This window comes from Idiomarina sp. UBA3176, from assembly GCF_002364295.1.
Classification (GTDB): Bacteria; Pseudomonadota; Gammaproteobacteria; order Enterobacterales; family Alteromonadaceae; genus Idiomarina; species Idiomarina loihiensis.
Genome location: NZ_DEXU01000003.1, coordinates 1 through 57,671, shown reverse-complemented (window position 1 = coordinate 57,671; position 57,671 = coordinate 1). Strand labels below are relative to the sequence as shown.

Below are 57,671 nucleotides of genomic sequence, written 5' to 3'. Positions count from 1 at the left end.
GACAACGTTGAATGATGTGCTCGATTTAACCCAGGCCGAAGAAGGGCAGCTAAAAGTCAAAAGAGGTGTTCACTCGCCGGCAAAAGTGTTGGGCCATGTTATTCAGCTGTTTGAACAGCCTGTAAAAGATAAAGGTCTGGAATTTATTATCGATATTGATGCTGATATTCCGGAGCGAACATTAATGGATCGGGCTCGTATTGCCCAGGTGATCAGTAATTTAGTCAGTAACGCTTTAAAGTTTACCGAGCGAGGCTCTATAGCGATTAAAGCAAACTGGGAAGTTGATAGCGAAAAACAAAGCGAAGGCGACCTTATCGTAAAAGTACAGGATACCGGAGTTGGTATTTATGATACTCAGCGTATTTGGCAACTTTTTGAGCAAGAGCAGGATGGGTTAAACCGTCCGGAAGGCGGCAGCGGACTGGGGCTTGCCATAGTACGTAACCTGGTGCAGTTATTAAGCGGTACTATTCAGGTGGATAGCGAACCTGAACAGGGTTCCTGCTTCACGCTTTGCATACCAATGAGCGTTCAGTCTGAAAGCGTACACCAACCGGAGCCGAATGATGTGCCTAAGCTATCGAAAAAACAGGTTCTGGTCGTTGATGATAATAAAATCAACCAATTGATAATAAAAGAAATGCTGCTGTCTCTTAACCAATATGTTGATTTGGTAAGTGATGCCCATAATGCATTAAAAATGATGCAGGCCAGAGACTACGACGTACTCTTTATGGATCTTCATATGCCGCATATGGATGGTATGGAGGCAACTAGGGCGCTGCGGGATATGCACATTCACCAACCTTATGTGATTGCGCTTACCGCGGACGCTTACCCTGAGACACGCACTCAGGCGTTGCGTTCCGGTATGGACGATTACGTGACAAAACCCTTTGTCAAAGCCGATATAGCCAGAGTGCTTGAACGCTTTGATATGCTGTTATCCAGAAAGCCCACTGATTAGCACCGCCAGAGTGTCTGTTGTACCATAGGCTCAGTTTTAAGCTTAATGTAAGGGATATGGAATGGATTTTAGCAGTAGCTCTCAGTATGTCGTGTCGCAAGAACTGGCGACAGCCGTTAACGCCGCCGTAACACTGGAGAAACCTTTATTACTAAAAGGTGAGCCGGGCACGGGTAAAACTCGTCTTGCCGAGGAACTGGCAAATGCTTTAGATACCGAGTTGCTGCAATGGTCAATTAAATCCACTACGAAAGCGCAGCAGGGTTTGTATGAGTACGATGCAGTCTCTCGTTTACGTGATAGTCAGCTGGGCAGTGAAAAAGTACACGATATTAGTAATTACATTCGGCCCGGTAAATTGTGGCAGGCGTTTACCGCGGAAAAACGTCCTGTTCTGCTCATTGATGAAATTGATAAAGCGGATGTTGAGTTTCCGAATGACTTATTGCACGAGCTGGATCAAATGGCGTTTCACGTTTATGAAACCGGTGAGCAGATTAAAGCCGAGCAGCGTCCCATTGTGCTGATTACCTCGAACAATGAAAAAGCCTTGCCCGATGCGTTTTTACGCCGCTGCTTTTTCCACTACATTCAGTTTCCTGACAGCGACACATTAAAAGCCATTGTCGATGTACACTTCCCTGATTTACATCGTGATTTACTGGATACCGCGCTAGCGTTGTTTTTTGAGTTGAGAGATGTGCCCGGGCTGAAGAAAAAGCCATCGACATCGGAGTTACTGGACTGGTTACGCTTGTTATTGGTCGAAGATATTGATGCCAATGAATTGCGTAAAAGCCGTGAACAGGGCGGCTTGCTGCCTTTATCTGGTGCTTTACTCAAGCACGAACAAGATGTGGAGCGCTTAGCTGAATACGCTCGCATTCAACGGCGCTAGTTTTCGCATTATGTTTATAGATTTTTTTCAAACCCTGCGACGGCATGGGCTAAAAACCAGTATTACCGAATGGCTGGATTTACTTAGTGCAATGAAAGCCAACTTAGCGTTTGCCGATGTCGAGCAATTTTATTATTTATCGCGGCTTATTCTGGTAAAAGATGAGTCCCAGTATGACAAATTCGACCGTGCCTTCAGCGAATATGTGGATAAAGTTGCTAAAGTTGATGTGACTGAGAAAATTCCGCATGACTGGTTAGAGAATGCTTTGAAGCGCAACTTGAGCGATGAAGAAAAAAGCAAAGTTCAGCAGTTGGGCAGTCTGGATGAGCTCATGAAAACTTTTCAGGAGCGCTTAAAAGAACAGCAAAAGCGTCATCAGGGCGGCTCGAAGTGGATAGGCACAGGTGGAACTTCGCCTTTTGGAGCGTATGGTTATCACCCCGGTGGTATCCGCATTGGGCAGGACGGTAACCGTAATCGCAGTGCGGCGAAAGTATGGGACAAGCGCGAATTCCGTGATCTGGATGACAATGCCCGGCTTGAGCAGCGCGGTTTTCAGGTGGCGCTCAGAAAGCTACGTCAGTTCGCCCGCACCGGTGCCGCGACTGAACTTGATTTAAACAGCACCATTGAAGCCACTTCAAAAAAAGGTGGTCTACTTGATTTGAAGTGGCAGTCCGAGCGTCATAATGCGGTTAAAATTATTCTACTGTTAGACGTTGGCGGTTCAATGGACGACTATGTTTACCAGTGCGAGCAATTGTTCACCGCGTTAAAAAACGAGTTCAAGCATCTGGAGTTGTTTTACTTTCATAACTGCGTATATGAAGGCGTGTGGCGGGAGAATTCACGCCGGCGCGAGGAGCAAATTCCGACTAAACAGTTAATCCAGACTTACGGCGAGGACTATAAGCTGTTGTTTGTCGGCGATGCTACTATGGGGCCGTACGAGATAGCGTATCCGGGGGGCAGTGTAGAACACTGGAATGAAGAGCCCGGCGAAGCCTGGATGAACCGTTTAACCCGTCACTTTGACAAAGTGGCCTGGCTTAACCCGCAGCCAGAAAAACATTGGCGTTATTATATGTCGGTTAGAATGATACATGACTTAGTGGATGGAAGAATGTACCCATTGACTCTCGAAGGGCTTGAAAGGGCGATGAGTGGATTGCGATGACACCTTTACTGCCCGCGTGCCCGGACAATCAGTTTCAATTGCTGGAAAATGCTCACCGGGCGTTGATTGAACGGGTGAGGTTAATACGTCAGGCCAGGCATCATATTGCGTTACAATACTATTTGTGGCGCCCCGACAGCAGTGGCCTTACCCTGCTTAAGGAATTACTGGATGCCGTCGAGCGTGGCGTGCGGGTCGACCTTCTGCTGGATGATTTGCACAGCAAACCTTTAGAACCTTTATTGCGAGATTTATCCTCCCGCGCTAATTTCAATATTAGGCTTTTTAATCCGTTTAAGCACAGACGCTGGCGCTGGCTAAACTGGTTAACCGACTTTAAGCGCATGAATCGGCGAATGCATAATAAATCGATGCTGGTCGATGCGGAAGTGGGGATTGTCGGTGGGCGAAATGTTGGTAACGAGTATTTTGGTACACATGCCGGACAACTGTTTTCCGATCTTGATGTAATAGCGAAAGGCAAAATCGTTAAGACGTTACTTGATGACTGGCGGCAATACTGGAACTGCACTTTATCGGTTGCGGTTAACGCAATAAGCTCGTCGGATAAACCGAGATTGTTTAACGATATTTGGAAAGGTTATCAAAAACAACCGGAACTTCGAGATTTACACCAGTTTGTTCTTTCTGACGAACACTTGACAGACACTCCCCAGAGCGACGCTGAAACCTGGTATCAGGCAACCGCAACGGTTGTCAGTGATGATCCTTTAAAGGCTCTGCCTGATAGTAAGCCGAGCCGGTTGGTGACGCAGCAGTTAACGCAAACTCTTGGCTTGGCAAAGCAATCTATTGTTTTGGTTTCTCCTTATTTTGTGCCGACGCCTACAGGTGTTAAAGAGCTGGAGAATTTGTCGGAGCAGGGAGTGAAAGTTCGCGTGCTGACTAATTCACTGGCAGTGACAGATGTTCCGGCCGTACATGCGGGCTACCAGCGACACCGACGAAGGCTGTTGTTGTCAGGTGTAAAACTGTTTGAGCTGAAACGAACCGAGGAAAAGCCTTTACGTAAAGATGTGCGTCCTTATTTCAGACGCTCGGCGTCTAGCCTGCATGCTAAAACCGTGACAGTGGACAGTGAGAAAGTCTTTGTTGGATCATTTAATTTTGACCCGCGTTCTGCGCAAATTAACACAGAGTCGGGGCTTTTAATTGAGTCAGCGGAGATGGCGGAGAGAATTAACGCGATGTTTGAGCACGAACTACCGCTGCGATCGTATGAGGCTCGACTCAACCGTTTTTATAAACTGTATTGGCTGGATAAAAGTAAAATACCGGCGTTACGGCTCTATAAAGAGCCGGGAGCCGGTATTTGGCGACGGTTGGCGGTTTGGTTAACCGCCAGGTTGCCGGTTGATCATTTACTCTAGCTTATAGTTGTTGGGCAACCCAACGTTTCACTTTACGCTCAAGTACGGTAAGCGGAACAGCTCCGTCCTCTAGTATCACTCGGTGGAAGGCTTTTATATCAAAGTTCTCACCGAGCTTTCTCTCTGCGTCGCGACGCAATTCACTAATTTTTAGCTGCCCAATTTTGTAAGCCAGCGCTTGTCCCGGCAGTGCCATAAAACGTTCTGCCTCAGACACCGCTCTTGCTTCGGCTACCGGTGCGTTGTCGTACATGTAATCCAATACCTGCTGACGGCTCCAGCCTTTTGCATGAATACCGGTATCCACTACTAGCCGAATAGAGCGCCAGAGTTCGGCCGCAAGCTGACCAAAACGTTGGTATGGGTCATTATAAAGTCCCATGTCGTAGCCCAAAGATTCGGAATAAAGCCCCCAGCCTTCGGTATAGGCAGTTTCCCGGCCAAACTTACGAAACTTGGGTAAGTCTTCCAGTTCTTGTTGTATCGAAATCTGGAAGTGGTGTCCTGGAGCGGCTTCGTGCAGAAAAAGCGCGGTTTTAGCCCAACTGGGACGAGACGATAAGTCGTAAGTGTTCAGGTAGAAAATGGCCGGACGTGAATTATCTGTAGGGGCTGCCTGATAAGACCCTGAGCTCGCCGATTGTTCGCGAAACTCTTCAACTTTACGAATTTCGTATTCGGCTTGAGGGAAGATATCAAACAATTTATCCACGGTATTATCAACGGCACCGCGTAAAGAACGGTAATCCTCCAGCATTTCATTTCTGCTTTCGTAAATGAATTGCTCGTCGTTGGTCATGAAATCGAAGAACGACTGTAAATCGCCTTCAAATTCCGTTTCTTCCATAATGTCACGCATTTCATCATGAATACGGGAAACTTCGTCTTTACCTATTTTATGGATGCGATCAGCACTGAGCTCTGTCGATGTATTGGCTTTTATTTGATAGTCATACCAGCCCTTGCCGCCGGGGAGTTGCCCCAGACCAAAGCTCTCGGTGCGAGTTTCCGGCAAGTACTCGTTACTCAGGTAATCGCTCAGCTTCTGGTAAGCGGGGATGACCGTATTGGTAATAATGTCGCGGTACTGTTTACGAATAGCCTCGGCATCGGTGTCTGCAATGTCGTCTGGTAACTCAGCAACAGGTCGCCAGAAAATACTCTCGGTGACATCCTCTGTAATTTGAGCCTCAATTTGAGGAATGGCTTTTTCAATTAACACCCGGGGTTGAACAATATCCTGTTCAACGCCTTTTTTCATGTTCTCAATGGCCTGATCAAACAGTCTTGGGATTTTCTCCATGCGACTGGCCCAGGCACGATAATCTTCGGCTGTATCAAAAGGTTGTGCTGAAGTACCTGATGCCAGCATCGCAAGTTGTCCGGCTATATTATAAAACTGGTTAATAGGTATCAGGTGGTCAGGGTATTGAGCTCCCTCAATGGCTAACTCGCGGTTACGTTTAAAGATTTCGTAGCTGATTCTTTCAGCGCGTGGTAATTGCTCTGCGTTTATCTTCTTAACTTGCTCTAGATAGCGAGTTTCTAACTGGAGAGAGCTGGTCCGGTGACTTTCAGAATAAAAATTAGGTAACTGGTCATTGTAGCGGTCATCACCAATGTAAGTAGCTAATAAAGGGTTTAGCTGCAGTTGTTCATCAAAGTAGTTGTTATAAATCTCTTTTAACTGCTCTGTTTGAGACGTTTGTTTGATTGTACTCTTTTGTGATTCAGCGTTTTGTCCTGCTTGCTGGGGTTGGCCACAACCGGCCATAAGCAGCGACAATGAAATAGCGAGAGTGGTTTTCTTTATCATGTTAAATACCTGCTGATTACAAGCGATTCAGTGGAACCTTCAGATAAACAGTGCCGTTATCTTCTGCCGGTGGAAGCTGTCCGGCGCGAATGTTTACCTGAATTGACGGGATAATGAGTCGGGGCATATTTAGCGTCGCGTCGCGTTCTTCACGCCATTTCACAAACTGTTCTTCAGTGGCTTTGCCGCCGACATGAATGTTATTTTGCTTTTGATCCGCTATCGACGTTTTACATTGATGCTGACGTTCTTCCGGCGGGTAGTCGTGGCAAATATACACTTCGGTGGTGTCTTCCAGTTCAAATAATTTCTGAATAGAACGATAGAGGGTATTAGCACTGCCACCCGGAAAATCACATCGGGCAGTGCCAACATCGGGGTTAAAAAGTGTGTCGCCGACAAACACTTTGTTTTCATTAATTACGTAGGCGATATCTGCGGGTGTGTGTCCCGGTGTATGTATCACCCGAATTGTCATTGACCCAAGGTGAAAGGTTTCACCGTCTTGCAGAAGTTTGTCAAAATGCTCGCCGTTAGGGAGAAACTCTTTATCCAGGTTATAAACCTGCTTAAACGTTTTCTGTACTTCTGTAATGTGTTCACCAATAGCAATAGGTGCCTGAAGATGTTCTTTTAAATAAGGCGCCGAGCTTAAGTGATCAGCATGAGCGTGAGTTTCTAATAACCAAGCAACATTAAGCTTATTGTTTTTTACAAACTCGATAATACGGTTAGCACCTTCGGTATAGGTTTTCCCGGAGGCATAGTCAAAGTCGAGTACTGGATCAATAACAATGGCGTCTTTACTTTCTGAATCGTAAACTACATAGCTGAAAGTTTCGCTGTCGTTATCTAAAAACGCCTTAACCTGAATTTTCTCTACTTCTTCACTCATGGTTTTGACTCCACACGGTTGCGGCCTTCACTCTTGGCCTGGTACAGAGCTTTATCTGCAGCAACTAGTAAACTTGAATGGTCAGCATAGTCGTAGCTGCTGGCTACGCCAATACTAACGGTAATCTTCATATCTTCAACCAAGTCATCAAAGAGGGTTGTAGCAATGCGTTCGCGCATTCTCTCACTGGCTTCTCTGGCAATTTCCAGTTCAGAGTTGGTAATGAGAACCGCAAATTCTTCGCCACCCCAGCGGGCAACGTAGTCTATGTCGCGTATTTCATCATTTAAAATTTCGGCCAGACGAATAAGCACTTTATCACCGATAGTATGCAAATAGCGGTCATTAACCTCTTTAAAATAATCGACATCAATAATAACCAGGCTTAAATAGGTTCCGTCGCGGCGACAACGATTAAGTTCATGCTGCAACCGCTCATCAAAGGCTCGGCGGTTCCCCAGGTTAGTTAAGGGATCTTGTCGAGCCATGGTTTCCAGGTCGGCGGTTTTCTCTTTGACCATTTGTTCGAGTTGCAAACGGGTTCTGTTGTATTGATTAAGGCGCGCTCGAACGACAACCAGAACCAGCAGGGCAGTGATTAAAGAGGCAATAATCCAGAACCAGGGTTGCATCCAAAAATGAGCGGACTGCCGAAATGAAAAATAGTCGGGCTGACTCCACTGGCCTCCGGGGTATCTTGCCCTTACCTGAAAAACATAGTCTTTGGCCGGCAAAGTCGTGTATTCAACTGAATTGAATGAGTTTTTATCCACCCAGTCTTCGTCAAAACCTTCTAAGCGTACCTGATAATCAATGTGTTCAGCCATAAGGTAACCGGGAGCAACAAACTCAAATACAATACGATCAGTATCTGCGCTCAACTCTTCGCCAAAAATGACCGGTTCATTGTCTGCTTTTACCGATTCAATATTGACTTCCGGAGGGAGGTTACCAATTTCGGTGATGGTATTTGGATCGACGACCGAAATACCTTTGCTTGTCGCCAGCCAGATGCGTCCATCGGAACTTTCGAGAATTGAAGGGCCGCCCGTATTAATTTGAGCACTTTCAAGACCATCAACTTCGGTATAGCGCTGAAAGTCGAGTGTGTCTGCTTGCCCGTTTAAAACCTCTGTAAATGAGTCGTGTTCCACCATGATAGGCCCCCGGCTTGAACCAAGCCAAAGGTTCCCATCGCCGTCAAAAGCAACGGACATAAAATTATCGAAAGGAAGCCCTGTGTCACGATTAAAAATTTGCCAACTATTCTTATTGATATTGTGAACAATAAGTCCACGGTCGGTTGCAAGCCAGAGGTAGTCGCCCCGTTCCGTAATATGAAAAGCGAGTTGCGCATTATTAAGGTGAGTTAAGTCAATGGGGGTTATTTGATAATTAAAACCCTCTTCTTTGGCGACAATTTCTATTTGAGCGACACCGGCGCCGGAGCTGACCCAAAGTTTTTCGTTCTTATCCAAATACAGTGCCATGACAAAGTCATTAGACAGTACATCTTCTAAAGGGATATGCTGCGATACCCAAGTGCTTTGCGTATTTTGATACAAATGGGTGACGCCATTTGGTGTGGCTAGAAAAATTCCGAGTTGCTCATCGACTGCAATTTGCCGCACTTCATTTGATTGGAGCAAGCCATCACTAGTGAAATGTCTGGTAATGTTTTCCCCATCCCAGATATAAAGACCGTCGGTGTAACTGCCAATGTAGAGTTTTTGCTCATCGTCATAAGCCAGAGACAATACGGACAAATTGCTTAATAGGGTGTCTGCAGCCAGCGGAGAGATATCGAATTCATCAATAACAGATACTCCAACACTGGAGCCTACAATAATTGCGCCATCCTTATTTTCAGCTATTGCTCTGACGTAGTCTCCTGTAAGGCCATTTTTAGTCGTATAAGAGGCAAATAAGGAGTCTCTGAATTGCACTAGACCGCCGTGTGTTGCTACCCAAAAGCTGCCTTCTTTGTCTTGAATAATGTCGAGTACGTGGTTATTAGGTAAGCCCTGTTTAGTGCTAAGTCTTTCGATACCCGATTGATTTATTCTTAGCAGTCCATCCTGATAGGTTCCTAACCAAATTTGGTCGTCGGCAGTCTGGAAAATAGTGCTTATTCTGCTGTCAATTTCAGGTTTAAAAGGTTCAAACTCGGTATCATTAACCTGTTTATAAAGGCCTTTCTCTGTACCGACGAGTAAACGGTTATCGTTTAACTCGAATAAAGTGATGATAACGTCCTCTGGAATCGTTGTTATATCGATAAACTTCGATTTACCCGCCTTTTTAACCTGCAAACCTTTATTCGTTGCGGCCCATAGGTTTCCATCGGAATCAACAAAAGAGTCAAAAATGAACATGGAATCTAAACCATGTTCGGTGGTGAACTGAGCAATACGTTCATTATTTTTATAAACAAGTATGCCAAGCGTTGAGGTGGAGACCCAGAGATTACAGTTTCTATCAATGGCTAAATCGTTGACAAAAGGAGGAGCTGACTGAAGCGTTTGCCAGTGGCCATCATAAAAACGGGCAATACCGCCGCGGTTACCGGCAACATAAACGCTGCCATCGCAAGGGCTATAGGCTAAGGTGTACATACCTATATCGGGTAATCCGGTCTCGCGTAAATTATCATAGATGTCAAAACGACGGCCGTTAAAGCGGGTCGGCCCCTGCCAGGTAGCAAACCATAAATAGCCTTTATCATCTTGAATAATTTCGTTGATAGAGTTGTGAGGCAAACCATCGCGGGTTTCCCAGTGTCGAATCAAATAGTCGCTCAGTGGACGTATTTCATTTTCTGCACTATTTTCATCAACAAAAGCTGCCGCCACTGATACCTTCAGAGACAGAAACAGGGTAACCAGCAGTAAGGAAAATTGATACTTCATAGGTCTTCAATTATTGAACAGCATTTTTGAATGGTATGTTGTCCCTGACTGGGTTGCAATAACTCAAAAGGACTACAATCTAAAAAATGAATTGATGAGTACTTTAGTGTGATAAATCAAATGAAAGGAGCAACAAATGACCAAAGCCTATGCCGCACAATCGGAAACTTCTGAGTTAGCGCCTCACCCAATAGAACGTCGTGAGTTGCGTAGCGACGATGTTGCTATTGATATCACTTACTGTGGCGTATGCCATACCGATATTCATTATGCAGAGAACGACTGGGGTGGAACCATTTACCCGGTTGTGCCGGGGCACGAGATTATCGGCAAAGTCACGGCTGTCGGTGACAACGTGAAGGGGTTTAAAGTAGGAGACTCGGTTGGAGTTGGCTGCATGGTCGATTCCTGTCGCGAGTGCTCTTCATGTGAGCAGGGGCTGGAGCAGTACTGTCTGAATGGAATGGTTCCAACCTACAACGGTGAAGATCTACATGATAAAAGCGTAACTTACGGCGGCTACTCAGAAAAAATAGTGGTCAGTGACCGTTTTGTTGTGCGAGTGCCGGAAAAACTCGACCCAGCAAAAGCGGCACCGTTATTGTGTGCGGGCATTACCACTTACTCTCCACTGCGTCACTTTGGTGTAAAAGAAGGGCATAAAGTGGGCGTTATTGGCATGGGTGGCCTGGGTCACATGGGCGTCAAGTTCGCCAAAGCCATGGGTGCCGAAGTCACTATCTTCACCCGTTCGGAAAGCAAAGTTGCTGAAGCAAAACGGCAGGGCGCAGACAATGTCATCATCTCAACCGACGATGAGCAAATGGAAGCGGCCGCTGAGACTTTTGATTTCTTGTTGGATACCGTACCGGTGCAACATGATTTAAACCCTTATATTAACTGTCTTAAAGTTGATGGCACTCATATTCTGGTCGGTTTACTGGAACCTGTAGACCCAGCGTTGCAAGCCGGAGCTCTGGTCATGAAACGCCGGGTGTTGGCAGGATCTTTAATTGGCGGTATTCCTGAAACTCAGGAGATGCTGGATTTTTGTGCGGAGCACAACATTCACTGTGACGTGGAAATGCTTGATATCCAGAATATTAATGAAGCCTTTGTGCGGATGAAAAAAGGTGATGTTAAATACCGTTTCGTTATTGATATGGACACGTTAAAACAGTCTTAAATCGCAAATGAATTGACCACGCTTTATTGGGCGTGGTCTAATTCAGGCCGAGAAGAGGTGCGTACATCAGGGACTTTTGAGCTTAGGCCGCCAAAGCCAGAGTTAAGTCGAAAGAGAGGGGATGTCACGCCGAGGTAATATTGTCATTTTGGCGCAATGTTGCCGGTTGCAGGGTTTGAACACCCGCAACTGTCACCTTTAAGGTGGAGAGCTTCTGGTGTTTGCATCCCCTTTAGTGGCTAAATCCAGCTACTGTTATTTTTTTTCTGCAAAGCCTAAGTTCTCCGAACACTTTTGTTGTCTTGTTCGGGAGAAAACTGTGACTTTTACCGTTGCAAAGTTCGGAGGTACAAGCGTCGCTGATTACGCTTCAATGCTCCGTTGTGCTGAAATTATTCAAAGTAATTCATCTATCCGTCTGGTAGTTGTTAGTGCCTGTGCGGGTGTGACTAATCGATTAGTCGCGATAGCAGACCTGCAGGGAAGGCAGATAGAAAAGCTATTAAATGAGATATACGAGATTCATTTCGCTATTCAGGAAAGGCTCAAAAATGCCAGCCAGGTGCAAAAATCATTAGAGCAACTGCACCATAAACTCGCGCTTCATTGCCAAAAAACTACAGAAGACCAAGCTTCATGGCGAGATGAGTTGCTGAGCTTCGGTGAACGATGCTCCAGTCTGCTATTTTCCTCATTACTTGTTGAGCAGGGGCTGTGTTCCAGTACTCTTGATGCTCGGCAGCTACTTAAAACCAACAGTGATTTTGGTCGTGCTCAGCCAGATGAAGTGACTACAAAATCTCATTGTCTGGAGCAGAAACAAAAGCTTGAGTCCGGATGTGTGCGGGTAACTCAGGGATTTATTGGTTCTGATGAAAATAACCAGACAACGACTCTGGGCCGCGGCGGAAGTGACTACAGTGCGGCGCTTTTAGCGGCAGGCTTTAATGCAACGGATTTACAAATTTGGACCGATGTTGCCGGCATTTATACTACCGATCCCCGAATCTGCCCCAGTGCACGTGCTATAGCGGAAATGAGCTTTTCTGAAGCAGCGGAGCTGGCCACCTTTGGGGCAAAAATATTGCACCCATCAAGCCTGGCTCCGGCAATAAAAAACGACATTCGCGTATTTATCGGTAACAGTCAGGATGCGCTTTCTGGTGGGACCTATATTTCTGCCAGTCCGACAAGCCGGCCCGATGTTCGCGCTATTGCGCTGCGCCGTGACCAGACTTTAGTGACTGTTCATAGCCTGAATATGTTGCATGCAAGCGGCTTCCTCGCCAGGCTTTTTGAAATACTGGCTCGGTATAACGTGAGTGTTGATTTGGTTACCACCTCAGAAGTTAGCATTGCGTTAACTCTGGATGAAGGCGGCAGTGCAGCGAATGGGCAGGCTTTATTACCGGCAGCAGCCCTGGAAGAACTGGAGCAATTTTGTCGGGTTGAAGTGGAAACAGGTCTATCTCTTGTTGCTATTATTGGTAACGGCATTGGGCGAGATGCACACATTAGTCAGCTGACTTTTAATACCGTTAATGATTATGCAGTGAGGCTAATATGTCAGGGAGCCAGCGAACATAACTTATGCTTTCTTGTCGCAGACAATGAAGGCGAGAATGTGATTCGCACTTTGCACGACAGAATATTGCGTTAATAATGTGTAAATAATTGTCTATTTATTGTAAATATAAACTACAGTTAAAGAGATTCTGGCAACCAAATTCAGGTGATTATTATGAAACAACTGACATCGAAAACTCTGGCAATTACATCGGCTCTTTCCGTCGCTTCAGCAATGAGTATAGGGGCTGCTCAGGCAAATCCCTTTGAAGCCACCGAACTGTCGTCTGGCTACGAAATGTCTCAACCACAGGAAATGAAGTGCGGCGAAGGCAAATGTGGCGAAGAGAAGAAAGAAAAATCTGAAGAGATGAAAGATAAAAGAGATATGAAAGACAAAGCTAAGGAAGGCAAGTGTGGAGAAGGCAAATGCGGCGAAGGAAAGCGTGGTGACGAAATGAAACATGAAAAGTCTGAGAAAAAAGGTGAAAAGTCAGAAGAAGGTAAATGTGGCGCCTAATCGCTTAATGTTACTTTCGTTCTAAGGACGAAACTGACTATAATGCTCGCTTTCTATTTGAGCAGAATGAAGGCGAGCATTTTTAATGGATTTCTTACAATCGATCATCCTGGGCATTATCCAGGGAATAACCGAGTTTCTTCCAATATCCAGCTCTGCTCACTTAATTTTAATGCCTATACTTACCGGCTGGGACGATCAGGGTGTAGGCTTTGATCTTGCTGTTCATGTCGGTACTTTACTCGCCGTAATTCTGTATTTTCGCAAAGATGTCAGTGAACTCTTTATTGACGGACTTCGTTCTATTGCGGCACGCCAGCATGTTGGACAAAGCCGATTAGGTTGGGCTGTTGTTGTCGGAACTATACCTGCCTGCATTGCCGGAATACTGTTACTGGATTACATAGACACAGCGCTAAGGGCTGTAGGAGTTATCATAACCACTACGGTTGTGTTTGCTGTACTTTTGGCTGCTGCAGATAGATTCGCCCGGGGCAGCAGAACTTTGCAGGATATTGGTTTCAAAGACGCTATTATTGTTGGTCTTGCTCAGGCTGTAGCGCTTATTCCGGGAACCTCTCGCTCTGGAGCAACCATAACCGCCGGGTTGTTTTTAGGTCTAAATCGGGAATCAGCTTCAAAGTTTTCATTTTTTATGGCCATTCCAATTACGGCGGCAGCGGCTTTGGTAAAGTTATTAACCATAGCTTCAGAGTCTATAGCCGTAGATTGGTTAGGTTTTTTAGTTGGCGGTATTGTATCTTTTTTAACCGCGATTACGGCTATTCACTTTTTCCTTAAGTGGCTTAATGCGTTTGGTATGTGGCCTTATGTTATCTACCGGCTGGTGCTGGCGGTTGTGTTGTATTTTCTATTTTTCTGAGTCGATAATTTATGTACGAAAACCTCAAAAAGCAGTTATTTCAGCTTAAAAGTAACAAAGCTTTTGAAGCGTTGGTGGTTGCCGTTATCATTATTTCGGCATTAGAGATTGGCGCGAAAACCTATGAGTTACCTGCTTTTGCTAATAGCCTGACGTACGGTTTAGATCTCTTTATCACGCTGTTCTTCTTAATTGAGATTAGCATTCGCTTCATCGCTGAAGACAATAAGAAAGCTTTTTTCAAAGACGGTTGGAATGTGTTTGATACTCTGGTTGTAATCATGAGTCTCATACCTATAAATGATTCTGAACTGGCTCTGCTGGCGCGGTTGGTTCGGATATTTCGGGTACTGAGGATGATATCAATTATTCCGGAGCTGCGAACCTTAATAAACTCCTTGCTCAAAGCGCTTCCGCAGATGGGATATGTCGTCCTGCTGATGTTTATTATCTTTTATATCTATGCGGCTGTTGGCAGTTACTTATTCGCCGATATTAATCCGTTTCTATGGGACAACATTGCCACTTCAATGCTCACGCTGTTCAGGGTGATGACTTTTGAGGACTGGACTGACATTCAGTACGAAACCATGGAAGTGTATGGCTGGAGCTGGATTTACTATATGACATTTATTTTCCTGACGGCTTTTGCGTTCTTGAATATGGTTATTGGTATTGTGATTAACGTCATGGATAAAGAGAGCCGGAAAATTGAACTTACTGAGGACGGCTTGGGTGAGGGCTTCGTGGACAAAGAACCTACTATAAGCGATCTGCAACAGGAAATTGGCGAATTAAAACAACTGATAGTGGCTCAGCAAGATGTCGAAAGAAAGTAAAAGCCTATACAGCGCAAAACTTCTTATTAACGATATTCCTGTTACGGTTAAAAGTAAGCGCATAAAAAATATGTATTTAAGGGTGCGTGCGCCCTCAGGCGATGTTGAAGTCTCAGCTCCTAAGCAGTGCTCGCTAAATGAAATTGAACGCTGGCTGTTTGAACGTCACGATTGGCTGATAAAGCAACGTGAAAGAGTTGCTATGCAGCCAAGTCCACCAGAACTTCAGTTTGTATCAGGAGAGGAACACAAGCTTTGGGGTAAAAGTCACACACTGGATGTTGCAGTTAAAAAACGCGGAGCCTCAGTGAAATGTGAGGGTGAGCAGTTACAACTGGTTTCTCTGCCACATTACAATGCGGATCAACGTAAAAAGATTATGGATCGCTGGTATCGTGAACAAATTACCCGGGAAGTTGAAGCTTTACTGGATATCTGGCAACCGCGAATGGGAGCATACAGCAACAGCTTTGGTATAAGAGCAATGAAAACTCGTTGGGGTAGCTGCAACATACGCAGCAAAAAGATATGGTTAAATTTAGAACTGGTTAAAAAGCCAGTCGAGTGCCTGGAATACGTGCTAGTTCACGAACTTACACACCTCTTTGAGCGTTATCACAACGCGCGCTTCTACGCCTTGATGGATGAATTTCTCCCGGACTGGCGTGAACGAAAGAAGCTGACCAACCAGTTTATCTAAGCTCTTCACCTATTTGATAGTTATGAACCATTGCAGGTGTCTTAGCCGTACTGTGAAGGGATAGATGAGCGTGGTGCAAAAGCTCTAATTAAAAAATAGGAGATTAGCGGTGCAATATTTACATACGATGGTACGTGTACATGATTTGGAACAATCTTTAAATTTCTATTGTGATTTACTCGGCTTGCAGGAAGTCAGCCGCAAGGACGTGGAAAAAGGGCGTTTCACCCTGGTTTTTTTAGCAGCACCAGACGATATTGAAAGAGCGAAGAAATATCAGGCTCCCATGCTGGAACTTACCTATAACTGGGATCCGCAAACTTACCGCGGTGGTCGTAACTTTGGCCATTTAGCCTTTCGGGTTGAGAATATTTACGAGCTTTGCCAAAAGCTGATGGATAACGGTGTCATTATCAACCGGCCGCCGCGAGACGGTCATATGGCATTTGTGCGTTCACCGGACAATATCTCCATTGAGCTATTACAGAAGGGTGATAGCTTGCCGCCGGAAGAGCCGTGGACATCCATGGAAAACATTGGCGAATGGTAATTAAAGGGCAGATCCTCTATAATCTGCGCCACAAAACTATGTAAGTAAATGAAGCAATTTTTACTTTGGTCCAATAAATAGGAATGACTATGTCGACTGATAAAGCAAAGATTATTTATACTGAAACGGACGAGGCCCCGCGCCTTGCTACCTATTCGTTTCTGCCTTTTATTGAAGCATTTACTAAAGCTGCAGGTGTTTCAGTTGAGACTCGTGATATTTCTTTGGCTGGTCGTATTATTTCGCAGTTTCCGGAGTACCTGACCGAAGAACAACGTCAGTCAGATGCTTTAGCTGAACTGGGCGAAATGGCGAAAACCGCAGAAGCCAATATTATTAAGCTGCCAAACATCAGCGCGTCTATTCCGCAAATGACAGCCTGCATTAAAGAACTGCAAAAACAGGGCTACAAACTGCCGGATTATCCGTTTGACCCGCAAACCGATGAAGAGACAGACGTTCGCTCACGTTACGATAAAGTGAAAGGCAGTGCGGTTAACCCGGTACTACGTGAAGGTAACTCTGATCGTCGCGCACCAAGCGCTGTAAAAAATTACGCGAAGAAGCACCCGCACCGTATGGGTGAGTGGTCTAAGGACTCCAAATCGCACGTTGCTCACATGAATGAAGGTGATTTCTACGGTAGCGAAAAGTCTGTGACGTCTGCCAGCGAAGATACCTTCAAGATTGTTTTTGAAAGTAATGGTGAGCAAAAAGTACTGAAAGAATCTGTACCAGTATTGGCTGGTGAAGTAGTTGACGCGGCGACTATGAGCAAAAAGCAACTACAGGCCTTCTTTGAAAAAGAAACGGTAGCGGCAAAAGAGCAGGGCGTATTGCTGTCATTGCATTTGAAAGCCACCATGATGAAAGTTTCTGATCCAATCATGTTTGGTCATGCGGTACGTGTTTTTTATAAAGATGTTTTAGAAAAACACGCCGATTTAATGAAAGAGATTGAGTTTGACCCAAGCAACGGTATTGGTGACCTTTATGGCAAGCTGGACAAACTGACAGCAGAGCAGCGCGATGCTATTGAAGCAGACATGAACGCGGTTTACGCTAAGCAGCCTGAACTGGCTATGGTCAACTCGCATAAAGGCATCACTAACCTGCACGTTCCAAGCGACATTATTATCGACGCATCTATGCCGGCGATGATCCGTGACTCTGGTAAAATGTGGGATACCAAGGATAGCCAGCAAGACGCAAAAGCAATGATCCCGGATCGTAGCTACGCTGGCGTTTATCAGGAAACCATCGACTTCTGTCGTGAAAACGGTGCCTTTGATCCGGCAACTATGGGCACAGTGCCTAACGTTGGCTTAATGGCGCAAAAAGCAGAAGAGTATGGTTCGCACGATAAGACCTTTGAAATTCCAGCCGACGGAGTCGTGAAAGTTTTCAATAAAGCCGGTGATGTCGTTTTCGAACACAAAGTAGAAGAAGGTGATATCTGGCGCATGTGTCAGGTGAAAGACGCACCTATCCGCGACTGGGTTAAGCTGGCGGTTAACCGTTCACGCTTAAGCGGTATGCCGGCGGTATTCTGGTTAGACAGCAACCGTGCTCACGATGCTCAATTGATTAAGAAAGTGGAAGAGTACTTAAAAGAGCACGACACTGACGGTCTGGACATTCAGATTATGGCACCGGTTGAAGCGACTCGCCACACGTTACAGCGTGTGAAAGAAGGCAAAGACACCATTTCTGTTACCGGTAACGTATTGCGTGACTACCTGACTGACTTGTTCCCAATTCTGGAACTGGGCACCTCAGCGAAAATGCTGTCAATTGTTCCGTTAATGAACGGCGGTGGTTTGTTTGAAACCGGTGCCGGCGGTTCAGCGCCTAAACACGTACAGCAGTTTGTTGAAGAGAACCACTTACGCTGGGACTCTTTAGGTGAATTTTTGGCGTTAGCAGCTTCTCTAGAGCACTTAAGCCGTACTTTTGATAACAAACGTGCTTTAGTGTTGGCCGACAGCTTAGATCTGGCAACAGCTAAGTTCCTGGAAGAAAACAAATCACCATCGCGTAAAGTTGGCGAAATTGATAACCGTGGTTCACACTTCTACCTGGCTATGTACTGGGCAGAAGCACTGGCTAACCAGAACGAAGATGCCGAGCTGAAAGAACGTTTCAGTAAGTTGTTTGAAAAACTGTCTGGTAACGAGCAGGCGATTATCAATGAGCTGAACGAAATTCAGGGCGTTAAAGTGGACATTGGTGGTTACTATCAGCCAAACACAGATAAAGTATCTGCAGCAATGCGTCCATGTTCAGTACTAAATGAAACACTTAGCAGCTTATAATTTACATAGTGTAAGCTAAGCTCTAACTATAAGAAGCAGGCTGCGGCCTGCTTTTTTTATATCTGTATTTTTTGTCTGTACATTAGTACATTCTGAAACAAGGTTTTTATTAACAAAGGTCTGGAGTAACGATTTTGGCAACTGGCAACTACCTAATTAATTTATACGAACGCTGCTTAAAACTGCCTTTTGGGCGTAAGATTTTCTCTGCAATGTTTGCCCGAAAAGCTCCTTACTTTAAAACAATTAAGCCGCTTATTACCGAATTAAAACCGAACTTCTGCCAGCTGACGTTTAAGAAGCGAAAGGCTGTACAGAACCACATTGGCACTGTGCACGCTATTGCTGTGTGCAACGGCATGGAAATGGCGATGGGGGCATTAGCCGAGGCGTCGATTCCTAAACATCTGCGTTGGTTACCGAAAGGCATGAATGTGCAGTATCTGGCGAAAACTGACAGCGATGTGACCATAGAAGCAGTCAGCTCAGAGTCAACCTGGCAACCGGGCGATCAGCCTATATCCGTAGAAGCCAAGCGTAGCGACGGCACGGTTGTAGCCGCCGGGCACATTACTATTTATGTTTCAGAAAAGCCTAATCGATAAGATGAAAGGACTGTTGTCTGCCGTTTAAGTAGCTAACTCCGTCACCATCAAAAAATGCATCCTCTTCCAGCATGATGGTGACGGCTTTATCCTTGAATGTGGTTTTGTTATTTAGTTCTATAGAATAAGCCGTATTAGAAAATAACGGGTATTCTCCTCCACCTGGTATTGCGTGCTGTTTGTCCCACATACCAATGGTTGGCCCTGATCCATGGCCGTAATAACCAATAGGGTGAGTATAAATCATGGGCTCCAGACCTTCGCTTCTCGCTTCTTCTAATGCGGCGAGCAAAATGTCATTGCCTGAACGTGTCTTTTCAAACTGTTTGGTCAAAATATCCTGTAGCTGATTAGCATTGATTAGTGCTTGTTTTAGGGCTTCAGGAGCGTCTGACTCACCTTCTTTTAAAACATAGGCATGTTGCTGAGTATCGGTATTTAAGCGCAGGTAGGTAATGCCAAAGTCCACGTGCAATAAGTCGCCCGGTTGTATGACGATTCCGGTTGAACGCGGATGCCCGGGTTGAGGGTCATCGATACGCTGCACACTCACGGAAGGATGGAACCAAACGGGCAGGTTCTCTTGTGCAGCACGCTCACGGAACCACCATTGAAGGTCTTCTGTGGTGGTCTCACCAACCGAGATTACTTTGTTTGAAAACCCCTCGGCGATAATCTGGTGCGCAAGCTTAACGGCATTACGATAATAGGGCAGTTCTGCTTCTATCCGTTTTTCAAGCCAGGAGACGGCGAGCGGTTCAGCACTGACAATTTTATTTTTTAAATTGTCGGGTAAAGCGGCCATGAAAAGCTCTTTATCCGTTGCTGTAATCCCGTCGGCCTGAGCGAAGTCTTTCGATTGATTAATTGCAATAGAACCGGGGTTACGCTCGGTAATGACTTCCGTCAGGCGTTGCCATTGATTAGGTTGTTGCTCTGGGTTCCAGGCGCTTTTAAACACCTCACCAACGTTATAACGAGCTATTGCTAAGGTTTCCAGATTCTCACCATTGCCCGGGTTATGGATAACTAAGATGGTTCTTCGTCTTGCAGATAACCAGTCGCTGGGCAGAAAGGTTTTAAGAATTGGATCTTCGTTGTACTCGCGACTTATTAATACCCACATATCAATGTCAGCTTGTCGCATCAGATCCGGAAGCAGTTGCTGCACACGTTGCTGAAGAAGGTCATCAACAACTGCTGCACGTTGTTTAAGAGGTAGGGGGCTTATATTTTTTGCAAGCACGTTAGCGGAAAAGATAGTGCTGCAAGTTAGGCTGGTCAGGAGGATGATTTGTTTTAGCATAAGTGCTACCGATATTAAAAAAGGGACCCGAAGGTCCCTTTCTAGCAGTTTTTCACAAAGAAGTGAATTATGGTTTTCCGACAGGCTCGTTAGCGTCGATGACGGCACCCGGGTGCTCGTCTTCACCATCGTCCGGAGCCAGTTTCTCCCATTTACGAGTAAACAGAGCCAGCACGAACACAACCGCACCAACGCTGATACCAAATAAGAAAATGGTCCAGTAAAGCTCAGGCATGGCCTGTGGGTCGTCTGGGTTAAGACCACCCGCGATTCGGCCTGCAACAACGTTACCGATTGAGTAGGTCAATACGAAGATACCCATCATTTGGCCTGCCATACGTTTTGGCGACAATTTACTGACCGCACTTAGTGCGACCGGGCTTAAGCAAAGCTCACCTACAGTATGGATAAAGTAAACCGCAACTAACCAGTATGGAGCTACTTTCATGCCACTTGCCGCTGCTTGCGACGCAAAGAACATGACAATAAAACCTGTTGCCATAATGATAAGACCAATCGCACTTTTGAAGCCATAGGATGGATTAATCATGCGCTTGCTAAGATTAATCCAAAGTGCTGCGAAGAAGGGTGACAAGGCAACCAAAAAGAAAGAGTTTAGTGACTGAAACCAGGTAGTTGGAATTTGAAAGTCGCCAACCATACGGTCAGTTAGGTCTCGCGCAAACAAGTTGAATGAAGAACCTGCTTGTTCGAAGCCTGCCCAGAACATGGTTGAGGCAATACAGACTAAGAATAAGGCGCCCAGCCGTTTCATTTCATCCCGGGTTAACTTACCGAAAAGGAAAACCGATAGGTAAAATAGGAAAAAGATGACGGTGAAGATAATGGAAACGCTTTCAGCAGCAGCGACCGGATTAATACTGACATCGCCATTTAGCGCCAGAAAAGTGTAAACAGCCAAACTTGCCAGTAAAAGCCAGATGATTCCCCAACTGCGCTTTGCCGCTTTCGGGCCTAAAGGCTTCGGTGGTTTTTCACCAACGCCCTTCAGTTTAGGTAGAGTCAGTCTGTACTGAATAAGACCAAATGCCATACCAACAGCCGCTGCGCCGAAGCCCCAGTGGTAACCAGCATTTTCCATAAGATAACCAGTAACGATGTAACCGATGATCGAACCGATGTTAATACCCATATAATAAAGGGTATAACCACCGTCGCGACGGTCATCGTCGGAGCTATATAACTGGCCAACCATGGCGGTGATGTTTGGCTTTAATAAACCTGTGCCAAGTACCACCAAAATCATACCAATGAAGAAACCAGCCTTACTTGGTATGGCCAATACAATGTGGCCAAGCATAATAATGATGCCGCCGTACCAGGTGGCGCGCTGTCCGCCTAATAATCGGTCAGCTATCCAACCGCCAGGTAGACCCATAAAGTATACGGCACCGGTGTACAAACCGTAGATGGCTGTTGCAGAGGCGACGGTGAATGCTATACCGCCTTCTTGTAAGCTTGCGGTCATAAAAAGAACCAGCAATGCGCGCATACCGTAGTAACTCATGCGCTCCCACATTTCGGTAAAAAACAGGGTTTGTAAGCCCCCTGGTTGTCCGAAAAAACTTGCGTCTTTGTCGACTATTTTTGTTGGATCCATTGTTATTATCCGTTTAGTTATTGAAACTTTGGTCCTGTTCGACTTTGGTATAAGTCAAAAAAAGTGGCGTTACTTTACTAGCGACCGCTGTGAAATAAAACCGAAAACGATGAAATACTCAATTTTTAGGATGTTTATCTCCCGGTATACCCTTGCGCAACTCCACTGGTTTCGGCTTTTTGCGGTTAGATCGTATTTTAAGATTGAGCATTTCAACTGCAAGAGAGAACGCCATAGCGAAATAGACATAGCCTTTAGGTACGTGAAAGCCGAATCCTTCGCCAACTAAGGTCATGCCTATTAAAATTAAAAAGCTAAGAGCCAACATTTTAATGGTCGGGTGTTTGTCGACAAAATCGCTGACCGACTTTGCTGCCACCAACATGACACCTACCGAAATAATTACGGCAATGACCATAACACTTAACTGTTCAGCCAGGCCAACAGCTGTAATGACTGAATCCAGCGAAAAAACAACGTCCAGAATGGCTATCTGTATAAGAATGCCGATAAAAGAAGCGGCGACAGGGGATTTTTCTGTTTGCGAATCACCTTCCAGTGCATGGTGAATTTCTAAAGTGCTTTTGCCAAGAAGAAATAAACCACCTAACAGCAAGATTAGATCGCGCCCTGAAATTTCCTCTGCAAAGATACTGAATAGCGGATCGGTAAGAGTCATTACCCAGGTTAGGGAAAAGAGCAGGAGTAACCGCGTGCCCATGGCCAGACCTAAGCCTATGGTGCGGGCTTTGTCTCGTTGATGCTCAGGTAGGCGCCCAACTAAAATGGAAATAAAAATGATGTTATCAATACCCAGAACAATTTCTAACGCGGTTAAGGTTGCCAGCGCAATCCAGGCTTCTGGCATGGTAATCCATTCGAACATGTTGATCTCTGTAGTCCTGATAAAGTGATAGTTGCTATATTGAAAGGTATTAGTGATAAAAACAATCGATTTTAGATTGTCGACAATTTAATTTAGTTCGCCTTGCAAATATCGGTTTTTTCGTGGAAAATAGCTAAATCAATAATTACTGTCGACAATTAATGCAAATAGTCAGCCCTTTAGAACGTTCCGCCATTACTTCATCAGATCGCGTTTTGTTTGAAATACAGCGCGCTATTGTCGAAGGAGATATTGCGGCGGGTTGCAAAATTAGCGAACCGGAGCTTGCCCGGCGTTTCAATGTCAGCAGAGCGCCATTGCGTGAAGCTTTAGCCAGACTTGAGCGTTGCCATCTTATTGAACGAATTCCGAATGCGGGTGCCAGAGTGGTTACCCTGTCTCTGGAAGGATTAATTTCGTTATATCAAATACGGGAAGAGCTTGAAGGTCTGGCCTGTCGTTTAGCGGCAGAGCAAATGCCCGACAATGAAATTGACGAGTTAAGGCAGCTTTTAGATAAGCATCTGCAAACTCAGCGGGTTCGTGAAGGTGAGAGTTACTATCAGGAAGCCGGTGATTTAGATTTTCATTATCGCATTATACTCGGCAGTAAAAATCAGTATTTAATTAATATGCTTTGCGACGAACTCTACTATCTTGTCCGTATGTATCGAGTACAGATGGGTATGAATGGCCCGAGAGTTTCGCGCGCCTTCGATGAACATAAAGCCATTATTAATGCTATTGCTAATCGCGATGGTGAATTGGCCGATCTGCTAATGCGCCGCCATATTGGCGCGTCTCGTAAAAACATTGAATTACGGTTACAAACAGAAAAGGAAACATCATGACTCATATGACAAGCCCGGGTGCTAAGTTGCGCCAAGCTATTGCCGACGAAAATCCTTTACAGATTGTTGGCACCATTAACGCCTATACAGCAATGATGGCAGAAAAGGTTGGGCACAAAGCGCTATACCTGTCTGGTGCTGGGGTAGCGAATGCGTCTTTCGGTTTACCTGACTTAGGCATGACCTCGTTAAATGATGTTTGTGAAGACATTCGCCGTATTACTGCAGCAACCGATCTCCCTCTGTTAGTTGATGCTGACACAGGCTGGGGCGGCGCTTTTAATATTGCCCGTACCGTTCAGGAAATGACACGTGCCGGTGCAGCCGGAATGCACATTGAAGATCAGGTGGCTCAAAAGCGCTGTGGCCACCGCCCAAATAAAGAAATTGTGACGCAAGAAGAGATGGTTGACCGAGTGAAAGCAGCCGTAGATGCACGTATTGACGACCAGTTCCTTATTATGGCGCGTACTGATGCACTACAACAACAAGGTCTGGAGGCCGCTATTGAACGTGCACAGGCTTGTGTGGATGCCGGCGCTGATGCCATTTTTGCAGAAGCTGTTCATACGCTTGATCAATATAAAGCCTTCACCGAAGCCTTGAATGTACCGGTTCTGGCCAATATCACTGAATTTGGCGCTACGCCATTGTTTAATAAACAGGAATTAGCTGACGTTGGGGTGGAAATTGTTCTTTACCCTTTAAGTGCTTTCCGGGCAATGAACAAAGCCGCACTTAACGTCTACAATAGTATTTTAGAGAACGGCGATCAGAAAGCCGTCATTGATGACATGCAGACTCGCGCAGAGTTGTATGACTTTTTGAACTATCACGATTTTGAAGAAAAACTCGATCAATTATTTAAAAAGTAGCCTGACATTTATGTCAGGTGAGATATCGTTCCTGACGTAAACGTCAGGCTACGAGCGATGGCAGATATCAAATACAAAAATTAAGAAGGGAACAACATTATGGCAGAGAAGAAACTAAGTGGCGCAGGTTTGCGCGGACAGTCAGCCGGCGAGACGGCACTATGTACTGTTGGTAAAAGCGGTTCAGGTTTAACCTACCGTGGCTATGACATTTCTGAACTGGCGGAAAAAGTCAGTTTTGAAGAAGTGGCTTACCTTTTAGCGAAAGGCGAGTTGCCGAATAAGCAACAGCTAACAGACTACAAAAAGCGCTTGAAGTCACTGCGTACTTTACCTCAGGAAGTTAAAGACGTACTTGAGCGTATTCCAAAATCAGCGCATCCAATGGATGTTATGCGTACCGGTTGTTCTATGCTGGGTAACCTGGAAACGGAAGAAAGCTTTGATGAAGCTGACGATCACATCGAACGTCTGCTGGCGACTTTCCCGGGTATCGTACTGTACTGGTACCGCTATACTCACGACGGCGTGCGTATTGATACCGATTCTGAAGAAGAGTCTATCGGTGCACACTTCCTGCGCTTGTTACACGACAAAGCACCTTCAGAGCTGCACGCAGCAGTAATGAACACTTCGTTAATTCTGTATGCTGAGCATGAGTTTAACGCATCAACCTTTACGGCTCGTGTTTGTGCTTCAACCTTGTCAGATATTCACTCTTGTGTGACCGGTGCCATTGGTTCATTACGCGGGCCACTTCATGGTGGTGCAAACGAAGCGGCAATGGAGCTGATTGAGGGCATGAAAGACGCTGACGATGCCGAGCAGAAACTGAAAGGCATGCTGGAACGCAAAGAGAAAATCATGGGTTTTGGTCATGCCATTTACCGTGATTTTGATCCGCGTAACGACGTGATTAAAGCCTGGTCTAAGAAGCTATCTGAAGAAGTGGGTGATAGCCGCTTGTACGACGTGTCTGTGCGTTGTGAAAAAGTCATGTGGGACGAGAAGAAATTGTTCCCGAATGCGGATTTCTTCCATGCATCGGCTTATCACTACATGGGTATTCCAACCAAATTGTTTACACCAATCTTTGTTATGTCGCGTGTGACCGGCTGGACCGCTCATGTGAAAGAGCAGCGTGCAAACAACCGTATTATCCGCCCAAGTGCCGATTATACAGGCCCAGAGCCGCGTAAAGTTCCGGCTTTAGAAGAGCGTTAATCTGTTCTTCGACTGATAAATAGTACAGGAGCAGTCATCTACTGCTCCTTTTTTCGTTTAACCATGACGATAAGTGGTAACTCATGACTTCATACCGTAAAAAACTCGCTGGTACTACGCTCGAGTACTTTGATACTCAAGCCGCTGTAGATGCGATTGAACCGGGTGCCTATGCGCGCCTGCCTTATACTTCCCGTGTATTAGCTGAAAACTTAGTCCGTCGCTGCCCGGCGGATATTCTGACGCAATCGTTAGAACAGTTGATTTACCGCAAAAAAGAACACGATTTCCCATGGTTCCCGGCACGCGTTGTCTGTCATGATATTTTAGGTCAGACAGCCTTAGTGGATTTAGCCGGATTGCGTGACGCCATTGCTGAAAAAGGCGGGGACCCCGCCAAAGTGAACCCTGTGGTACCAACCCAGTTGATTGTTGATCATTCACTGGCCGTTGAGCATGCAGGTTTTGATAAAGACGCTTTTGAAAAAAACCGGGCTATTGAAGACCGTCGTAACGATGACCGTTTTCACTTTATTAACTGGACCAAAACGGCGTTTAAAAACGTTGATGTCATTCCTCCCGGCAACGGCATTATGCACCAGATCAACCTGGAGAAAATGTCCCCGGTAGTTCAGGTACGCGACAATGTCGCTTTTGTCGATACCTGTGTAGGTACTGACAGCCATACGCCAATGGTTGATGCCTTAGGTGTTATCTCTGTCGGTGTTGGTGGCCTGGAAGCGGAAAGCGTTATGCTGGGGCGTGCATCTTATATGCGCTTGCCTGACATTATTGGCGTTGAGCTGAGCGGTAAACTGCAACCGGGTATTACCAGCACGGATTTAGTGTTGGAAATGACCGAGTTCTTGCGTAAAGAGCGTGTCGTTGGCGCCTACCTGGAGTTTTACGGCGAAGGTGCAGAAGCCCTAACCGTTGGCGACCGTGCAACCATTTCTAATATGACACCGGAATACGGCGCGACTGCGGCCATGTTCTATATTGATGATCAAACTATTGATTACCTGAAACTGACCGGTCGTGACGACGATCAGGTTGAACTGGTTGAGCACTTTGCTAAAGAAACCGGATTGTGGGCCGACAGCTTAAAGTCTGCCGAATATGGCCGAGTACTTAAGTTCGATTTATCCAAAGTGAAGCGTAACCTGGCCGGGCCATCGAATCCGCACTCTCTGCTACCGGCATCGGAACTGTCGGAGCGTGGTGTTGCGAAGCACATTGAGAACCCGGAAGAAGGCAAAATGCCTGACGGAGCGGTGATTATCGCAGCCATTACCAGTTGTACCAATACCAGTAACCCACGCAATATGATTGCGGCTGGCCTCATTGCCCGTAACGCGAACAAGTTGGGGTTAACCCGTAAGCCATGGGTGAAATCATCGCTGGCACCGGGATCTAAGACGGTCAAAATGTATCTGGAAGAAGCTGAATTGTTGCCTGAGTTGGAAGATTTAGGCTTTGGCGTGGTGGCGTTTGCCTGTACCACCTGTAACGGCATGAGTGGTTCTTTAGATCCGAAGATACAGCAGGAAATCATTGACCGCGACTTGTTCTCCACAGCGGTACTATCCGGTAACCGTAACTTTGATGGCCGCATTCACCCATATGCTAAGCAGGCGTTTTTGGCGTCTCCACCATTGGTCGTAGCCTACGCCATAGCGGGTACCATTCGTTTTGACATTGAGAAAGATGTATTGGGAATTGACCCTGACGGTAATCCGGTAACGCTGAAAGACATTTGGCCAAGCGACGAAGAAATTGATGCCATTGTGAAACAGAGTGTTAAGCCTGAGCAATTCCGTAAGGTGTATGACCCGATGTTTGACCTGTCGGTGGATTACGGCGAGAAAAACAATCCGCTATATGACTGGCGCCCGCAAACCACTTATATTCGTCGTCCGCCATATTGGGAAGGCGCATTAGCTGCAGAACGTACCATGAAGGGCATGCGCCCGTTAGCCGTGCTGGGTGATAACATCACCACCGACCATTTGTCACCGTCAAACGCCATTATGGCTGACAGTGCGGCGGGTGAGTATCTGGCGAAAATGGGGGTTCCGGAAGAGGACTTTAATTCTTACGCAACGCATCGTGGCGACCATTTAACAGCGCAGCGCGCGACCTTTGCTAACCCGAAACTGTTTAATGAAATGGTGAAAGGCGAAGACGGTAAAGTCATTCAGGGCTCGCTGGCACGCATTGAGCCGGAAGGTAAAACCGTGCGCATGTGGGAAGCCATTGAACACTATATGGAAAACAAACAGCCGCTGATTATTGTCGCTGGTGCAGACTACGGTCAGGGCTCGTCACGCGACTGGGCGGCAAAAGGTGTGCGCTTAGCGGGTGTTGAAGTCATTGTTGCCGAAGGTTTTGAGCGTATTCACCGTACCAACTTAATTGGTATGGGCGTATTGCCGCTGCAGTTTGAAGAGGGCACTACACGTAAAACGCTGAATATTGACGGCACTGAAACCTTTGATGTGAAAGGTACACCTGAGGCCGGGTCTAAGCTAACGCTGGTGATTCATCGTGCCAATGGTGACAGTGAAGAAGTGCCGGTACAGTGCCGCTTAGACACCAAAGAAGAAGTGTCAATTTATGAAGCCGGCGGTGTGCTGCAACGTTTTGCTCAGGACTTTTTAGAAGCAGAAGCAAGCTAAGGAGTTCTAATAATGAAGCAGAAACCACAAATTAAAATTCCCGCCACCTATATGCGTGGCGGGACCTCGAAAGGCGTATTTTTCCGTTTGCAGGACTTACCCGAACCGGCACAACAGCCGGGTGCTGTGCGTGATGCCATGCTGATGCGTGTAATCGGCAGCCCGGATCCTTATGCCAAGCATACCGACGGTATGGGAGGTGCGACCTCGAGTACCAGCAAAACGGTTATCGTCTCTAAAAGTGAGCAACCAGGCCATGACGTAGACTACCTGTTCGGTCAGGTGTCTATTGATAAGCCTTTTGTCGACTGGAGCGGAAACTGCGGGAATTTATCTTCGGCAGTAGGACCATTTGCTATTGCTAACGGTCTTGTCGATGCTGAGCGTTTACCTGAAAACGGTGTGTGCGAAGTGCGCATCTGGCAAGCCAATATTGGCAAAACCATTGTCAATAAAGTGCCTATGGTTAATGGCGAAGTGCAGGAAACCGGTGACTTTATTCTGGACGGTGTCACCTTCCCGGCGGCTGAAGTTCCGGTGGAGTTTATGGACCCGTCTGCCGACGGCGAATCCATGTTTCCGACCGGTAACTTAATCGATGATTTAGAGGTTCCTGGCATTGGTACATTAAAAGCTACGATGATTAATGCGGGCATCCCGACCATTTTCCTCAATGCGGAGGAAATTGGATACGACGGTACTGAGTTGCAGGAAGTCATTAACGGCAGTCCGGAAGCTCTGGAGCGCTTTGAAACCATACGTGCCTATGGCGCGGTGAAGATGGGCTTGATTGATGATATTGCCGAAGCGGCTAACCGTCAGCACACCCCAAAAGTGGCTTTTGTGGCAACGCCAAAAGACTACACCGCATCCAGTGGCAAGGTCATTAAGGCCAACGGCATTGACTTGCTGGTAAGGGCGATGTCGATGGGAAAATTGCATCACGCCATGATGGGCACTGCTGCTGTTGCTATCGGCACTGCTGCAGCTATTCCAGGTACAACCGTTAATTTAGCCGCGGGCGGTAAAGACCGTACTATGGTGAATTTTGGCCATCCTTCAGGTACCTTGCAAGTAGGCGCTGAATGTAAACAGGTGAATGGTCAATGGACAGCCATTAAAGCCATTATGAGTCGCAGTGCCCGAGTGTTAATGGAAGGGCAGGTGCGTATTCCGGGGGACGTTCTTTAAGTGGAAAAAGCTACGCAAGTCAAGTTACTTAAAATTGCCATGGTCACCGGCATTACCCTAATTTTGTTAGGGCATGTTGTGCTGGCTGTGACTATTGGCAACGATGATATTGATTTTCGTGGTTACATTTTGGGGGCGGCGATGAATGCTGTTGGCGTTATTCTGTCGCTGCCCACCAAAATTTATCTCACTCTGGTGCTAATGGAAAAGGAAGAAAAAAGTAATAAAAATACGCACTGGAGCGATATTAATTAGTTTTACTCGGTAAACCTTAGTCCGCGTATCCCCATGGAGTAGCTGGTGTTTCAACCGGCTCCGTTAAGTCAAAGTCCACCCGAAACTCGCGACCTTCTCTAACCAAACGATACGTAAAGGTATTGTCGTGAATGTACATTTGCCAGGTGTTTGTATTTGATTGCGGGACGCCAAGTTCAATAAATAACTCTTTAGAATAGGCATCTACAGGAAAGGATTGTGCAGTTGCATAGCCCTTGTCAGTGGTATGTCCGCCATACATAGTTAACGGATCATAGTTGCCGTCAGGTTTACGGTGATCGTGTTTTAGGCTAATACCTGAGCCTGTTTGGGTTAATATCCAGGTGCGCGAGTGGTTGTCTCCGACATGAAAAGGGATTTCGATTCGTTGTTCACCACACTTACGAACGTGCATCACTAAGTCACCTTCGAACCCTTCTGAAGTTGGCGTATCGACTGTTACCTCGCCTGCATAAGAATTACCACAAAGCTTGTTTATAGCAGCAAAAAACTCAGCCTGAGCCTGAGTTGAAACCCTGGGAGCTGGTTTAATCACTTGATCCTGAGCGATCGAGGTATGAGATAATGCTGTTCCTAAAAGTAAAGTAAACATGGAAAGCCGGATTTTCATTATTGTTACCTTTTTGCTTTTTATAAAACCAATTTCTGATGTGGTTTTTTTGAGACTAAGAGAGCAAGGGTGATATTAATTAGCGTCAGAGTCCAGACTTTTTACTTAACTTCACACGCGTTGAATTAAACAAGAAATTACCCGCAGACTCTTTTCTGAGGGGCCTGAGAACAGAAAGCCCGACAATAAGAAAGTCAGGCCTTATAGTCATTGAGGTAGCAATTAAGCGGTTTTAAACTCCATCGCTAAATCTTGTAATTCTCTGGCCGATTTAGCCTGTTCCTCGGTTACGCTCTTAATCTCCTGCGAGCCTGTCAGAATAAGAAGCGACGCTTCATTAACTGACTCCATATTGTTGGCAATATCTTTTGCTACAGCAACTTGCTCTTCTGATGCAGTCGCTATTTGAGTCGACATTTCGGAGATACTATTTATGTCCTCAGATATGACTGCAAAAGCCTGTTCTAGCTCTCTGGCTTGCTCCTCTGTTGCTGTGGCTATAGATTTACTCTCATTCACATCTTTATAGGCGGCATCTGATAGCTGCTGAAAACCGGTCAGCATTTCAGAAATTTCATTGGTTGAATTATGAGTCTGGCTTGCTAATTTTCGCACCTCGTCAGCCACAACTGAAAACCCGCGACCATGTTCACCTGCGCGAGCTGCTTCGATTGCAGCATTTAGCGCAAGTAAATTAGTTTGGTCGGCGACATTTTGAATAACGTCAATAACGCGATTAATGTTAACGCTGCGTTCCTGCAATTGACTAATTACTTCGCCTACATTTCCTATCGCAGAAGCTAAGGCTCTGACACTGTTGATACTTTCGCGAACAGCCGCTTCACCTTTGTTTTTGCTGTTGATGGAACTATCGGCAGCATCGGCAACGCGTTGAATATTCTCGCTAATTTCTGATGCGGTAGCGCTCATTTCTTCAGTGGCAGTAGCGACCTGTTCGGTTTGTTTTTGCTGACGGGTTATTTGCTCCGAGTTTTGCGAAGCCGTAGAGCTTGTTTCTTCGGTTGCCGTGGCAAGCTGAACACTCATTTGATCAATTTTATTCAAAGAAGCGTTAAACTTCTCCAGCAACTGGTTAAAAGCCGAACCAATATTCCCCAGTTCATCCGTTGTTTTACTTGAAACTTTCCGGCGTAAATCTTTGTTTTTCATTACAAAGTCTATGCCTTCGAGGAGCTCTCTTACCTGGCTGTATATTCCTTTCAGAATAAAGAACGTGAGTACTACAATCGCCAGGATAAAAGCAGAAATCAGAATAACTAGCAGCCACAACTGGCTTAACGTTTCGCTTGCTGTTGCTATAGAGGATTCACTAACGACTTCGAGCACCGCCTGATTCGCTTTATTGATTCTGGCGATATACTGAGTACTGAGTTGGAACCATTCCATACCACTCAGTTGAGAAAAAACATCGCTTTCCAGAAGCTGCTCGCGTGTGGCTTTTACTTTAGCCAGCTGAGACGAATTTATCAGTTCTTCTATCAGCGGTTTTAACGACTTATTCGCGGCATAGAAGGCGTTATCCAATAGCGCATGCTGTTGTCCGGACAAACTTTGCAGTTTAGCCAGTTCTTTCGTATTGGCTTGTCCGGAGGCTAAATAAGCAGCGACAGACGCTCGTTCTTTTCCTGCCGCTTCGGCTGTATTTGCCATTAAAGAATAGGTGCTGAGTTCCCGCGTAATTTGCGAATTTGAGGACTCAGCAATGACATCGTCGACAACACTAAGTAATGAGCTTATGGCTTGAGTATAAAGGTTCACCATTTGCTGGCGATCCATTTGGCGGCTGTCTATTTTACCGCGCCACTCATCCAGTTTATTGTTTTGTACAGCTTCAATTTTCTGCTGAATTTTCTTTGAAAAAGTTATTTCAGCTGCAATATTTTGTGTTTTAGTTAAGAACTGGTTAATAAATTGATCCAGCTCATCGCGCTGCCGCTGTAAATTGTCTACATTATTCTGACTGAAGCCAGAGGCCATAGTCAGTGCTGAAAGACCACGTTCACGTTGTAAGGCCCCAACCACGGGAGCACTGGCAACGGTTAAATCAGTTAATAATTCAATATGGTGTGCTTCTGAGTAACGCTGGTATGTCGAAACCAAGTTCGTTACCGCAAGAAACATCATCATAAATAAGGGGGGAAGCACCAACAACAGTAGTTTGTTGCGCATTGATAAATTGCCCAGCCAGTTCATATTTGCCCTCGATTCGCCTAAGCCGAAATTGAATATTATATTTGTCATCGGCGCGACAATCGCTCACCTTTAAGGCGTACCTCCCAACGAGTAGATCAAGGCAGCCAAATCTCACCAAGTGGGGTATCTGGCTCAAAGTGATAGGCTATCTGAGCCTGCAGAAGTTCCGCACATGCCAGTGCGTCAGTTAACGCATTATGCGGCGGATAAAAAGGTAGGTTATAGCGGGTACGACTGTCCGCAAGGCGAATTGATTCCGGTTTTTTTCCAAGTAGTTTTTGCCAGAAGGATAACGGTTTACGGTGGAATCGAGCTTCAATTTCCATTGTATCAATAAGCGGAAACTGGATGTTTTCGTGCAGGCGTTCTTTAATTCCCCGTTGCAGGAAAGGGCGTTCAATGCCGTGGTAATGAACAACCCAGACTTTTCCGGCGACAAGCTCCAGTAGCTCATCAATAATACTTTCTAAATCGGGGGCGTGTTCAATTTCGCTATGAGTAATACCATGTATAACGACGGATTCATCCGTAAGACTGCGTCGTGGTTTAACAACCCAGCTTTTTGCCTCTGAAAATAAAATCCGCTCTGTGGTCATAGGTATTGCGGCGATACTGACTATGCCATGCTGTTCAGGATCTAAGCCCGTGGTTTCAAAGTCGACGGCAACCATGGGCGTTTTATTAATGGGCGTATCCGGCGAACTGATGCCCTGACTGTAATACCGTTTAAGCGCCTGAGAGTGGCTCAGCTGTTCTAAGGTTTCAAATTGTTTGGGCCAGTCAATGTTCTTAGATTTTCTGGGCTTTTGTTTTTGTTTGTTTTCCGGGGCAAGATAAAGCATTGCCTAGCCTCCCGAGTAACGGTAACGCAAATATTTTTGTGCGTTACTTAGAATTTGAAAGGCGTCTTTTAAGTTTTTACGCTCAAAATGAGATAAGTCTTCCGGAGCAACGTTATTGTCAGGCACTTCACCCGCCGAAATGGCTAACGCCTGATGTCGAATTCTCACCATAGAAATTAATTCCAGAGCATCACGTAAATCTGGTCCGCGACCTTGTGGCAAAATTTGTGAATCAATAATGTCTTCAAGACGAGTAAAGGAATTGCGCTGTGATGAACCAATGGCCAGAGCATGAACACGGATCAAATCTGCAACAGGGCCGGTGCCGCGACGTTTGGTATTGATGCTGTCACGGTGTTTGCCATCTTTTTCCATGACAAAGTCTTTAAAAAAGCCCAGAGGGGGCGTACGGTTTAGCGCATTACGTGCCATAGAGCCTAAAAACCGTTTATTGCCTTTGGCTTTTTTTCGTATCAGTGAATTGAGCTCATCGGCGAATTTTTGTTGCCCCCAGACACCGTCCAAATCAAAAAATATGGAGGAGTGCAGCAGCTTTTCCGGTGACGGGTTTTCAATCCAGTCGGTAAAGTAGTTTTTCCACACTTTTAACGGTTGTCGCCAGGCATCGGTGGTGGCCATAATGCCGCCCGTACAATAGGTATAGCCGCAGGCATTTAAGCCGTCGGCCACAAAGCCCGCTAACTCTTTAAAGTAGGCATCGTGCTGTTTGGGATCAAAATCGTCGTGTAAAACCATAGCGTTGTCCTGATCCGTGACAATACTTTGCTCGTCACGTGCCATTGAACCCAAAGCCAGGAAACAGTAGGGCACCGGCGGCGGTCCGAATTTCTCCTCGCCAAGCTCTAAAAGCCGCTGTTTGAACGAACGACCAATGGTAGCCATTGCCGAACCTATCATCCGCGAGTTTGCATCTTCGTTAACCATGCGGACAAAACTGGCGCGGACACTTTCTGCAAGTTCGGTTAGCTCTTCAATAGAGTTTTGCTTAAAAATACCACTGACAATAAACAGAGTACTTTTTGACTCATGCTGTGCCACATCCGATAAAGCTATGACGCCTACAACCTGACCTTTTTTCAGTACCGGCAAATGGTGAAGGTTGGTTCGCATCATTATCAACAAAGCTTCGAACACGCGGTTATTATGCTGAACAAATGTCAGGTTCTCGGTCATTATAGAAGAAACGGGGTGGGTACTGGACCGGTTTACCGCCAGAACACGCTTGCGTAGGTCTTTGTCCGTTATAATACCCACAGGAAGATGCTGTGTTTCATCGATAATAAGTAATGATGATACTTTTTCATCTGTCATTTTTGCGGCAGCATCGTGAATACTGGCGTTTAAATCAATAGAAACCGGCTCGCGCGTAATGATTGTATCAACGGTCGCAGAAAGCGATTCATTACGGTTTTCCTGCTTTTTTACGGCTTGATTTACGCGCCTGTGCCCTTCAACTTCCACTGCGTCGGCAAAGCTGTCGTATTCATCGAACAAGCGATTAAACAAACTGCCGGGAATAAAGTAGATAAGCGTATCTTCTAATGCTTTGACAGGGTAACGAACCTTGCCTTTACGCAGTAGACCCGCTTCACCAAAAAAACCACCTTCGCTTAAACGATTAAACAGGTCGCCGTTACGGTTGTAGGTTTCTACTGAACCGTTCCTAATGACGTATAAATCAGAAATTGACTCATTATATTCAAGTACTTGAGAGCCGGCTTTGAAATAGCTGATTGCAGTGTTTTTGGCAAGCTCAACAAGTTCGTCTTCAGGTAACTCATTGAAAGGAGGGAAACGACGTAAAAAATTCAGAATTTCCAGATGTTCGGCTTCCATAATTGTACCTGTTATAGCAAAAGCGGCGCTTCAGCGCCGCTTTTAAATGGGTAAGGAGCTTTCGCTAATAGCTACTTAGCAGGTTTACCAACTCTTGGCTCGGAACGCAATCCCTGAACGACTGCAAAACAGGAAGCCAATAAAACAATGGTAAACGGTAAGCCTAAAGATAAGGACATTGCCTGCAGGGCAACGAGACCACCGCCAAGTATCAGCGCAATTGCGACTAACCCTTCAAACGTACACCAGAATATACGCTGAGGTACCGGTGCTTCAACTTTACCGCCAGCGCTTATGGTATCGATAACCAGCGAGCCTGAGTCAGACGAGGTAATGAAAAATACCATAACCAGAATAATACCCACAAACGAGGTTACTTCTGTCCAGGGCAAGCCTCCCAGCATAATAAACAGTTTGAGTGAAAGCTTTTCACTGGCTATTTGTTCGGCTCCCGCAACGAATTGCTCTATTGCAGCGGTACCGAATACTGTCATCCAGAATACGCAGGCCAGAGAAGGTATCAATAGTACCGAAATTAAGAATTCACGTACGGTACGGCCTCTTGAAACGCGGGCAATAAACATACCTACAAAAGGTGACCATGCAATCCACCATGCCCAGTAAAACGATGTCCAGCCTTGAGAGTAACCCAGGTCTTCTCGTCCAACCGGATTTGACAGGGCTGGGAGGTTAACAATGTAATTGTAAAGGTTTTCCGCGAAACCGGTGAAAATAGCTACCGTCGGGCCGACAATAATGACAAACAGCATCAGAATAGCCGCCAGTGACATATTCACTTGCGATAGTCGCTGTACACCTTTTTCCAGGCCTGCAAGAACTGAAATTAATGCGATAGCGGTTATCCCCATAACCAGCAGCACATCGGTGGTATCACCTTCAGCCCAGCCGAATAGAAAGTTTAGTCCTGCTGCCGCCTGAGAAGCACCCAGTCCAAGTGATGTTGCAAGACCGAATAAGGTTGCCAGTATTGCGATAATATCAATGATATGTCCTGGCCAGCCCCATACGCGCTCGCCCAGAATTGGGTAAAAAATAGAGCGTATTGTTAATGGTAAGCCTTTGTTGAAAGAAAATAAGGCTAAACCTAAAGCAAGAACGGCGTAAATAGCCCATGGGTGCAGAGCCCAGTGAAAAATGGTTGCAGCCATGCCTAATTTTATTGCCGCAGCCTGGTCACCGCCAGCACCCCCAAGAGGTGCTGAGTCGGTACGAATACCATCCGCGTTAAACTCAGTTCCACCAAATGCAGCACTAAAATGAGTAATCGGCTCAGAGACACCGTAAAACATGAGTCCAATACCCATGCCTGCGGCAAACAGCATTGAAAACCAGCCCAGGTAAGAAAAGTCCGGGCTTGCTTCAGTGCCGCCTAAACGCACGTTCCCTAATGGTGAAACAATTAAGAATAGACACAGAAGCACAAAAATATTAGCTGCACCAATAAAGAACCAGTCTAAATTAGCCGTTAACCAATTTTTTGTACTTGTGAATACCGGCTCCGCCTGATTCTGGAACATTAAAGTAATAACCACAAAGGCGACGATCGCAAGTCCGGAGATAGCGAATACGCGGTTATGGAAATCCAGACCAAAAGGTCCTACTTTCATAACAACGTTATCTTGTCCTACTTGGTAATCCGTATCGATTGGGTTGACTTCACCGTCAGGAATCATTGGGTCGTCGGCTTTGCGCTCGCGCTCGAGGTCTTTGTCCCCGCGGAGCACTTCCTCTTCTTTTTTATTCATTTGCTCTCCCCTGTATAAAAATAGGTGTTTTTACGCTTTGAATTTAAGCGTTTATTCTAAATTTACTAATAGAGTATAGAGAGCTACGGACGTTTCTTAAAGTTAGATCGGTTTTTTGCAGTAAAAATAATGAATTAGAGAGGTTAGAAATGTTGTAGAGGTGTGCTGACGTGTCTCTATATAAGGTGACACGCCAGCGTTTAAGCATTCAGGCTAAGAGTTAGAAACTGTACCGAACTGTTGCGGCGACAGTATCGACGTCCTGATCGATTTCGTCTAAATCGTAGAGTTTATAACCAACACCTAGAGAAAGGTTGTTAGTTAAATGAAAGAAAGCTGAAGCGTCATAACGAATACCATTTTCGTCATCAATGTCCAGATAATCAGCTTTCACCGATAGCTCAAAAAAGTCGGTGATCATTGAACGAATGCCAACGCCTGCTCCGTATCCTGATTCATCGAAAGACTCTGAACCAAGGTCGTCTACTGAGCCAACAAGTTCAAGCTTTTCATAAGTAACTGTAGCGAAAACGTCAGTTGACTCTGTGATACCGTGATTAAAGCCGATACCTGCGTTAAGTGAGTCTAAATCAACGTCACCGAAATCCGATTCGTCACCAACGGAGTCGAAATTGGCCAGCACAAAAATTGAGTCAGTTAGTGAAAGCGAGCCGGCTACGGCATAACCATCCATTGTAATATCATCGTCGATAGGTGTTTCAATATCGGTTTCTATGTAGGACGCCTGAATTTTATCCCAGTTAGGAGAGTCGGCAAAGGCGCTAGTTGAAGTTCCAATCAATGCAATTGCAATTAATGTTTTCTTCATAATTCTTCCTTAAGTTGAGAGTAACTATTCAAAAGTAACCAAGCGGTTATCTCTATTTAAAGCTAGCTACACCCGTGGCAGTCAGCAATGCCCTTTACGAAACCTTTAATCTAAGCGGTTAATTAAAGAGATGAGGGCGGCTTCCGCAACTTTTTTAATGTTATTGCGTTCTTCGTTGTCACTTACTTCATAGGTCACGGCGTGCGCGGCAAATTCATCAGCGATGAACTGCTTAAAAACACCACTTTCAGGATGAGCTCCAGGCTGATAATCAAGTTCTACTGAACCGACAAGTTCTTCAATTTCCTCAATCCAGTTGTAGACTCTTTGAGGGTTTCTCAAAGGCACGCCGCTGAGGGGTTCGTAGTCTTTAGGCATGGTGTAAAAGACATTTTTTCGGGTAGAATGGAAGTCAATTGCAAATTCAATTTCCCCGCCGTCTTTAACCAGCTTTTTAAGATAATTAGCCATGGCCTGAGTTTCCGGTAGGGTCAGATTTTTCCAGTCTCTGTTCATATCGATGCCTGCCGCGGTTAAGCGCCAGTTCCCATGGTAGACCCCATCTGGATTCATATTGGGCACCAATAGAATGTTGTACTTTTGTCGAAATTTAACGACGTAAGGCTCGTCGCTAAACAGCAACTCACCAAAATGTAGTAGTGCTAACGCGCCGGTAACTTCGGGAGGGTGTTGACGGCCAATTAAAATTATCCATTTATCGCTGGACTCAACTCTATGCTCCAGAGCCGCCAGGTTACGTCCTTCACTGGAGACTCCGAGAGAAATAACTTCGGTCTGTTGCGGCTCTTTAATAAGACTACTGAGCCACTCAATGTAATGAACGTTGTCAATAATCTCCTGTCCGGCAATATACTCTTTGGTTTGGCCTGAAAGGGTTAATTCAAACTGAAGCGTGCCGTCGCCTTCAGAAAATGGAATTGCGTGCCAAATATCATCGCCTTCGCTGCGTTTGGGTTTATATCGCGAAACCCCTTCACTGGCGACCAAAGTAATATCGATTGTTTGGCTTGTTTCAGCTTTATTTTTTACCGCAAAAGCATACCAGGGACTTGGGTTAATTTTCTCTCGTTCAGGCTCCAGAAAAAGCCTGTATTGATTATCACCTGTTTTCTCACAATGGTTCAGGCGTCCCACAGCAAAATTGATAGTGAACTCGATCTGCTCAAAAGAGCAGTCCTTCGGTTTTTTATCCGTCTCTTCAGGCTGCTGAAGTGCTAACTGGCTTAATAACGCAACATTAGCTAGTGTGAGCATTTATACTCCTAAAATGCCCACGACAAAGTGGCGTATGTATAACGTCCACGGTTTGAGTGAACATCGGAAAAGTAACCGAAGCTTTCATCTGCAATGGGCGGTTTTTTATCAGCCAGATTGCGGGCACCTATTCGCAGACTTAAGCCGTCGAGTGACTCCTGACTAAAGTAGTAGTCGAGATAGATATCGGTTGTGATCCAGCTATCAATTGGCATCATGTCTCCATCAGACGTTGTTACGCTAGTTTCGTAAAAGTCATCAACATAGTTGACTCGTATACCAGCGCCCCAGTTCCCGAGATCCCAGTCTAGACGAGCAAACGAACGCCATTTAGGGTTCCCGTCCATTTGCCGTAAATCACCTGCGCCAACCACCGGAATGTCAATAGGGACAGCGGGGTTACCATTTTCCTGAGCTTCCAGAACAATGGCACTTATAGGGTCCGGGGTTTGCATAAATTTACGCAAGTGAGCTGCGTTGATCGAAAAGTTGAATAAACCAAAGGCTTCACTGTTAACTTCATAATTAATACTGATATCGGTACCGGAAATTTCACGAACTTCAAGGTTGTCGTATTGATTATTTACGTAAACAACCTCCAGAGCATCGTTACGTATAACGGCAGGATTTGAGCTGCCTTGTGAGCGTAGCAGTGAATCATAAAGTAAGTGGGTTTGGCTGTTTAAAATTCCGACTACGTTTTCCTGCTCAATTGTCCAGCGGTCAACAGTAATAAGAAAGTTTTCAAAAGGGGTAATGGCAAAACCTACGTTATAAATTTCGTCGTCTTCTGGTGTGAGTTTGCTATTGCCGCCTCTAATCTCGGTTATGCTGTAACGATCATCAATAACAGGATCGGTTCTGGAATTGGTTCGGGAAACACTTTCCTCAACCACCTGAGGTAAGTTAGGTGCGCGGAAACCGCCGGAGTACGATGCTCTTAATTGCAGCCAGTCAACCGGTAACCAGCTCAGGGCGACTTTAGGCTTGGTTACGCTGCCGACGTCACTGAATCTTTCGTAACGAAGCGCCAGTTGCATATCAATGGTTTGGTGCAGCGGTACCAGGAGCTCAGTATAAGCGGAAAAAACATTGCGACTGCCTTCTGAGTCAGGTGTAAAGCTGCTTCCCAGAACATCGGAGTTGGTCATCAGTTCGCCAGTGACTTGATCGTAGAAAGGGGTAGAGCCATCTAGCAAATAATGTCGGTCATCGGCGTAGGCTTCGTAACGATACTCGACCCCCGCGGCAATACCAATGTCGCCTGCGTACCAGTTTGCCAATGCCGGGTTGGATAGTTTGAAATCCCATTGCGCCAGCTCACTAGTGCTATCCCGGGTTATGTCTTCAGTCAGTCCGGCTATAACAGCGGCTGAGTTATAAACGGATGTTCCGTTATTTACGTTCTCCGGATTACCGCCAATAAATGGGTTATAAGCTTCTTCAATATTGGTTGAGTTAATCGCCTGTTGCAGCGCACTTACGCGGATGCGGTTATAGCCTGTATCCAGCGTGTCAGCTCTGGAATAGAGTAGGGCGGATTCCCATTCCCACTGTTTTGAATAACCTTTTATGCCTCCCAGTAGACGGTAACTGGAGTCTTCAACTTCTATTCTTCTTGGGCCGACATCCATTGGCCGTATGTTGCGCAGCGTTACAGTTTCGCCAAATGGGTTGTAAGCTGCATTTTCGCTAATGGTGAAGCGCTGCGCAGTAAGGTTGGCATTTTGCTCGCGGCGACGCTTAGATAGCGCCTCGTAGTATAAGGCCTCGCCAAAAAGCTCTAAGTTAGGCGCAAGAGAATGTGTGTAATAAGCAAATAGGTTTACCCGGTCTATTGCCGAGGTCATGCTCTGATCCTGAGCTGAGTCGTAACGCATATCTCTGGGAATGGAACCTTCGGCAGCACAGACTCCATCAGACAAAGTCTGAAAGCAATCACCCATAGATTCCGGGCGAATATGGAAACGGCCAATATTTTCGCCATCGTATATTGCCCAGGGACTGGATAACGAACGGTTGTCTAATTGGGTATCACCAACAAAAGCCTCTGGTATTCTGTCGTTAAAACGACGGTCTTCGCTGGCTGAATATGAGCGCTCATTGGCGCCGATTTCATCACGGGTGTAATAAGCGAAAGACAGACTTAAATGGCTTTTATTGTCGTTAAAAAATACGCCGGTTGAACCGCTGGCAAGGTACTGTTGCATTGAAGTTCCTTCAGCGTTGCCGGCGCTCAGGTTTAACTGAGTTTGAGTGACTTCTTTTTTCAGAACATAGTTAACGACACCAGCTACGGCATCGGTTCCATAAAGTGCTGAGGCACCATCACGAAGTACTTCAAGTCGTCTTAAACCGGTTACCGGAAGGGTGTTCGAGTTTACCGTGGTAACAGGAACAAAGTTCTCGGTCTGGGTTCCCGGGTGCAAAACCAGACGACGACCGTTCAGCAGAGTTAAGGTATTACCTGTGCCTATGCCTCGCAAGTTAATGGAAGCGACATCGCCACGTGCATCATTAACACCACCAATAGATCGCTCGTTGTTAAAACTGATATCGCCCACTTGAGGAATAGAGCGAAGCAGTTCATCTCCAGTAACAGCGCCTGTATTAATGATGTCATCTGAATCGAGGATAGTCACCGGGAGTCGTCCGGCAGCCTGCGCCCCCCGAATATTACTGCCTACCACAGTAATTTTTTCCATTGCCTCTTCATCATCTTCACTGCGATCTTGCTGCATGGCAAGTGCCTGAAGGGGGAGAGTAAATGAACTTAAAGCGGCAAGAGTACAGAGTGATAAGTAGCTTTTTCTGTGTTTATTCATAATAAAACCTACACTGTTTTAACAATTAACTTAGTTGTAGGTATATACCCAGATCGTTATTTTTACCTCAATTTTTAAACATTCTTAACATATTTATGACTCAAATTTTTGGGTCAAGACAGACAATCCGATTATGGCAATCTATTTTTCGAGCCTATCTGAGCCCCCTAAAACACTGCGTTTGTTTTATATTACTGACGCACTTATTGTGTCTAACGAAAAGGGTAATTAATCATGTTTAAGAAAACAGTACCTTTACTTTCTGCTGTAGCGATTGCGATATCGTTTTCAGCCGGAACTGGTGTTGCAAGTGCTCAGGAACACTCATCTTATGAGGTGAATTCTCCAGAGCCTAAGTCGAACGATTTCTGGTGGCCAAATAAGCTCAATTTAGAGCCATTGCGTCAGCATAGTCCTGAATCAGACCCCTACGGCGACGATTTTGATTATGCTGAAGCCTTCAGTCAGCTTGACCTTGAGCAGGTTAAAAAAGACATTGAAGAGCTGATGACCTCGGATCAGGACTGGTGGCCAGCCGACTACGGTCATTATGGTCCATTCTTTATTCGTATGGCCTGGCACGGTGCCGGAACCTACCGGGTTCAGGATGGCCGCGGCGGTGCTGCTGGCGCTCAACAACGTTTTGAGCCACTAAATAGCTGGCCGGATAACGTCAGTCTGGATAAAGCGCGTCGATTGTTGTGGCCGGTCAAGCAAAAGTACGGCAGAGATATCTCATGGGCTGACTTGATGGTGCTAACCGGTAACGTTGCGCTTGAGTCTATGGGGTTCGAAACTTTTGGTTTTGCCGGCGGACGTGAAGATGCCTGGGAACCTGATATTGTTTATTGGGGTCCCGAAAAAGAATGGTTAAAGGGTGACGAGCGCTACTCTGGTGATCGTGAACTTGAAAACCCTCTGGCCGCTGTTCAGATGGGTCTGATTTACGTTAACCCTGAGGGACCTAACGGCAAGCCGGATCCTTTATTGGCCGCGAAAGACATTCGTGACACCTTTGGCCGCATGGCAATGAACGACGAAGAAACCGTTGCTCTGATTGCCGGTGGACATACCTTTGGTAAGGCACATGGTGCGCACAAGCCAGAAGAATGTTTAGGCGCTGAACCGGCTGCTGCAGGTGTTGAAGAGCAAGGTCTGGGCTGGAAAAATAAATGTGGTAAAGGTAACGCCGAAGATACCATTACCAGTGGTTTAGAGGGGGCGTGGTCAGTGAACCCGACAGCCTGGACAACTCAGTATCTGGATAACCTGTTTGGTTTTGAATGGGAACAGACTAAGAGTCCAGCCGGTGCTATTCAGTGGATCCCTGTTGACGGTCAGGCGTCTAATTTAGTTCCTGATGCTCACGTTGAAGGAAAGCGCCATGCTCCTATTATGTTTACGACGGATCTTTCGCTGAAAGAAGACCCTGAGTATCGCAAAATTGCTAAACGCTTCCATGAAGACCCTAAAGAGTTTGAACTGGCATTTGCAAAAGCCTGGTTCAAATTGACTCACCGCGATATGGGCCCTAAACAGCGTTATCTTGGTGATATGGCTCCGCAGGAAGATCTTCTGTGGCAGGATCCAATTCCTGAAGTCGATTTTGAATTGATTAACGGCAATGATGTTGAACAGCTCAAGGTTGCTATTCTGGACTCAGGCCTTAGCGTGCCTCAGTTAGTTCGTACGGCCTGGGCTTCGGCATCGAGCTTCCGCGGTACTGACATGCGTGGCGGTGCTAACGGCGCTCGTATTGCATTAGAGCCTCAGATGAATTGGGAAGCGAACAACCCGGCTGAGCTTAAGAAAGTGCTGGATACGCTGAAAGGCGTTCAGGAAGACTTTAATGATGAGCTGTCCGGCGACAAGTACGTGTCTTTAGCTGATGTTATCGTTTTAGGCGGGGCTGCCGCTGTCGAGAAAGCAGCAAAAGATGCCGGTTACGATGTGACGGTACCTTTTGAGCCGGGTCGTACTGATGCCTCTCAGGAAATGACGGACGTTAACTCGTTCTCGTTCCTTGAGCCTAAAGCTGACGCATTCCGCAACTACTATGCTGAAGGCAACCGTGTGTCACCAGCTCAGCATATGGTCGATAAAGCTGACCAGCTAACTTTAACGGTACCGGAAATGACGGTATTAGTGGGTGGCTTACGTTCGCTGGACGCTAATTATAACGATAGTGACCATGGTGTTTTTACAGACCAGCCGGGCACGTTGAATAATGACTTTTTCGTTAACCTGCTAAGCATGGATAACGAATGGAAAAAGTCATCGGACAACGAAGCGATATACGAAGGCTTTGATCGTAAAACTGGAGAACAGAAATATACTGCTACGACGGTTGATCTGATTTTCGGTTCAAACTCTGAATTGCGTGCTGTTGCAGAAGTGTATGCAATGAGTGATGCAGACGAGAAGTTTGTTAACGACTTTGTTCAGGCATGGACGAAAGTCATGCAGTTAGACCGCTTTGATCTGAAATAATAGTTAAGCGTGTGAGCGGTGGTATTCTCTTCAGAACGAAGAGAGTATCACCGCTTTTTACATTGTCATTTAAGAGAGCAGGCTGAGGCACCGCGAATTAAAGTACTTTCGCCCGAAACTTCTTACCTTTTATTTTATTATTATTGATAAGCCCTAAAGCGTGCTTAGCCAAACGGGAGTTTACCGCAACAAAACCAAAGGTACTTTCCAGCTTTATTTTTCCAATGTCGTCAGCACTTAAAACGTTATCCTTCGTTAGGGCGCCAACAATGTCACCCGGTCTCAACTTGTCCTTTTTCCCGCCACTGACTTGTATGGTCGACATATTGGCTTTCAACGGTCTATTGTTAGACAGCGCTGGCGCAGGCTTTACCTGAATGGGTTCGGCAAAAGTATCCTCAAGCAAACGCATTTTATAATCATCTTTTTCCGCAATTAAGGTTATTGCGACGCCTTCTTTGCCCGCGCGTCCAGTACGACCTATGCGGTGGGTATGAGTGTCTAAATCATGAGCCATATTAACGCTAATCACTAAATCAAGTTCGGCGATATCCAGCCCACGGGAAGCGACATCGGTTGCAATGAGTACGCGAGCACTGCCATTACTAAATTGTATAATCGCCTGATCGCGATCTTTTTGCTCAAGCTCACCATGCAGAGCCAATACGCTGAATTTATTGGCCCGAAGTGTGTTAAAAATGTCTTTTACTTCGTTCTTGGTGTTGCAGAAAACCAGACAGTTTTCGGGTTGATGATTGCCCAGTAAATTCATTACCAGCTGTGCGCTGTCTTCATTATTCATGGCATAAAAGAGCTGCTCAATTTGCGGCTTTGCCTGCTCTTGAATGGCCTCAATATTTCTAGCCTTAGTTGTCACCTGTTCTGCTAAGGCAGCGATATTTTTAGGGTAGGTGGCACTGAATAATAGTGTCTGTCGTGTTTTTGGAATGTGTTTAACGATGGCGTTCAGGCTGTCCTGAAATCCCATTTCTAACATTCGGTCGGCTTCATCAAGAACCAGAGTCGTCAACATGGACAAATCAACATTGCGCTGCTCAAGATGATCAAGTACCCGACCGGGTGTGCCAACTAAAACATGAGCGCCATGCTCAAGCGAGTTGGTCTGAATACGTGATGGCTCGCCACCGCACAGGGTCAGTATTTTTATATTAAGCATTGATTTAGCCAGCTTACGAACCTCGTCAGCAACCTGATGGGCGAGTTCACGAGTAGGGCACAATACCAACGCCTGTGGCGAAAAGCTTTTTGCCTCCAGCTTTGCCAGCAAAGTCAGCGCAAAAGCGGTGGTTTTTCCTGAACCAGTATCAGCGCGAACAACGGCGTCGGTGCTATTTAAAATAACGGGCAAGCTTAAGGACTGCACCGGTGTCATTTGTTGGTAACCAATTTCATCAAGCCGTGTCAGTAAAGCTGGCGGCAGGTTAAGTTGATTAAAGTGAAGGAGTTCAGGTGAAGTCTCAGAAGTGTTATCTGAGATATTTTCAGGCGTATTTATAGGCATTAAAGGGGCCACTTTCTGTGTCAGGTTTCTGTGGTTATTGTAACAGGGTTCTGGACAAATATACTGAGATAATCTGAGTAAAAGCTCACTGTTTGCTGGAATAAACGCCCAGGGCAGTGACCGTAGCCAGTATTATCAGCATTCCTAGTACCTGCGTGTAAGCCAGCACCTCACCTAGAATAATCACGCCGAATAGCGCGGCCGTAACGGGTTCTATTGTCGCCACTATGGACGCCAGCGCTGGCAACGTTTTTCTCAGGCCAATAATATAAAGAATAAAGGATGCGCCGCCACCCAGTACTCCGAGAATAGCAAAGAGCGGCCAGTCCACGGAGTTGACGACTCTTCCTGCTTCCTCTATATCGATTAATGTGCCCAGGACCAATGTCAGGGTAGAAAACGCGATTGCAAGAACGGCCTGAGGACTGCCTTGCCTGGCTGCGTATTTAAAACCAAAAATAAAAAGCGCCAGTGACATACCTGAAAGAAGTCCGGCTATGACGCCTATAGAAGTAATACCACCGCTGTCGACTTGATACACACGGGTGAGTAATACGACACCAGCCATGACTAACAGTATTGCGGCACATTTGCTTAACGTGGGGCGTTCAATTTTAATGGCGAAAGAAATTAGGTAAACAAATATGGGGGCGCAATACATGAGTGTCGCTGCAACGGCAACGCTGCTCTCAGAAATACTGAAGAAATAAAAAGCGAAATTTCCGGAGACCCCAAACCCGGCGATGATAGACCATAACCATAACTTACTGTTAGTGAGCCCATTATTACGTGGTCTTAAAACCAACCACATCAGCACAAATATAAGCCCGACAGCACCCCGGCAAAAAGATACTAAAACGGCATTCCAATCGTCGTTGATTAGAATGCCGGCTATTCCGCCGGACAGTCCCCAGAACAGCGCCGCTGACGCCACCAGTATGATGCCTGAATTCGCCATTGCTTCGGTCAACTTCTGTTGGAATGCTGAATGAACTAAAGTATTGAATTTAGAAGACAGGAAGGAGATTTTCAAATGGTGCTTAGCTACTAAACTGCCACTTTGACAGTCATTGCTCTGAAAGCGCGAGCAGTGACTGTCTATTGAAGAATAATGCTAATGATTAAAATGACAGTGCAAAACCGATACTGAAAGCTTCGTTTTTAATGCTTTGGTTCATGTGGTTTTCTGCTTCTAGCGCCGACACTTCAGCCGAAACCGTAAAAATTTCCCATAAGGTGTGATAAACGGCAGCGCTGACTTTTGTTTGTTGTTTGACTTGCTCTAAGCTGTCTACGCCAGCTAAGTCCACTTTTGACGTGCCATAATTCAGGCCAACTTTGGTTGCACCAAATTGATGGGTTAGCTGTGTAAACCAGCCTGAGCTGTCGCGTGGACTGCCGTTGATGTCAGCAGCATCAATTAATAAGCCATAATAGCCCAGGCCTGACGCATCAAAAGCTGAGAGTGATAACCGAGTGTCATCAAGCTGAATGGCGGCAGTGATATCGATTCCTTTTGCATTGTAATCATCAAGTGAGGTACTGACCTTTTGATTATAGAAGGTTGTTGAAACAAACCCGTAATCGTAGTTATAGCGAAGCCGTCCATGAAGTCCCGGGCGCTCAGAACCTGAATCGCCAACATAACCATTGCCACCAAAACTGACTGAATCTAATGGTTGAAAAATACCGATATCAGCGTGGAAGTTTTCTCCTAGTTCACGGCTGTATGTAATTTGAGAAAGTCGGTCGGCAAAAATATAACCATAACCTGCCGCACCCAGCGAGGTATTCAATGGACTGCGAATTGAGGCCGGCGCACCGACACCGCTCAATGCCATATCCTCTAAAACGACATCAATGCCAAATACTCCATAGCCGCGTCCGACTTTTAACGTTCCGACATCGTCATTTCCTACTGTAAAATACGCTCGGTAAGCCCGATTGTCTCCGTTGCCGTTAAAGGCACTGTTATCGGTAGATCCTGGCTCAATTGCTAAAAATGCTTTTATATCGAAATCATGTGTCTGAGTTGTTGCTGAGAATTGAAAGCTGGAGGGGCTGTATCCATTTGATACTGACGTAGCATCTTCACCAATACAGAGCAGCGCGTTTCCTGCGACGGTGTTATTAGAGTCGTCACAGCTTGCGTATACCGCGTGTGCATTGATGTAGCCGTTAAAATTGAAATCCCAGTCCGGAGTTGTCTGCGCTGCTGAGCTTCCACTGATTAACATTCCTGCAATACCTAGCGACCGGTAAATAGTGTATTTGTTATTCATTTTTATAATCCCTGGTTTTTTATTATGTGACTAATGTCAGCGGTTTGAGTAGCAATGCTTGTGCCAAACGGTGGGCTTTGAGTAACTCTATGTTTTTTATGATTTTTAATGTATTTATATTTAACTATTTGATGAAATAGCTCATCAAGTCTGGCTATATTGATGATTTAATTCATCAATATATTTTAATTTCAGCAGGTGAAGTTACGTAAAGTAATTTAAAAACAAAGGGTTATATAATTTTGTTGTGAGTGGTACGGGTTTTGCTACAGTTTATTGACATAACTTGAAGGTATGGATGAAGGAAATCTATGACAGCCAATAGCGTACAGGTTTTTAAAACGGCGGGACGATTGCTTACCGGCGAAGGAGCAAGTAACCAGCTATTTTCCGAGATGTGCAGGCTTAACTTGAGGCATCCCTTAATTGTAACGGATAAAGGCGTACTTGATGCCGGGCTAATTCAACCTATTGTTGCTGAACTTAAAAGTCAGGGCATTACGGGTATTGTTATTTACTCTGAGATATCAGCGGAGCCAGAAACCCATGTCGTTGAGTCGTGCCGTGACGTTTTCATTAATGAAAGCTGTGATGGGATTATTGGAATTGGTGGCGGCAGTGCAATGGATACCGCAAAAGCCGTTGCGGTATATCAAAGTGAGAAGAGAGCTTTGAACGAACTGTTTGGCGAGAACAATTGTGCGCGGCGAACCGTACCTTTAATTTGTTTACCGACCACCGCAGGAACAGGCTCCGAAGTCACTAATATATCCATCCTGTCAGACGTAGAGGCACAACTGAAAAAGGGGATTGTCAGCGATGAACTGCTGCCGGATGTGGCGATTGTTGCACCGGAATTGACGCAGAGTTGCCCGCCATCTGTAACGGCAGCAAGTGGCATTGATGCATTGGTGCACGCCGTAGAAAGTTATATTTCTAATTTTGCTTCAGATATCACCCGGGCGTTATCAGTAGGCGCCATAAAAATGATTGTCAACGCCTTGCCCGATGCTTATCGACGTCCTGATGATCTCGACGCAAGAGAGCGTATGGCTACCGGTAGCTTAATGGCTGGGTTGGCATTCGGAAATGCAGGAGTTGGTGCAGTACATGCCTTGGCTTATCCCCTGGGCGGGCGTTATCACTTGTCGCATGGGGTTAGTAATGCACTGATGTTCACTCACGTCATGCGCTGGAATCTATCATCCTGCCCAAATGATTTTCTCAATATCGCGCTGGCGATGGGGGCCGAGGCAACGATTAGCGAAGCCGACGCAGGAGACTTCGTTATTGAGAAACTTGAATCCCTCTGCCGGGCTGTCGAAATTCCCGGCGGATTAAGAGAGTTTGGTATTGAACGCAGTGATCTGCGTTCGCTGGCCGAAGCGGCGAGTGGTGTGACTCGTTTATTGAGAAATAATCCTCGTGAACTTAGCGTCGATGATATCGAAGCAATTTATCAGGCCGCTTACTAAAAGGACTCATTATGTCGTTATGGAAACAACGAAAAGACGGGGCTGAAGCACCTTTCTGGCCTATGGGACCATTCAAGGTCAGATTGCCATTTCTGCACTATCGCTTTGAGTGGCCAGACTATCTGCAGGGATTATTAATGTGCGCCGTCGATTTGGCGGCAATATCATTAATGACCGAATTACTGGGAATGCCATTTGAAGCGGCATTAGCGGTTGTTCTGATTAACGGCGCGTTTTATCTGCTGCACCATTTATTGGGCGACCCTGTTGTTCCAGGATGGATAACGCCCGCTATTCCTTTATTGATGATGTACGTATCGACCTTTCCGGAGGGGGAAGCGAGAGTGCATGCTTTGATAGCGTTTCAGATGATGCTGGGACTTTTTGCTATTGGGCTGGGAGCATCTGGTGTTGCAAAACGGGTAGTACAGCTTATTCCCAGTGCTATAAAAGCTGGGATCATCATGGGCTCCGGATTAGCTGCGGTAGCGGTAGTATTTGAGGAGGGAGGCCGTTTCGAATCCTATCCGTTTACTATCTCAATTGCGGTTGGCATTGCTTTTTATCTTATTTTTTCACGTCATTTCGCGACGGTTCAGAATAAACACTGGGTTCTTCGTGTACTGGGTAAGCTCGGCATTTTTCCCATTATCGCGTTGGCTATTGTGATTGCACCACTGGCTTCAGAAGCTCCATGGCCAGATATCGAATGGGGCATAACATCACCTGACTTCGCAACCTTATTCGCGCATTACACCGTTTTTGGTGTCGGGCTACCGCCTCTTAGTATGTTTTTAACTGCCATGCCAACGGTGCTGGCAGCTTATATTGTGCTGTTCGGCGATGTGTTACAGAGCAAAGCTATTCTGGCGGAAGCAGATGAGATGCGTCAGGACGAAAAAATTGATTACAACGCCGACCGCGCGCATCTCATTTTTGGTGCCCGCAACTTTGGTATGAGTATTATTGGCCCTGATGTTGCGATGTGCGGACCGTTATGGGCGGCAATGCATGTGGTAATTGTTGAGCGCTTTAAAAAAGGGCGGAAAGCTATGGACTCCATTTTTGGAGGCGCGGGTTCTTTTCGCTGGGGAACCAATACCGGCCTTTTACTTCTGCCGGTGGTTAGCTTAGTTCAACCGATTCTGGGAATTGCTTTAGCTCTGACTTTGCTTATACAAGGCTACGTCAGCGTTCGTATTGGCATTCAGGAAGCAAAAACGGAACGCGACTTGGGCATAGCTGGAATTATCGGGGCAATTCTTGTAGTTAAAGGAGCAACTTGGGCTTTCGCTGCAGGGCTGCTGTTATGTTTTTTGCTATATGGCTGGCGTTTGCGCGCACCTAAAAAGGAGCAGAGCGATGTTCGGTAGCGATAGGTTACAGCGTGTATTAGATGCGATGAGCGACGGTGTTTATATCACCGATGGTAACGGCATTACGATAACGGTTAATACGGCTTATGAGCGTATTACCGGTATTCCGAAGGAAAAGCTTCGGGGGTTACATATGTCCGAAGTTGTAAAACGTGGCTATATTTCGCGCTCGGTATCATTGGAGGTTTTGAAAGAAAGAAGACCTGTCACTTTGACGCAGGACGTAAGTAAAGAGCACCAAATTTTAGTTTCTGGTACACCAATGTTCGACTCCGACGGGCGTATTGAGTACATCGTTACCACGGTTCGGGATGTCACTGAGCTGCTAAAAGCTAAAAGAGCGCAGGAAAAACTGGAACAGTTACTGAGCTTACGAGAGCAATATGGGGCTTCTGTTTCAACCGATGGCCATAAAGAGCCTTTTGTCATTAGTCGGCAAATGAGAGCTTGCTATGATCTCGCAAAACGAGTCGCGAGCTCCTCTGCAAAAGTGTTGCTACAGGGAGAAACAGGTACCGGGAAAACACTGCTTGCACGGACTATTCATAGTTACAGCAATGTCGCTAACGGGCCTTTTATTGAATTAAATTGTGCCGCGATGCCAGAGTCTCTGCTTGAGTCTGAGTTATTTGGTTATGCTTCCGGGGCGTTCACCGGAGCCTCGGAGAAAGGCAAGACAGGGTTACTTGAGGCGGCTAATAATGGCACTTTGTTTCTTGATGAAATTGGTGATTTGCCACTAACTCTTCAAGCCAAGTTACTTAAAGTTATTGATGAAAAACGGTTTTTGCCGGTCGGTGCTACTTCGTTTAAACAGACTAACTTTCGGTTAATTTCTGCAACACATCATGACTTAAAGAAACTGGTTGCCGAAAGTCATTTTCGCGAAGACTTGTTATACCGATTAAGTGTGGTACCGATTGAACTGCCTCCCCTGCGAGAAAGGATTGAAGAAATTCCTGTACTGCTTGAACATTATCTCAACCATTTCAATGAAAACTATGAGCTGGACTGTCGTTGGCATGCGGATGTGATTGCTCGTCTTAAACAATATGAATGGCCGGGCAATATTCGCGAGCTGATTAACCTGACAGAACGATTAATGGTGACTTCTGAACAGTCGCTGATCACAACGGCTCAGTTACCTATAGAAATAGCAACTGACAGGCCGTTAGGGCGTGAAGGTTGCTCGCTAAAAGAACAGGTAGAGATGCTTGAGAAGAGAGTAATTGAAGAGGCGTTATTGATACACGGTACCACGCGGGCGGCAGCCAGTGCTCTGGGAGTTGATCAGTCTACCTTAGTTAAAAAACAAAAACGCTGGCGCATAGAGCAAAAAAGGGACTTACCGAACGATGAATAATGAACAAGTTTTACAGCCCGATAACGTGGAGTTAATAAAAAACAGCCGGGTTGGTACGTCAACAAAAAGCTCAATAGCTGTTGATGATCCTGCAACTGGACATGTGATAGGTCACGTACCCGATTTAACACCGAGGCAAATTTTCCGTGCTATAGAGTCTGCGGAAACCGCTTTTTACAAGTGGAGAGACGTTCCTCTCAGAGAGCGATGCGAGAAGCTGTTCCGCTGGTATCAACTCATGCTTGAAAAGGAAGAGGAGCTTGCTGGCATTTTGACCAGTGAGCAGGGTAAACCATTATCTGAGTCGCGAGGCGAGATACGTTACGCAGCAAGTTACATTCAATGGTATGCGCAGCCAGGCCTGCAAGACCAGGGGAGCGTTCTGCCGTACTCGTCAATCGATGAATCGATGATGGTTATTACCGAGCCGGTAGGTGTTTGTGCTGCGATAACTCCCTGGAATTTTCCTGCGGCGATGATCACGCGAAAAGTTGCGCCGGCACTGGCGGCTGGTTGCACAATGTTGGTTAAACCTGCTCTTGAAACCCCACTGACAGCAATTGCAATTGCTGAGTTAGCGATACAGGCGGGGATTCCCGAAGGTGTTTTAAGCATTGTAACCGGCGACGGGGAGGCTATTGGCAAAATATTCAGTGAAAGTGCCGTGGTCAGAAAGTTAAGTTTTACCGGCTCAACTCGAGTCGGGCGTTTACTCATGGCTTCATCAGCTTCAACGATTAAGCGACTCTCACTTGAACTCGGCGGAAATGCGCCTTTTATTGTTTGTGAAACCGCAGATGTCGAGCGTGCAGTGCAAGGAGCTATCCAATCAAAATTTCGTAATGCGGGGCAAACCTGCGTATGTGCTAATGCCTTTTACGTTCATGCCAAAGTTTACGATGAGTTTACTGCGAAATTTATCGCCCGGGTAAATCAACTCATGTTGGGTAACGGCAAAAATGAGTCCGTCGATATTGGTCCATTGATTAACGAAAATGCACTCGAAAAAGTAGAGCAGATAGTCGCAGATGCAGTAAAAAAAGGCGCCGTAATCGCCTGTGGCGGAGAGCGGTGGGTAAACTCAGAGCGCTGGTATTACCCGACCGTGTTACTCAACGCTGATAGCTCTATGCGTTGTGTGAATGAAGAAATCTTCGGGCCCGTTGCACCTATTGTTCAATACGACAATGAGACAGCTTTATTAGAAGAACTCAGACAGCAACAAACCGGATTAGCTGCCTACTTTTACAGCCAGAATTTAGGGCAAATAAAACGTCTTTCGAGAGCTCTTGAAGTTGGAATGATTGGTGTTAATAGCGGCGTTATATCTGACGCGGCAGTGCCTTTTGGCGGTGTTAAATCGTCGGGAATTGGCCGCGAGGGCGGGCGCCATGGAATTGAAGAATATTTAGAAACTAAGTACATCAAACTTAGTTATTAATATAAGCGTTAGAACAACAAAAAAAGGAAGAACAATGAAAACAATAAAATCAGTACTATCAATGGCTTTAGCTACAGCACTTATGAGTGCATCCGGAGTTTCGTTGGCTCAGACCAGCGATATTGAAAACCTTCAAAAAGATATGCCCAAAAACTGGGGGAAATGGGGCGATGACGATCAACTTGGCGCTCTTAACTATCTTGATGAAAAACAGGCTTTGCGTGGTATAAAAGCCGTTCGTTCAGGTGAAACTTTTACGCTGCAACTGCCGATTACTCATGGCGTCGGGCCTGTGTTCCCGGGGCGTGTTCCGGCCATGCATTTCATGACGCAGGACGAGAGTATGTACAGTGTAAACAAGCTGGATGAGCTGGCCGGTGGTGTTAAGTACTCAGACGATGCAGTTTTTATGTACTTACAGGGCACGACGCACATGGATGCACTAGGTCACGCCTGGTATGGCGATAAAGTATACGGCGGGGTATCGGCCGATAGCACAGTGCATGGACATGATCATGTTGATGTCGGTGTGTTAGCTGAACACGGTATTGTTGGCCGCGGCGTACTACTGGATGTCGGGCATTTGAAAGGTGGTGACGTAGGACGGCTGGCACCGGGCTCATGCATTACGTTACAAGACTTGAAAGATACGGCAGAAGCACAGGATGTAACCCTTGAAAAACGCGATATTTTGTTAATAAGAACAGGATCTGTTGGACGTTTTTATCAAGAGGAACCAGATGCTGAGTGGAGCGCAACAACGGAGCCCGGCCTGTGTTATAGCAAAGACCTGATCAAATGGATTGATAACATGGAGATACCCGTGATTGCGGCTGATAACCTGGCAGTTGAGCTCGTACCGCAAGAGATTGAAGGTAAAGATTATGTGATCCCGCTACATGGTGCGCTTATTCGGGACTTAGGTGTGGTATTGAGTGAGCTTTACTGGTTGGACGATTTGGCGGCAGATAGCCGTGAAGACGGTCAATATACCTTTATGTTTACTGCTGCGCCTTTAAAGATGGAGCGAGGCTCGGGTTCTCCAATTAATCCTATCGTTATTAAGTAGGCTTTCGCCCGGAAGCATGCAGGCGTTGTGTCTGTATGCTTCTCTAGTTTTTGTCGTAGTAACCTGTCGTTAATCATATGATAATCAACTAAAAAACAACAAAAAATATAAGTTTATTTCGTTATTATTACATACATTGCTTCGCTGAATGAAGCAGTGCTGCCTTGCAGCTTGGAAGTAGTATGTGCGGGACACGCACGACATAACGGAGTATTAAAGAATGAAAAAAGCAGTATTAGCTACACTTATCGGCGCCGCGTTATTCAGTGGTGCAACTTTAGCCGCTGATCAAGGTTCTGACTTTGATCGCGTAGAAGCGCGTTTTATCGACTTCGGTGATGATGTCGATGGTTTTGGCCTTGATGGTCGTGTAATGCTGAGTGAATCTATTTATTTCACTGCAGATTACTCTCAGCTTAGCGAAGGCGATGCGGATTTTGATCAAATCTTTGCTGGTGTTGGTTACAAACACGACTTCAGCGAAAAATTCACTGGTTTTGCTGATGTGAACCTTTATTACGCAGATGTTGATACTCAGGTAGGCAGCGACGATGATACTGGTTATGCAGTGCAGGTTGGTGGTGTTTATCGTTTAAACCCAGCATTTGAGTTCTCAGGTCTGGTACGTCACGTCGATAACGATGTTTTCGTAGACTCTGAGCAAGAATATGAATTGTCTGCTCGTTGGTACATCAATAACCAATTCAGCTTAAGTGCAACTTATGTTGATGGTTTTGATAGTGACTGGTTCGATGGCTACTCTATTGGCGCTGCTTGGCACTTCTAAGCAAGCCTGTTAAGCCTGCCGCCTGTCGTTTTAGATGGGCGGCAATTTACCCTAAAGACTTCCATTACCTTCTTAAAGACCGCGCTAGTAAACTTCAATACGAACAATGCTTCATTTCAATTAAGAAACCTACAGACAGACCTCGTTAAGGCTTTAACCGTTGTGTTTCCATTAAAGTCAAAGTAAATGAATAAAGCTTGAGGGATACTTCAATTAACCGAGTAAAGGTATTTTTCTATGGGGTAAACCGGGCACTTAGAATGGTGCGTCCGAGTAGACTCGAACTACCGACCTCTGCCATGTCAAGGCAGTTAAGGGTAGGATGTCTTGCTAGATATTAATTTGCATTAACCTACACCCCTTATCAAATGTGGATCCTAGCTAACACTTAAAAACAATCAGTTTAGGTACATAGAGGCCAAATACAACGGTCAAAATAGTTTATGGTCACCTATTTTATGTACTAAATTGGTCATTTTTAAGAGGCAAGAATAGTACCTAATGTGAATTTTTATGCAATTTTAACGAACTGGTGAACGGCAACTTAAGCTGGTGGTAACTTCAGAATATCTCGCGGCGCGCCTGCTGATTTCCACTAACCTGGCTTACATAATGTGACTAACTGTACTGATTTAAAGTATGTCCGAGATGACCAAAATCAGTATGGCGGTTTATTGCAGTTGGGGACAGAGTTTGAAAGCTAAACGAAATAACGCCATCAATCTAAGCGACGACTTCTTTGTCATTCACTTCAGTTCTGGTTGTTATCAGATTTACGCTCATACCAGAACAAATAGTATGCTATTGATAGGATTGGAGCTAACGCTGTTGCGATAGTTGCCATAGTTTCTGAGATCTAAAACCTCTTGTTTTTCATTGATTAATTTTTGGTTTTCTCTCGACCAAAGAACCGTTAAGCCAGCACTTATCTTCATCGCTTAAAACAAAGTCATCCTTAGAACTTTTGGCTAGTAGTTGATCGAGGCTGTACTCTCTAGACGTTTCTTTGTGACTTTGCTTCTGCGGTAGCTTCTTTTTACAGTGCATCTGTCTAGCCTCATGTTGTTGAATAAATTAGTTCTGACCCAGTTGCAAGACTGGTAAACTCGTTATTCATAATAAATAGAGGGATGTGCTCCTAATATTGAGCTCAAAATTTTTTCGCATGAATAGCTCAATTGGCTTGTCATCTCCCGCGAAGTGAATACTGGTAGGTACTCTAGGGAAAAATTATTCGAGATATTCAGTACCTAGTTTCCAAGTAGCTTCATTGGTAATTACGGTACCTATCCGATAACTTAGCAAAAAACACCGGTGTTCTGCTAGTTTTAGAGCGCTATACTTACTGATTTGTGCATTAGACAAAGTAGGGGGCACAATGACAACCGGACAAATAGTGCTTTTGCTTGTATTGATCTTCGGGCTTATTTTATTTTTTACTATCGGTGTATGGGGTATCAACCGATTGAAGTCTGCGGAAGACAGTCAGGATGAGCGGTGTTTTTCAACCGAGTTGT

The 57,671-nt window shown here is 45.7% G+C and carries 43 protein-coding genes and 1 riboswitch (1 of these 44 running past the window's edge); of the genes, 26 read left to right on the top strand and 17 right to left on the bottom strand.

What is annotated here, in order from left to right:
• The 4 genes from B2U97_RS01170 to B2U97_RS01155 all read left to right on the top strand — a co-directional run.
• Positions 1–970 carry the 3' portion of a hybrid sensor histidine kinase/response regulator gene (locus tag B2U97_RS01170; RefSeq protein ID WP_286823443.1) on the top strand. The gene continues 965 nt to the left of window position 1, outside the view, so 970 of the gene's 1,935 nt are visible here — the last part of the coding sequence; its start codon lies off the left edge, out of view; the stop codon is at positions 968–970.
• A gap of 61 nt (positions 971–1,031) precedes the next feature.
• Positions 1,032–1,868, top strand: a complete 837-nt coding sequence (locus B2U97_RS01165; RefSeq protein ID WP_253620049.1) for an AAA family ATPase — start codon at positions 1,032–1,034, stop codon at positions 1,866–1,868.
• A gap of 10 nt (positions 1,869–1,878) precedes the next feature.
• Positions 1,879–3,048 carry a vWA domain-containing protein gene (locus tag B2U97_RS01160; protein WP_286823440.1) on the top strand — a complete coding sequence of 390 codons (1,170 nt, stop codon included), beginning with the start codon at positions 1,879–1,881 and terminating at the stop codon, positions 3,046–3,048.
• Positions 3,045–4,439: a phospholipase D family protein gene (locus B2U97_RS01155; protein WP_011234690.1), complete on the top strand. Its 1,395-nt coding sequence runs from the start codon at positions 3,045–3,047 to the stop codon at positions 4,437–4,439. The genes B2U97_RS01160 and B2U97_RS01155 overlap by 4 nt, the downstream gene beginning before the upstream one ends.
• Position 4,440: 1 nt before the next feature.
• Here B2U97_RS01155 and B2U97_RS01150 read toward each other — a convergent pair whose 3' ends face one another.
• From B2U97_RS01150 to B2U97_RS01140, 3 genes are read right to left on the bottom strand one after another with little or no spacing between them, the layout of a single operon-like run.
• Positions 4,441–6,255 (bottom strand): DUF885 domain-containing protein, encoded by a 1,815-nt coding sequence (locus B2U97_RS01150; RefSeq protein WP_286830151.1) that lies wholly within the window; start codon positions 6,253–6,255, stop codon positions 4,441–4,443.
• Positions 6,256–6,271: 16 nt separating this feature from the next.
• Complete coding sequence (locus B2U97_RS01145) at positions 6,272–7,150, bottom strand: MBL fold metallo-hydrolase (RefSeq protein WP_286823437.1); 879 nt, start codon at positions 7,148–7,150, stop codon at positions 6,272–6,274.
• On the bottom strand, positions 7,147–10,059 hold the full coding sequence (locus B2U97_RS01140) for a ligand-binding sensor domain-containing protein (RefSeq protein ID WP_286823436.1): 2,913 nt from the start codon (positions 10,057–10,059) through the stop codon (positions 7,147–7,149). Before B2U97_RS01140 ends, B2U97_RS01145 begins: the two co-directional genes overlap by 4 nt.
• A 136-nt stretch (positions 10,060–10,195) precedes the next feature.
• Between B2U97_RS01140 and B2U97_RS01135 the strand changes: the two genes are divergently transcribed.
• The 9 genes from B2U97_RS01135 (at position 10,196) to B2U97_RS01095 (ending at position 19,223) form a co-directional block, all read left to right on the top strand.
• Positions 10,196–11,245, top strand: a complete 1,050-nt coding sequence (locus tag B2U97_RS01135; protein ID WP_011234686.1) for an NAD(P)-dependent alcohol dehydrogenase — start codon at positions 10,196–10,198, stop codon at positions 11,243–11,245.
• Positions 11,246–11,289: 44 nt separating this feature from the next.
• Positions 11,290–11,467: riboswitch (Lysine riboswitch) on the top strand.
• Between the two features lie 97 nt (positions 11,468–11,564).
• Positions 11,565–12,905: a lysine-sensitive aspartokinase 3 gene (gene lysC, locus B2U97_RS01130; protein ID WP_110013237.1), complete on the top strand. Its 1,341-nt coding sequence runs from the start codon at positions 11,565–11,567 to the stop codon at positions 12,903–12,905.
• Positions 12,906–12,986: 81 nt separating this feature from the next.
• Positions 12,987–13,331, top strand: a complete 345-nt coding sequence (locus B2U97_RS01125; protein WP_110013236.1) for a hypothetical protein — start codon at positions 12,987–12,989, stop codon at positions 13,329–13,331.
• 85 nt (positions 13,332–13,416) lie between these two features.
• Positions 13,417–14,214 carry an undecaprenyl-diphosphate phosphatase gene (locus B2U97_RS01120; RefSeq protein WP_286823435.1) on the top strand — a complete coding sequence of 266 codons (798 nt, stop codon included), beginning with the start codon at positions 13,417–13,419 and terminating at the stop codon, positions 14,212–14,214.
• A gap of 11 nt (positions 14,215–14,225) precedes the next feature.
• Complete coding sequence (locus B2U97_RS01115; protein WP_286823434.1) at positions 14,226–15,053, top strand: ion transporter; 828 nt, start codon at positions 14,226–14,228, stop codon at positions 15,051–15,053.
• Positions 15,037–15,753, top strand: a complete 717-nt coding sequence (locus B2U97_RS01110; protein WP_286823433.1) for a M48 family metallopeptidase — start codon at positions 15,037–15,039, stop codon at positions 15,751–15,753. The genes B2U97_RS01115 and B2U97_RS01110 overlap by 17 nt, the downstream gene beginning before the upstream one ends.
• A gap of 109 nt (positions 15,754–15,862) precedes the next feature.
• Positions 15,863–16,303, top strand: a complete 441-nt coding sequence (locus tag B2U97_RS01105; RefSeq protein ID WP_286823432.1) for a VOC family protein — start codon at positions 15,863–15,865, stop codon at positions 16,301–16,303.
• Between the two features lie 89 nt (positions 16,304–16,392).
• Positions 16,393–18,618 (top strand): NADP-dependent isocitrate dehydrogenase, encoded by a 2,226-nt coding sequence (locus B2U97_RS01100; RefSeq protein ID WP_286823431.1) that lies wholly within the window; start codon positions 16,393–16,395, stop codon positions 18,616–18,618.
• Positions 18,619–18,752: 134 nt separating this feature from the next.
• The gene (locus B2U97_RS01095) at positions 18,753–19,223 is read left to right on the top strand and encodes a hotdog fold domain-containing protein (protein ID WP_110013230.1); all 471 of its coding nucleotides are present in this window, start codon (positions 18,753–18,755) and stop codon (positions 19,221–19,223) included.
• Here B2U97_RS01095 and B2U97_RS01090 read toward each other — a convergent pair.
• The 3 genes from B2U97_RS01090 to B2U97_RS01080 form a co-directional block, all read right to left on the bottom strand.
• Positions 19,213–20,529, bottom strand: a complete 1,317-nt coding sequence (locus tag B2U97_RS01090; RefSeq protein ID WP_272988422.1) for a M24 family metallopeptidase — start codon at positions 20,527–20,529, stop codon at positions 19,213–19,215. The two genes, B2U97_RS01095 and B2U97_RS01090, sit on opposite strands and share 11 nt — an antisense overlap.
• Before the next feature lie 67 nt (positions 20,530–20,596).
• Complete coding sequence (locus B2U97_RS01085) at positions 20,597–22,150, bottom strand: peptide MFS transporter (protein WP_110013228.1); 1,554 nt, start codon at positions 22,148–22,150, stop codon at positions 20,597–20,599.
• Between the two features lie 118 nt (positions 22,151–22,268).
• On the bottom strand, positions 22,269–23,036 hold the full coding sequence (locus B2U97_RS01080; protein WP_011234675.1) for a TerC family protein: 768 nt from the start codon (positions 23,034–23,036) through the stop codon (positions 22,269–22,271).
• A 161-nt stretch (positions 23,037–23,197) separates the two neighbouring features.
• Here B2U97_RS01080 and B2U97_RS01075 point away from each other — a divergent pair, with 161 nt between their 5' ends.
• The 6 genes from B2U97_RS01075 to B2U97_RS01050 all read left to right on the top strand — a co-directional run bounded on the left by B2U97_RS01075 (position 23,198) and on the right by B2U97_RS01050 (position 30,110).
• Entirely contained in the window at positions 23,198–23,887 is a 690-nt protein-coding gene (locus tag B2U97_RS01075; protein ID WP_011234674.1) for a GntR family transcriptional regulator, read from the top strand.
• Complete coding sequence (prpB, locus tag B2U97_RS01070) at positions 23,884–24,762, top strand: methylisocitrate lyase (protein WP_011234673.1); 879 nt, start codon at positions 23,884–23,886, stop codon at positions 24,760–24,762. The genes B2U97_RS01075 and prpB overlap by 4 nt, the downstream gene beginning before the upstream one ends.
• Positions 24,763–24,861: 99 nt before the next feature.
• Positions 24,862–25,986 carry a bifunctional 2-methylcitrate synthase/citrate synthase gene (gene prpC, locus B2U97_RS01065; RefSeq protein WP_011234672.1) on the top strand — a complete coding sequence of 375 codons (1,125 nt, stop codon included), beginning with the start codon at positions 24,862–24,864 and terminating at the stop codon, positions 25,984–25,986.
• A gap of 83 nt (positions 25,987–26,069) precedes the next feature.
• Positions 26,070–28,664 carry a Fe/S-dependent 2-methylisocitrate dehydratase AcnD gene (gene acnD / locus B2U97_RS01060; RefSeq protein WP_011234671.1) on the top strand — a complete coding sequence of 865 codons (2,595 nt, stop codon included), beginning with the start codon at positions 26,070–26,072 and terminating at the stop codon, positions 28,662–28,664.
• 12 nt (positions 28,665–28,676) lie between these two features.
• Entirely contained in the window at positions 28,677–29,855 is a 1,179-nt protein-coding gene (prpF, locus tag B2U97_RS01055) for a 2-methylaconitate cis-trans isomerase PrpF (RefSeq protein ID WP_286823428.1), read from the top strand.
• The gene (locus tag B2U97_RS01050) at positions 29,856–30,110 is read left to right on the top strand and encodes a hypothetical protein (RefSeq protein ID WP_110013224.1); all 255 of its coding nucleotides are present in this window, start codon (positions 29,856–29,858) and stop codon (positions 30,108–30,110) included.
• A 16-nt stretch (positions 30,111–30,126) separates the two neighbouring features.
• Here B2U97_RS01050 and B2U97_RS01045 read toward each other — a convergent pair whose 3' ends face one another.
• The 8 genes from B2U97_RS01045 to B2U97_RS01010 form a co-directional block, all read right to left on the bottom strand.
• On the bottom strand, positions 30,127–30,741 hold the full coding sequence (locus B2U97_RS01045; RefSeq protein ID WP_272988305.1) for a hypothetical protein: 615 nt from the start codon (positions 30,739–30,741) through the stop codon (positions 30,127–30,129).
• A 222-nt stretch (positions 30,742–30,963) separates the two neighbouring features.
• Complete coding sequence (locus B2U97_RS01040) at positions 30,964–32,931, bottom strand: methyl-accepting chemotaxis protein (RefSeq protein ID WP_286823427.1); 1,968 nt, start codon at positions 32,929–32,931, stop codon at positions 30,964–30,966.
• A gap of 119 nt (positions 32,932–33,050) precedes the next feature.
• Positions 33,051–33,797: a 3'-5' exonuclease gene (locus B2U97_RS01035; RefSeq protein WP_011234666.1), complete on the bottom strand. Its 747-nt coding sequence runs from the start codon at positions 33,795–33,797 to the stop codon at positions 33,051–33,053.
• A gap of 3 nt (positions 33,798–33,800) precedes the next feature.
• Positions 33,801–35,654 (bottom strand): DUF294 nucleotidyltransferase-like domain-containing protein, encoded by a 1,854-nt coding sequence (locus B2U97_RS01030; protein ID WP_110013221.1) that lies wholly within the window; start codon positions 35,652–35,654, stop codon positions 33,801–33,803.
• 71 nt (positions 35,655–35,725) lie between these two features.
• The gene (locus tag B2U97_RS01025) at positions 35,726–37,348 is read right to left on the bottom strand and encodes a BCCT family transporter (RefSeq protein ID WP_181396966.1); all 1,623 of its coding nucleotides are present in this window, start codon (positions 37,346–37,348) and stop codon (positions 35,726–35,728) included.
• A gap of 292 nt (positions 37,349–37,640) precedes the next feature.
• Positions 37,641–38,249, bottom strand: coding sequence for an outer membrane protein (locus B2U97_RS01020; RefSeq protein ID WP_110013219.1), 609 nt, complete (start codon positions 38,247–38,249; stop codon positions 37,641–37,643).
• 105 nt (positions 38,250–38,354) lie between these two features.
• Entirely contained in the window at positions 38,355–39,524 is a 1,170-nt protein-coding gene (locus B2U97_RS01015; RefSeq protein WP_110013218.1) for a M14 family metallopeptidase, read from the bottom strand.
• A gap of 8 nt (positions 39,525–39,532) precedes the next feature.
• On the bottom strand, positions 39,533–42,349 hold the full coding sequence (locus tag B2U97_RS01010; protein WP_286823426.1) for a TonB-dependent receptor domain-containing protein: 2,817 nt from the start codon (positions 42,347–42,349) through the stop codon (positions 39,533–39,535).
• Positions 42,350–42,583: 234 nt separating this feature from the next.
• Between B2U97_RS01010 and katG the strand changes: the two genes are divergently transcribed.
• Positions 42,584–44,839, top strand: coding sequence for a catalase/peroxidase HPI (gene katG / locus B2U97_RS01005; protein WP_110013216.1), 2,256 nt, complete (start codon positions 42,584–42,586; stop codon positions 44,837–44,839).
• Between the two features lie 97 nt (positions 44,840–44,936).
• Here the strand turns inward: katG and dbpA are convergent, their stop codons facing one another.
• The 3 genes from dbpA to B2U97_RS00990 form a co-directional block, all read right to left on the bottom strand.
• Complete coding sequence (dbpA, locus tag B2U97_RS01000; RefSeq protein ID WP_286830148.1) at positions 44,937–46,361, bottom strand: ATP-dependent RNA helicase DbpA; 1,425 nt, start codon at positions 46,359–46,361, stop codon at positions 44,937–44,939.
• A gap of 85 nt (positions 46,362–46,446) precedes the next feature.
• Positions 46,447–47,394: a DMT family transporter gene (locus B2U97_RS00995; protein ID WP_286830146.1), complete on the bottom strand. Its 948-nt coding sequence runs from the start codon at positions 47,392–47,394 to the stop codon at positions 46,447–46,449.
• An 88-nt stretch (positions 47,395–47,482) separates the two neighbouring features.
• Positions 47,483–48,643, bottom strand: coding sequence for a porin (locus tag B2U97_RS00990; RefSeq protein ID WP_286823422.1), 1,161 nt, complete (start codon positions 48,641–48,643; stop codon positions 47,483–47,485).
• Positions 48,644–48,954: 311 nt separating this feature from the next.
• Here B2U97_RS00990 and B2U97_RS00985 point away from each other — a divergent pair, with 311 nt between their 5' ends.
• The 6 genes from B2U97_RS00985 to B2U97_RS00960 all read left to right on the top strand — a co-directional run bounded on the left by B2U97_RS00985 (position 48,955) and on the right by B2U97_RS00960 (position 56,154).
• Positions 48,955–50,118: an iron-containing alcohol dehydrogenase gene (locus B2U97_RS00985; RefSeq protein ID WP_272990109.1), complete on the top strand. Its 1,164-nt coding sequence runs from the start codon at positions 48,955–48,957 to the stop codon at positions 50,116–50,118.
• Positions 50,119–50,129: 11 nt separating this feature from the next.
• Positions 50,130–51,491 (top strand): hypothetical protein, encoded by a 1,362-nt coding sequence (locus tag B2U97_RS00980; RefSeq protein ID WP_272990106.1) that lies wholly within the window; start codon positions 50,130–50,132, stop codon positions 51,489–51,491.
• Positions 51,481–52,857 carry a sigma-54 interaction domain-containing protein gene (locus B2U97_RS00975; protein WP_034821118.1) on the top strand — a complete coding sequence of 459 codons (1,377 nt, stop codon included), beginning with the start codon at positions 51,481–51,483 and terminating at the stop codon, positions 52,855–52,857. Before B2U97_RS00980 ends, B2U97_RS00975 begins: the two co-directional genes overlap by 11 nt.
• Positions 52,850–54,298: an NAD-dependent succinate-semialdehyde dehydrogenase gene (locus B2U97_RS00970; RefSeq protein ID WP_286823421.1), complete on the top strand. Its 1,449-nt coding sequence runs from the start codon at positions 52,850–52,852 to the stop codon at positions 54,296–54,298. Before B2U97_RS00975 ends, B2U97_RS00970 begins: the two co-directional genes overlap by 8 nt.
• A 34-nt stretch (positions 54,299–54,332) precedes the next feature.
• On the top strand, positions 54,333–55,367 hold the full coding sequence (locus B2U97_RS00965) for a cyclase family protein (RefSeq protein ID WP_286830144.1): 1,035 nt from the start codon (positions 54,333–54,335) through the stop codon (positions 55,365–55,367).
• A gap of 220 nt (positions 55,368–55,587) precedes the next feature.
• Entirely contained in the window at positions 55,588–56,154 is a 567-nt protein-coding gene (locus B2U97_RS00960; RefSeq protein WP_286823419.1) for a porin, read from the top strand.
• Positions 56,155–57,671: the final 1,517 nt, after the last annotated feature.

Bases quoted from the DNA above. Each gene is read 5' to 3' on its own strand.
- B2U97_RS01165 (WP_253620049.1), top strand. From the start codon at position 1,032: ATGGATTTTAGCAGTAGCTCTCAGTATGTCGTGTCGCAAGAACTGGCG.
- katG (WP_110013216.1), top strand. From the start codon at position 42,584: ATGTTTAAGAAAACAGTACCTTTACTTTCTGCTGTAGCGATTGCGATA.
- B2U97_RS01030 (WP_110013221.1), bottom strand. From the start codon at position 35,654: ATGGAAGCCGAACATCTGGAAATTCTGAATTTTTTACGTCGTTTCCCT.
- B2U97_RS01125 (WP_110013236.1), top strand. From the start codon at position 12,987: ATGAAACAACTGACATCGAAAACTCTGGCAATTACATCGGCTCTTTCC.
- B2U97_RS00975 (WP_034821118.1), top strand. From the start codon at position 51,481: ATGTTCGGTAGCGATAGGTTACAGCGTGTATTAGATGCGATGAGCGAC.
- B2U97_RS00980 (WP_272990106.1), top strand. From the start codon at position 50,130: ATGTCGTTATGGAAACAACGAAAAGACGGGGCTGAAGCACCTTTCTGG.
- B2U97_RS01045 (WP_272988305.1), bottom strand. From the start codon at position 30,741: ATGAAAATCCGGCTTTCCATGTTTACTTTACTTTTAGGAACAGCATTA.
- acnD (WP_011234671.1), top strand. From the start codon at position 26,070: ATGACTTCATACCGTAAAAAACTCGCTGGTACTACGCTCGAGTACTTT.
- B2U97_RS01035 (WP_011234666.1), bottom strand. From the start codon at position 33,797: ATGCTTTATCTTGCCCCGGAAAACAAACAAAAACAAAAGCCCAGAAAA.
- prpB (WP_011234673.1), top strand. From the start codon at position 23,884: ATGACTCATATGACAAGCCCGGGTGCTAAGTTGCGCCAAGCTATTGCC.
- B2U97_RS00970 (WP_286823421.1), top strand. From the start codon at position 52,850: ATGAATAATGAACAAGTTTTACAGCCCGATAACGTGGAGTTAATAAAA.
- B2U97_RS01015 (WP_110013218.1), bottom strand. From the start codon at position 39,524: ATGCTCACACTAGCTAATGTTGCGTTATTAAGCCAGTTAGCACTTCAG.
- B2U97_RS01150 (WP_286830151.1), bottom strand. From the start codon at position 6,255: ATGATAAAGAAAACCACTCTCGCTATTTCATTGTCGCTGCTTATGGCC.
- B2U97_RS01135 (WP_011234686.1), top strand. From the start codon at position 10,196: ATGACCAAAGCCTATGCCGCACAATCGGAAACTTCTGAGTTAGCGCCT.
- B2U97_RS01120 (WP_286823435.1), top strand. From the start codon at position 13,417: ATGGATTTCTTACAATCGATCATCCTGGGCATTATCCAGGGAATAACC.
- prpF (WP_286823428.1), top strand. From the start codon at position 28,677: ATGAAGCAGAAACCACAAATTAAAATTCCCGCCACCTATATGCGTGGC.
- B2U97_RS00985 (WP_272990109.1), top strand. From the start codon at position 48,955: ATGACAGCCAATAGCGTACAGGTTTTTAAAACGGCGGGACGATTGCTT.
- B2U97_RS00990 (WP_286823422.1), bottom strand. From the start codon at position 48,643: ATGAATAACAAATACACTATTTACCGGTCGCTAGGTATTGCAGGAATG.
- B2U97_RS01085 (WP_110013228.1), bottom strand. From the start codon at position 22,150: ATGGATCCAACAAAAATAGTCGACAAAGACGCAAGTTTTTTCGGACAA.
- B2U97_RS00960 (WP_286823419.1), top strand. From the start codon at position 55,588: ATGAAAAAAGCAGTATTAGCTACACTTATCGGCGCCGCGTTATTCAGT.
- B2U97_RS01025 (WP_181396966.1), bottom strand. From the start codon at position 37,348: ATGATTCCTGACGGTGAAGTCAACCCAATCGATACGGATTACCAAGTA.
- B2U97_RS01140 (WP_286823436.1), bottom strand. From the start codon at position 10,059: ATGAAGTATCAATTTTCCTTACTGCTGGTTACCCTGTTTCTGTCTCTG.
- B2U97_RS01010 (WP_286823426.1), bottom strand. From the start codon at position 42,349: ATGAATAAACACAGAAAAAGCTACTTATCACTCTGTACTCTTGCCGCT.
- B2U97_RS01040 (WP_286823427.1), bottom strand. From the start codon at position 32,931: ATGCGCAACAAACTACTGTTGTTGGTGCTTCCCCCCTTATTTATGATG.
- B2U97_RS01160 (WP_286823440.1), top strand. From the start codon at position 1,879: ATGTTTATAGATTTTTTTCAAACCCTGCGACGGCATGGGCTAAAAACC.
- B2U97_RS00965 (WP_286830144.1), top strand. From the start codon at position 54,333: ATGAAAACAATAAAATCAGTACTATCAATGGCTTTAGCTACAGCACTT.
- B2U97_RS01110 (WP_286823433.1), top strand. From the start codon at position 15,037: ATGTCGAAAGAAAGTAAAAGCCTATACAGCGCAAAACTTCTTATTAAC.
- prpC (WP_011234672.1), top strand. From the start codon at position 24,862: ATGGCAGAGAAGAAACTAAGTGGCGCAGGTTTGCGCGGACAGTCAGCC.
- B2U97_RS01155 (WP_011234690.1), top strand. From the start codon at position 3,045: ATGACACCTTTACTGCCCGCGTGCCCGGACAATCAGTTTCAATTGCTG.
- B2U97_RS01090 (WP_272988422.1), bottom strand. From the start codon at position 20,529: ATGCTAAAACAAATCATCCTCCTGACCAGCCTAACTTGCAGCACTATC.
- B2U97_RS01020 (WP_110013219.1), bottom strand. From the start codon at position 38,249: ATGAAGAAAACATTAATTGCAATTGCATTGATTGGAACTTCAACTAGC.
- B2U97_RS01115 (WP_286823434.1), top strand. From the start codon at position 14,226: ATGTACGAAAACCTCAAAAAGCAGTTATTTCAGCTTAAAAGTAACAAA.
- B2U97_RS01080 (WP_011234675.1), bottom strand. From the start codon at position 23,036: ATGTTCGAATGGATTACCATGCCAGAAGCCTGGATTGCGCTGGCAACC.
- B2U97_RS01075 (WP_011234674.1), top strand. From the start codon at position 23,198: ATGCAAATAGTCAGCCCTTTAGAACGTTCCGCCATTACTTCATCAGAT.
- B2U97_RS01100 (WP_286823431.1), top strand. From the start codon at position 16,393: ATGTCGACTGATAAAGCAAAGATTATTTATACTGAAACGGACGAGGCC.
- dbpA (WP_286830148.1), bottom strand. From the start codon at position 46,361: ATGCCTATAAATACGCCTGAAAATATCTCAGATAACACTTCTGAGACT.
- B2U97_RS01145 (WP_286823437.1), bottom strand. From the start codon at position 7,150: ATGAGTGAAGAAGTAGAGAAAATTCAGGTTAAGGCGTTTTTAGATAAC.